The 57,671-nt window shown below is 45.2% G+C and carries 52 protein-coding genes (2 of these 52 cut by a window edge); 26 read left to right on the forward strand and 26 right to left on the reverse strand.

Going from position 1 to position 57,671, the window contains the following annotated elements; genetic code table 11:
* From R7044_RS05000 to pheT, 5 genes are all read left to right on the forward strand, one after another.
* Positions 1-1,530, forward strand: the 3' portion of a protein-coding gene (locus R7044_RS05000; protein WP_225455389.1) for an efflux RND transporter permease subunit. The gene continues 849 nt to the left of window position 1, outside the view; only the last 1,530 of its 2,379 coding nucleotides appear in the window; the start codon falls outside the window, past its left edge; its stop codon occupies positions 1,528-1,530.
* An 18-nt stretch (positions 1,531-1,548) separates the two neighbouring features.
* Positions 1,549-2,340 carry an outer membrane lipoprotein-sorting protein gene (locus R7044_RS05005; protein ID WP_005377908.1) on the forward strand — a complete coding sequence of 264 codons (792 nt, stop codon included), beginning with the start codon at positions 1,549-1,551 and terminating at the stop codon, positions 2,338-2,340.
* Between the two features lie 10 nt (positions 2,341-2,350).
* A complete protein-coding gene (locus R7044_RS05010) occupies positions 2,351-3,526 on the forward strand; it encodes a hypothetical protein (protein ID WP_005377906.1) in 1,176 nt (391 codons plus the stop codon).
* A 191-nt stretch (positions 3,527-3,717) separates the two neighbouring features.
* Positions 3,718-4,701, forward strand: a complete 984-nt coding sequence (gene pheS, locus R7044_RS05015) for a phenylalanine--tRNA ligase subunit alpha (RefSeq protein WP_005377904.1) — start codon at positions 3,718-3,720, stop codon at positions 4,699-4,701.
* Between the two features lie 18 nt (positions 4,702-4,719).
* Positions 4,720-7,125: a phenylalanine--tRNA ligase subunit beta gene (pheT, locus tag R7044_RS05020; protein WP_225455390.1), complete on the forward strand. Its 2,406-nt coding sequence runs from the start codon at positions 4,720-4,722 to the stop codon at positions 7,123-7,125.
* 213 nt (positions 7,126-7,338) lie between these two features.
* Here pheT and R7044_RS05025 read toward each other — a convergent pair whose 3' ends face one another.
* Positions 7,339-8,220, reverse strand: coding sequence for an AEC family transporter (locus R7044_RS05025; protein WP_005377901.1), 882 nt, complete (start codon positions 8,218-8,220; stop codon positions 7,339-7,341).
* 534 nt (positions 8,221-8,754) lie between these two features.
* Here R7044_RS05025 and ihfA point away from each other — a divergent pair.
* Positions 8,755-9,051, forward strand: coding sequence for an integration host factor subunit alpha (gene ihfA, locus R7044_RS05030; RefSeq protein ID WP_005377899.1), 297 nt, complete (start codon positions 8,755-8,757; stop codon positions 9,049-9,051).
* 121 nt (positions 9,052-9,172) lie between these two features.
* Here the strand turns inward: ihfA and R7044_RS05035 are convergent, their stop codons facing one another.
* Positions 9,173-9,952, reverse strand: coding sequence for a phosphoribosylglycinamide formyltransferase (locus tag R7044_RS05035; RefSeq protein WP_017821825.1), 780 nt, complete (start codon positions 9,950-9,952; stop codon positions 9,173-9,175).
* 315 nt (positions 9,953-10,267) lie between these two features.
* Here R7044_RS05035 and R7044_RS05040 point away from each other — a divergent pair, with 315 nt between their 5' ends.
* Entirely contained in the window at positions 10,268-10,918 is a 651-nt protein-coding gene (locus R7044_RS05040) for a thiopurine S-methyltransferase (RefSeq protein ID WP_021707633.1), read from the forward strand.
* 72 nt (positions 10,919-10,990) lie between these two features.
* Here R7044_RS05040 and purT read toward each other — a convergent pair whose 3' ends face one another.
* The 7 genes from purT to R7044_RS05075 all read right to left on the reverse strand — a co-directional run bounded on the left by purT (position 10,991) and on the right by R7044_RS05075 (position 18,579).
* The gene (purT, locus tag R7044_RS05045) at positions 10,991-12,166 is read right to left on the reverse strand and encodes a formate-dependent phosphoribosylglycinamide formyltransferase (protein WP_025766819.1); all 1,176 of its coding nucleotides are present in this window, start codon (positions 12,164-12,166) and stop codon (positions 10,991-10,993) included.
* Between the two features lie 143 nt (positions 12,167-12,309).
* Positions 12,310-13,197 carry a cytidine deaminase gene (gene cdd / locus R7044_RS05050; RefSeq protein ID WP_005377892.1) on the reverse strand — a complete coding sequence of 296 codons (888 nt, stop codon included), beginning with the start codon at positions 13,195-13,197 and terminating at the stop codon, positions 12,310-12,312.
* A gap of 430 nt (positions 13,198-13,627) precedes the next feature.
* Complete coding sequence (locus R7044_RS05055) at positions 13,628-14,305, reverse strand: LrgB family protein (RefSeq protein ID WP_005377888.1); 678 nt, start codon at positions 14,303-14,305, stop codon at positions 13,628-13,630.
* Between the two features lies 1 nt (position 14,306).
* A complete protein-coding gene (locus R7044_RS05060; RefSeq protein WP_005377887.1) occupies positions 14,307-14,681 on the reverse strand; it encodes a CidA/LrgA family protein in 375 nt (124 codons plus the stop codon).
* 55 nt (positions 14,682-14,736) lie between these two features.
* The gene (gene sbcB / locus R7044_RS05065) at positions 14,737-16,158 is read right to left on the reverse strand and encodes an exodeoxyribonuclease I (protein ID WP_005377886.1); all 1,422 of its coding nucleotides are present in this window, start codon (positions 16,156-16,158) and stop codon (positions 14,737-14,739) included.
* A gap of 157 nt (positions 16,159-16,315) precedes the next feature.
* Positions 16,316-17,689: an L-cystine transporter gene (locus tag R7044_RS05070; RefSeq protein ID WP_005377885.1), complete on the reverse strand. Its 1,374-nt coding sequence runs from the start codon at positions 17,687-17,689 to the stop codon at positions 16,316-16,318.
* 200 nt (positions 17,690-17,889) lie between these two features.
* Positions 17,890-18,579: an NAD(P)H-binding protein gene (locus R7044_RS05075; RefSeq protein WP_017820877.1), complete on the reverse strand. Its 690-nt coding sequence runs from the start codon at positions 18,577-18,579 to the stop codon at positions 17,890-17,892.
* A gap of 248 nt (positions 18,580-18,827) precedes the next feature.
* Here R7044_RS05075 and cobT point away from each other — a divergent pair, with 248 nt between their 5' ends.
* The 8 genes from cobT to btuD all read left to right on the forward strand — a co-directional run bounded on the left by cobT (position 18,828) and on the right by btuD (position 26,893).
* On the forward strand, positions 18,828-19,871 hold the full coding sequence (cobT, locus tag R7044_RS05080; protein WP_021707632.1) for a nicotinate-nucleotide--dimethylbenzimidazole phosphoribosyltransferase: 1,044 nt from the start codon (positions 18,828-18,830) through the stop codon (positions 19,869-19,871).
* Between the two features lie 29 nt (positions 19,872-19,900).
* Positions 19,901-20,677, forward strand: a complete 777-nt coding sequence (locus R7044_RS05085) for an adenosylcobinamide-GDP ribazoletransferase (protein ID WP_031777196.1) — start codon at positions 19,901-19,903, stop codon at positions 20,675-20,677.
* The gene (gene cobU / locus R7044_RS05090) at positions 20,674-21,207 is read left to right on the forward strand and encodes a bifunctional adenosylcobinamide kinase/adenosylcobinamide-phosphate guanylyltransferase (protein ID WP_017820879.1); all 534 of its coding nucleotides are present in this window, start codon (positions 20,674-20,676) and stop codon (positions 21,205-21,207) included. Before R7044_RS05085 ends, cobU begins: the two co-directional genes overlap by 4 nt.
* Positions 21,208-21,218: 11 nt before the next feature.
* Entirely contained in the window at positions 21,219-21,833 is a 615-nt protein-coding gene (cobC, locus tag R7044_RS05095; RefSeq protein ID WP_017820880.1) for an alpha-ribazole phosphatase, read from the forward strand.
* 128 nt (positions 21,834-21,961) lie between these two features.
* Entirely contained in the window at positions 21,962-23,758 is a 1,797-nt protein-coding gene (locus R7044_RS05100) for a M3 family oligoendopeptidase (protein WP_225455391.1), read from the forward strand.
* Between the two features lie 274 nt (positions 23,759-24,032).
* Positions 24,033-25,061, forward strand: a complete 1,029-nt coding sequence (locus R7044_RS05105) for a succinylglutamate desuccinylase (RefSeq protein ID WP_005377878.1) — start codon at positions 24,033-24,035, stop codon at positions 25,059-25,061.
* Between the two features lie 82 nt (positions 25,062-25,143).
* Entirely contained in the window at positions 25,144-26,139 is a 996-nt protein-coding gene (btuC, locus tag R7044_RS05110; protein ID WP_005377877.1) for a vitamin B12 ABC transporter permease BtuC, read from the forward strand.
* On the forward strand, positions 26,126-26,893 hold the full coding sequence (gene btuD / locus R7044_RS05115) for a vitamin B12 ABC transporter ATP-binding protein BtuD (protein ID WP_082245220.1): 768 nt from the start codon (positions 26,126-26,128) through the stop codon (positions 26,891-26,893). The genes btuC and btuD overlap by 14 nt, the downstream gene beginning before the upstream one ends.
* 69 nt (positions 26,894-26,962) lie before the next feature.
* On the opposite strand, the gene R7044_RS05120 is transcribed toward btuD, so the two are convergent.
* The 3 genes from R7044_RS05120 to R7044_RS05130 all read right to left on the reverse strand — a co-directional run bounded on the left by R7044_RS05120 (position 26,963) and on the right by R7044_RS05130 (position 29,533).
* On the reverse strand, positions 26,963-27,538 hold the full coding sequence (locus R7044_RS05120; RefSeq protein WP_005377875.1) for a nucleoside triphosphate pyrophosphohydrolase family protein: 576 nt from the start codon (positions 27,536-27,538) through the stop codon (positions 26,963-26,965).
* 109 nt (positions 27,539-27,647) lie between these two features.
* Complete coding sequence (locus R7044_RS05125; RefSeq protein WP_025766766.1) at positions 27,648-28,220, reverse strand: DUF1415 domain-containing protein; 573 nt, start codon at positions 28,218-28,220, stop codon at positions 27,648-27,650.
* Between the two features lie 89 nt (positions 28,221-28,309).
* Positions 28,310-29,533 carry an MFS transporter gene (locus tag R7044_RS05130; RefSeq protein WP_085569556.1) on the reverse strand — a complete coding sequence of 408 codons (1,224 nt, stop codon included), beginning with the start codon at positions 29,531-29,533 and terminating at the stop codon, positions 28,310-28,312.
* 106 nt (positions 29,534-29,639) lie between these two features.
* On the opposite strand from R7044_RS05130, the gene R7044_RS05135 reads away from it, so the two are divergent.
* The gene (locus tag R7044_RS05135) at positions 29,640-30,509 is read left to right on the forward strand and encodes a LysR family transcriptional regulator (protein ID WP_213886319.1); all 870 of its coding nucleotides are present in this window, start codon (positions 29,640-29,642) and stop codon (positions 30,507-30,509) included.
* A gap of 27 nt (positions 30,510-30,536) precedes the next feature.
* On the opposite strand, the gene R7044_RS05140 is transcribed toward R7044_RS05135, so the two are convergent.
* A complete protein-coding gene (locus tag R7044_RS05140; RefSeq protein ID WP_005377871.1) occupies positions 30,537-30,767 on the reverse strand; it encodes a glutaredoxin family protein in 231 nt (76 codons plus the stop codon).
* 138 nt (positions 30,768-30,905) lie between these two features.
* Between R7044_RS05140 and R7044_RS05145 the strand changes: the two genes are divergently transcribed.
* Positions 30,906-31,421: a M48 family metallopeptidase gene (locus R7044_RS05145; RefSeq protein WP_005377870.1), complete on the forward strand. Its 516-nt coding sequence runs from the start codon at positions 30,906-30,908 to the stop codon at positions 31,419-31,421.
* A complete protein-coding gene (gene rlmF, locus R7044_RS05150; RefSeq protein WP_115385898.1) occupies positions 31,408-32,535 on the forward strand; it encodes a 23S rRNA (adenine(1618)-N(6))-methyltransferase RlmF in 1,128 nt (375 codons plus the stop codon). Before R7044_RS05145 ends, rlmF begins: the two co-directional genes overlap by 14 nt.
* Before the next feature lie 71 nt (positions 32,536-32,606).
* Here the strand turns inward: rlmF and R7044_RS05155 are convergent, their stop codons facing one another.
* The 6 genes from R7044_RS05155 to R7044_RS05180 all read right to left on the reverse strand — a co-directional run bounded on the left by R7044_RS05155 (position 32,607) and on the right by R7044_RS05180 (position 39,135).
* Positions 32,607-32,927, reverse strand: coding sequence for a hypothetical protein (locus tag R7044_RS05155; RefSeq protein WP_137281910.1), 321 nt, complete (start codon positions 32,925-32,927; stop codon positions 32,607-32,609).
* Positions 32,928-32,997: 70 nt separating this feature from the next.
* Positions 32,998-34,593: a S41 family peptidase gene (locus tag R7044_RS05160; protein ID WP_225455392.1), complete on the reverse strand. Its 1,596-nt coding sequence runs from the start codon at positions 34,591-34,593 to the stop codon at positions 32,998-33,000.
* Between the two features lie 364 nt (positions 34,594-34,957).
* Entirely contained in the window at positions 34,958-35,722 is a 765-nt protein-coding gene (locus tag R7044_RS05165; protein ID WP_017633951.1) for a hypothetical protein, read from the reverse strand.
* A gap of 30 nt (positions 35,723-35,752) precedes the next feature.
* Positions 35,753-36,427, reverse strand: a complete 675-nt coding sequence (locus tag R7044_RS05170) for a GntR family transcriptional regulator (protein WP_005377862.1) — start codon at positions 36,425-36,427, stop codon at positions 35,753-35,755.
* A 152-nt stretch (positions 36,428-36,579) separates the two neighbouring features.
* Positions 36,580-38,112 (reverse strand): aldehyde dehydrogenase (NADP(+)), encoded by a 1,533-nt coding sequence (locus tag R7044_RS05175; RefSeq protein WP_225455422.1) that lies wholly within the window; start codon positions 38,110-38,112, stop codon positions 36,580-36,582.
* 21 nt (positions 38,113-38,133) lie between these two features.
* A complete protein-coding gene (locus tag R7044_RS05180; RefSeq protein ID WP_005389764.1) occupies positions 38,134-39,135 on the reverse strand; it encodes a 4-hydroxyproline epimerase in 1,002 nt (333 codons plus the stop codon).
* A 109-nt stretch (positions 39,136-39,244) separates the two neighbouring features.
* Between R7044_RS05180 and R7044_RS05185 the strand changes: the two genes are divergently transcribed.
* The 7 genes from R7044_RS05185 (at position 39,245) to R7044_RS05215 (ending at position 47,055) form a co-directional block, all read left to right on the forward strand.
* Positions 39,245-40,501: an NAD(P)/FAD-dependent oxidoreductase gene (locus R7044_RS05185; RefSeq protein ID WP_225455393.1), complete on the forward strand. Its 1,257-nt coding sequence runs from the start codon at positions 39,245-39,247 to the stop codon at positions 40,499-40,501.
* A 124-nt stretch (positions 40,502-40,625) separates the two neighbouring features.
* Positions 40,626-41,699 (forward strand): polyamine ABC transporter substrate-binding protein, encoded by a 1,074-nt coding sequence (locus tag R7044_RS05190; protein WP_005393504.1) that lies wholly within the window; start codon positions 40,626-40,628, stop codon positions 41,697-41,699.
* Positions 41,700-41,786: 87 nt separating this feature from the next.
* Positions 41,787-42,761: an ornithine cyclodeaminase family protein gene (locus R7044_RS05195; protein WP_054730112.1), complete on the forward strand. Its 975-nt coding sequence runs from the start codon at positions 41,787-41,789 to the stop codon at positions 42,759-42,761.
* Between the two features lie 56 nt (positions 42,762-42,817).
* Entirely contained in the window at positions 42,818-43,732 is a 915-nt protein-coding gene (locus tag R7044_RS05200) for a dihydrodipicolinate synthase family protein (RefSeq protein WP_225455394.1), read from the forward strand.
* A gap of 73 nt (positions 43,733-43,805) precedes the next feature.
* Complete coding sequence (locus tag R7044_RS05205) at positions 43,806-44,927, forward strand: ABC transporter ATP-binding protein (protein ID WP_054730116.1); 1,122 nt, start codon at positions 43,806-43,808, stop codon at positions 44,925-44,927.
* Complete coding sequence (locus R7044_RS05210; RefSeq protein WP_054730117.1) at positions 44,924-46,204, forward strand: ABC transporter permease; 1,281 nt, start codon at positions 44,924-44,926, stop codon at positions 46,202-46,204. Before R7044_RS05205 ends, R7044_RS05210 begins: the two co-directional genes overlap by 4 nt.
* 2 nt (positions 46,205-46,206) lie before the next feature.
* Complete coding sequence (locus R7044_RS05215; RefSeq protein ID WP_006741629.1) at positions 46,207-47,055, forward strand: ABC transporter permease; 849 nt, start codon at positions 46,207-46,209, stop codon at positions 47,053-47,055.
* 120 nt (positions 47,056-47,175) lie between these two features.
* Here R7044_RS05215 and R7044_RS05220 read toward each other — a convergent pair whose 3' ends face one another.
* Positions 47,176-47,610 (reverse strand): hypothetical protein, encoded by a 435-nt coding sequence (locus tag R7044_RS05220; RefSeq protein WP_042521922.1) that lies wholly within the window; start codon positions 47,608-47,610, stop codon positions 47,176-47,178.
* 302 nt (positions 47,611-47,912) lie between these two features.
* Here R7044_RS05220 and R7044_RS05225 point away from each other — a divergent pair, with 302 nt between their 5' ends.
* On the forward strand, positions 47,913-50,357 hold the full coding sequence (locus R7044_RS05225) for a collagenase (protein WP_086046693.1): 2,445 nt from the start codon (positions 47,913-47,915) through the stop codon (positions 50,355-50,357).
* A gap of 161 nt (positions 50,358-50,518) precedes the next feature.
* On the opposite strand, the gene R7044_RS05230 is transcribed toward R7044_RS05225, so the two are convergent.
* The 6 genes from R7044_RS05230 to R7044_RS05255 form a co-directional block, all read right to left on the reverse strand.
* Entirely contained in the window at positions 50,519-52,315 is a 1,797-nt protein-coding gene (locus R7044_RS05230) for an aminopeptidase P family protein (RefSeq protein WP_086046694.1), read from the reverse strand.
* Entirely contained in the window at positions 52,315-53,307 is a 993-nt protein-coding gene (locus R7044_RS05235; RefSeq protein ID WP_054730121.1) for an ABC transporter ATP-binding protein, read from the reverse strand. The genes R7044_RS05230 and R7044_RS05235 overlap by 1 nt, the downstream gene beginning before the upstream one ends.
* A gap of 9 nt (positions 53,308-53,316) precedes the next feature.
* Positions 53,317-54,300: an ABC transporter ATP-binding protein gene (locus tag R7044_RS05240; RefSeq protein WP_031781271.1), complete on the reverse strand. Its 984-nt coding sequence runs from the start codon at positions 54,298-54,300 to the stop codon at positions 53,317-53,319.
* 10 nt (positions 54,301-54,310) lie between these two features.
* Positions 54,311-55,243 (reverse strand): ABC transporter permease subunit, encoded by a 933-nt coding sequence (locus tag R7044_RS05245; protein WP_005377839.1) that lies wholly within the window; start codon positions 55,241-55,243, stop codon positions 54,311-54,313.
* Positions 55,244-55,252: 9 nt separating this feature from the next.
* On the reverse strand, positions 55,253-56,173 hold the full coding sequence (gene oppB, locus R7044_RS05250; protein WP_005377838.1) for an oligopeptide ABC transporter permease OppB: 921 nt from the start codon (positions 56,171-56,173) through the stop codon (positions 55,253-55,255).
* 145 nt (positions 56,174-56,318) lie between these two features.
* Positions 56,319-57,671: the 3' portion of a peptide ABC transporter substrate-binding protein gene (locus tag R7044_RS05255; RefSeq protein ID WP_225455395.1), read on the reverse strand. It continues 258 nt past the right edge of the window; only the last 1,353 of its 1,611 coding nucleotides appear in the window; its start codon lies off the right edge, out of view; the stop codon is at positions 56,319-56,321.

Consider the following 57,671-nt stretch of genomic DNA (forward strand, 5'->3'; position numbering starts at 1 on the left):
ACCGTTAATGTGCCTACCTTGGTGATGACGCTTGCCGTCGCAGACTGTGTACACATCATCGCGACAATGCGTCAGTCTATGCAAAACGGCTTTAGTAAAGCCCACTCTATTGAGCGAAGTATTGGGCTCAATTTCATGCCTATCTTGATTACCTCCATTACCACCGCGATCGGCTTTTTAATGATGAATATGTCGGATTCTCCAATCCTGAGAGATTTCGGCAACCTATCAGCCCTTGGCGTCATGGTTGCTTGTTTCCTTTCCATCACGTTACTTCCCGCCTTGCTTAATATCCTTCCGGTTACGGTGAAGTCGGATACTTCTGATGAAAGAAAGCACTTTATGGATCATTTAGGAGATTTCGTGGTGTCAAAGCGACATGCGTTATTGCCGTTGTCGGTGCTTGTTATTGTCGCGAGTGCGAGCTTGATTCCGCTGAACAAAGTCAATGATGAATCCGTCGAGTACTTTGGCCATAGCAATGAATTTCGCCGAGCGGCTGATTTTATGGAAGAGCGAATCAGTGGCATGGCGAACATCAGTATCGCGATAAAAACTAACGAATCGCAGGGCATTGCCGATCCTAATTTTCTCAATTCCGTGGGTAAATTTACTGACTGGCTAAGGTTGCAGCCAGAAACGGACCATGTTGCGACCTTGAGCGATGTTTATAAGCGCCTAAACAAGAACATGCATGGAGATGATCAGGCTTATTACTCGCTCCCTCAAGACAGAGAATTAGCGGCTCAATATCTGCTGCTTTATGAAATGTCACTACCGTATGGTTTAGATTTGAACAACCAAATCAATGTAGATAAGTCGTCGATCAAGATGGTTCTCACCGTGGAGAACTTGGGCAGCGTCGAGCTTGTTGATTTGGAAAATCGCATTTACCAATGGTTTAACGAAAACGCGCCTCAATATGATGTTGTTGCGTCTAGTCCTTCATTGATGTTTGCGCATATTGGTGAAACGAATATGGCCAGCATGCTGTCAACCTTGCCCATTACTCTTGTCTTAATCTCTGCATTACTGATCTTTGCCTTGCGTTCGTTCAAGCTTGGCTTAATTAGTCTTGTCCCGAATATTGCTCCTGCGCTTATTGGTTTTGGTATTTGGGCGCTGGTTTCTGGCGAGATTAACTTGGGATTGTCTGTCGTTGTGACATTAACGCTTGGTGTTGTTGTCGATGACGCCGTTCACTTTCTTTCTAAATATCAACACGCTCGTAAAGATGGCCACAGTGCGGAGCAAGCGGTTCGCTACGCCTTTCGCACCGTGGGGCGCGCGCTTTGGATTACGACGGTCGTGCTTGTTGCTGGTTTCTCTGTTCTGGCGATGTCGAGCTTCCGCTTAAATGCCGATATGGGACAGTTGAGTGCCATTGTTATCTTCATTGCTCTTGTTGTGGATTTCATCTTTCTACCGACTCTACTGATGTTGTTTGACAAAGGCGTTTACGACGAGGTAGAGCGCCGAAATAAGCTTAAATCAACTGACTCTCAAACCAAGACTGTTACTCAGTCATAACGAATTAAAGGATTGAACATGAATTTAGTAAAAAATGCCTTAAAAGTATCAGTACTTTCTGTCTCGCTTATTATGAGTCATGCGGTGTTGGCGGATGAAGCCAAAGGACTAGAAATTGCCCAAGAGCGCAAAGCCCGTGATGAAGGGTGGGGGGATTCTGTTGCTACGATGCAAATGATTCTGCGAAACGCGCAAGGAGAAAGCAGCACACGTTTAATGCGCTTACAATCACTTGAAGTTGATGGCGATGGTGACAAAGGGCTCACGATATTTGATGAACCGAGAGATGTAAAAGGCACGGCGTTTCTCAACCATTCTCATACGGTGGGTGCCGATGACCAATGGCTTTACCTTCCTGCACTGAAACGTGTGAAACGTATTTCCTCGCGTAACAAATCAGGTCCTTTTATGGGCAGTGAATTCGCGTATGAGGATCTCAGTTCCTTTGAGATTGAAAAATACCGTTTCAACTACCTAAAAGATGACAGCATAAACGGGCAAGATGTTTTCGTCGTAGAGCAAATTCCGACCGATAAGAACTCAGGTTATACCAAGCAAACGGTGTGGTTAGATAAAGCGCATTATCGTCCACTTAAAGTTGAGTTTTACGACCGCAAAGGCTCTTTGTTAAAAACGCTTTCTTTTTCCGATTACAAGCAATATCTCAACCAATATTGGCGAGCGCACACTATGGCGATGACAAACCATCAAACAGGAAAAAGTACTGAGCTAACGACTAGCGAAATGCGTTTTAACACTGGATTACAAGAAAATGACTTTCATAAGAATGTGTTGAAGCGAGTGAGGTAGTGGAGGAAAAATGAAGCGATTAAATGTTGGGTTGTTGCTTAGTGCAGCAGCCTTTTTTTACTCGATGCCTCTGACTGCCGTCGAGCTCGCAGGACAAGTCAATATTGAGCATCGTCAGTTTTTTAAAACGGGCTCTCAGGGTCAGAGCAAAGCGCAAACGTCATTGGTTTTGCAGCCAGAATTTTACTGGGAGATGCAAAATGGTGATGCAAACTTTACTTTCACACCTTTCTATCGTCTGGATGGTCTAGACGATGAGCGAAGTCATGGTGACATACGAGAGGCACTTTATCTGACTTATTGGGATGATTATGAGCTTCGAGTTGGGATTAGTAAGGTCTTTTGGGGAGTGACTGAATCAGCCCATTTAGTTGATGTAGTAAACCAAACAGATGCCATTGAAGCCGTCGATGGTGAAGATAAACTCGGTCAGCCGATGTTACATTTTACCTCTTTCAAAGACTGGGGCACCGTCCACGCAATGTTGTTACCTTACTTTAGGGAACGAACGTTTGCGGGTACAGATGGCCGCTTGCGAACCGACCCCGTTGTCTCTGATGATGCTATCTATGAATCAAGCAGAGAAGAGAAGCACGTAGATGTGGCTTTTCGATATTCGAAAATGCTTGGCGATTGGGACGTAGGCCTGAGCTATTTATATGGAACAAACCGGGATCCTTACTTTCGTTTTGAGTACGGAGAATTAAAGCCTTACTACGCTCTGATGAGTCATGTCGGTCTGGATGTGCAAGGAATCGTTGGCGATTGGTTATGGAAACTGGAAAGTATTTATCGAGATAGTGCTGATAATCATGTCGGTCTTGTGACGGGCTTTGAGTATACCTTCGTCGGTGCATTTGACACGGTTTGGGATGTGGGGGTTATTGGTGAGTACCTCTATGACAGTCGTGGGAACAACGCACAAACTATCGGTCAAAATGATGTGTTTGCAGGTATTCGTTGGGCGCTCAATGATGAGGACGGAACGGAAGTATTGACGGGAATTACGAAGGATTTAGATAACGATGATGTTTACAATGCTAAGTTAGAAGCATCGAGCCGAATATCGAATCACGTTAAGTGGCAAATTGATGCTTGGTTGTTTAAAAATGAAACACCAAATGATTTGCTCTACTTCGCTAGAGATGACGATTTTATCGAGCTATCTATTCAATACTATTTCTAAAACAAAAGGGCACAACTAAACGGCAGATTAACTAAAGATGACATTTTTGACGTTTTTGTGCTCTTTTTATTCAATAACCTCTTCTTTTCGTAATTCAATTTGGCATTGGTGCCCGGTTTGGCTACTATGTACAGCTATCAAAAAACCAATCACTCCCTTATGGACACTACCTACAGGTAGATGAGGAAACGATGCAACATCTAGAAGAGATCATTGCTAGCGCGAGCACTGCAATTGAAGCTGCCGAATCGCTAGTCGCACTTGATGAAGTGCGTGTTCAGTATCTGGGTAAAAAAGGTGAGCTAACTGCTCAACTTCAAAGCCTAGGCAAACTACCACCAGAAGAACGCCGTGAAGCTGGTCAAGAGATAAATAAAGCGAAAGGCGTAGTTCAGCAAGCTATCGCAGCTCGTAAAGATGCACTACAACGTGCTGAGCTTGAAGCGAAACTAGCAGCAGAAACAATCGACGTAACACTACCAGGTCGTCGTATTGAAAACGGTGGTTTACACCCAGTAACTCGTACTGTAGAGCGTATTGAGAAGTTCTTTGGCGAACTTGGTTTTAACACCGAGGCTGGCCCAGAGATCGAAGATGCATTCCACAACTTCGATGCGCTAAACATCGCAGCTGATCACCCAGCGCGTACTGACCACGATACTTTCTTCTTCAACCCAGACTTGATGCTTCGTACTCATACGTCAGGCGTACAGATCCGTACGATGGAAAATGGTAAACCACCATTCCGTTTCATCGCACCAGGCCGTGTATACCGTAACGACTACGACCAAACGCACACGCCAATGTTCCACCAAGTGGAAGGCATGCTGGTTGATGAGGACGTAAACTTTGCTCAGCTGAAAGGCATCCTGCACGATTTCCTATGTAACTTCTTCGAAGAAGAAGTAGAAGTACGTTTCCGTCCATCTTACTTCCCATTCACTGAGCCTTCAGCTGAAGTAGACGTGAAAGGCAAAAACGGTAAATGGTTAGAAGTACTAGGCTGCGGTATGGTTCACCCGAACGTGCTACGTAGCGTAGGTATCGATCCTGAAAAATACTCTGGTTTCGCATTCGGTATGGGTGTTGAGCGTCTAACAATGCTTCGTTACGGCGTGAACGACCTACGTGCGTTCTTCGAGAACGATCTTCGTTTCCTAAAACAGTTCAAGTAATCCAGAGGGTTCATCAACATGAAATTCAGCGAATCATGGCTTCGTGAGTGGGTAAACCCTGCGGTTACTACTGACGAGCTAACTCACCAAATTACAATGGCCGGCCTAGAGGTAGACGAGGTTCTTCCTGTTGCTGGTTCTTTTACTGGCGTTAAAGTCGGTCACGTTGTTGAATGTGGCCAACACCCAGATGCAGACAAACTGCGCGTAACTAAAGTTGACGTGGGTGAAGAAGAGCTTCTAGACATTGTTTGTGGCGCACCTAACTGTCGCCAAGGTCTGAAAGTAGCAGTCGCAACAGTTGGTGCTGTTCTTCCAGGTGATTTCAAAATCAAAAAAGCGAAACTACGTGGCCAGCCATCTCACGGCATGCTTTGTTCGTTCACTGAACTAGGTATCGACGTTGAGTCAGACGGCATCATGGAACTAGCAGAAGACGCAGTAATCGGTACTGATTTCCGTGAATTCCTAGGTCTAGACGACGTAACAGTAGACGTAGATCTAACAGCAAACCGCGCTGACTGTTTCAGCATTCGTGGTCTAGCTCGTGAAGTTGGCGTACTAAACCGTGCTGACGTGACTGAGCCATCAGTAGAAGCAGTTGCCCCTTCAATCGACGATAAAGTGTCTATCGAAGTGAAAGCGCCAGCTGCGTGTCCTCGTTACCTAGGTCGTGTTATTAAGAACGTAAACGTTCAAGCTGAAACGCCACTATGGATGCAAGAGAAACTGCGTCGTTGTGGTATTCGCTCTATCGACCCTGTAGTAGACATCACTAACTACGTTCTTCTAGAGCAAGGCCAACCAATGCACGCATTCGATCTAGCGAAGATCGAAGGTGGCATCGTAGTTCGTATGGCAGAGCAAGGTGAGAAGCTAACGCTTCTTGACGGCAACGAAGCAGAACTAAACGCAGATACACTAGTAGTTGCTGACCACAACAAAGCACTTGCAATCGCAGGTATCTTTGGTGGTGAAGAGTCTGGTGTAACAACTGAGACTAACGACGTTCTACTAGAGTGTGCATTCTTTGCACCTGACCACATCCGTGGCCGCGCACGTAGCTACGGTCTTCACACTGATTCTTCAATGCGTTTCGAGCGTGGTGTGGATTACGCACTACAAGTGAGCGCAATGGAGCGTGCAACTCAGCTTCTTGTTGAGATCTGTGGCGGTGAAGTAGCACCTGTTGTTGCAGTAGAGTCTGAAGCAGACCTACCTAAGCCAAACAAAGTTGCTCTACGTCGTACTAAGCTAGACAACCTGCTAGGTCACCACATTGCAGATAGCGACGTAGTAGAAATCCTAGAGCGTCTAGGTTTGACTGTTGAAGCTTCAGAAGAAGGTTGGATGGCAGTAGCGCCAACATGGCGTTTCGATATCGCTATCGAGCAAGACCTGATTGAAGAAGTTGGCCGTATCTACGGTTATGACAACATTCCTAACCAACACCCAGCAGCAGCACTTAAGATGCACAACCACGTTGAAGCGGATCTTCCACTGAAACGCGTTCGTGATCTTCTTGTTGACCGTGGTTACCACGAAGCAATTACATACAGCTTCGTTGAGCCTGAGCAACAAAAGCTAGTTGTACCTGGTGTTGAGCCTCTAGTGCTTCCAAACCCAATTTCTGCAGACATGTCAGCAATGCGTCTTGGTCTTATCCAAGGTCTGCTGAACACGGTTGTTCACAACCAGAAGCGTCAACAGCCACGCGTTCGTCTATTCGAATACGGCCTACGTTTCATCCCATGTGAAACTGCAGAAAACGGCATGCGCCAAGAGCCTATGCTTGCAGGTGTTATTGCTGGTACTCGCGGTGAAGAACATTGGGATATCGAAACTAACACGGTTGATTTCTTCGACCTTAAGGGCGATCTAGAAGCGATTCTAGAGCTATCTGCGAACGAAAAAGCGTACTCTTTCGCTGCACTGTCACCTGAAAGCAAAAAAGCTAACCCAGCACTTCACCCAGGTCAATCTGCGGCAATCATCGTAGATGGCAAAGAAGTGGGCGTGATCGGTACCGTTCACCCTGAGCTTGAGCGTAAGTTCGGTCTAAATGGTCGTACTATCGTATTCGAAATCGAATGGTCTGCAATTAACAGCAAAGTGATCCCAGAAGCGGTAGCACTTTCTAAATTCCCTTCAAACCGTCGTGATATCGCGGTAGTAGTGGATGAAGCTGTTGCATCTGGTGACATTGTTAACGCTTGTCTAGAGCAAGGTGGCGAGTTCCTTAAAGATGCGAAACTGTTCGACGTTTACGTAGGTAAAGGCGTTGAAGATGGTAAGAAGAGCCTAGCAATCGCTCTGACTCTACAGTCACTTGAGCGTACGCTTGAAGATGCAGATATCGCTGGTGCGGTTGACGCTATCGTTGCTCACGTTTCTGAGAAGTTTGGTGCGTCTCTGCGTGACTAATCTCGCGTAACGTATCTTCTTAAGAAATGAAAACCCTGCCAGTTTGGCAGGGTTTTTTATTTTTAGGATTACCTTATCGTTGTTCAAGTTCCTTACTGCTCGCACCACCCCTCATTATTTTAAAATACTAGACCAAACTAGGGATGGCCCTTACCCGAGATTAGGAACGTATTGTTTTTCAGCTAATACACGCTAACGATAGCTTATTGGCGGTTAGGCAGCGAGTGAGAGGGTATAGCTAAGCAGAAGAGGCAGCGTAAGAATGCTGAAAAAGTTGCCAAATAGTACCATTGACGCCACCTTCATGGGTTCTATATTCAGTCTTTCCGCAAATAGGTAATTCATGACGGCTGGCGGCAGCATTGTGAAGAGCACCATCATTTGCAATTGCATCGTTGGAAGGGGAATTAACCAATAAATAAGTGCAAAAGCGACAGCACCAGTTGCCAGTGACTGCACGGTACACAACACACCAATCTTTAAACCGTCCAACCGTAAATGACACATTTGTGCCCCCAGAGATAAAAGCATCACGGGTACGGCCGCTTGCCCAAGTAGAGCAGTGGCTTCGTATAAAGGCGCCCATGCACCCACATTTGACACGTTGAGAAACAGAGCCAGAGACGCTGCTAAAAAGATTGGCATCTTGACTATTTGCTTAAAAGGGTTGCCATGACTAAGCAACATTACGCCTAAGCTGATATGCAAGCATGCTGACACGACAAATAAAAGCACTGCTGACGACAGCGCAATTTCTCCAAACGTATAGGTAAACAAAGGAATAGCTAGATTTCCGCTATTGCGAAACATATGTGGTGGCGCCCAGGTTTTAAACGAGAGTGACGTCCATCGACATACCGGGATCATGAGTAGTGCGGGAATTAAAACCGCGACAATTGCCGCCAAAAGAAGCGGCCCCTGATTTGAATCGAGCGGCATGCTAACGAGTGACGAAAATACCAGTGCTGGCGTAAATACCTCAATATTAATGCGGTTTATTGGGCGAAAGTCAGGCTTGATGTAACGACCGACCAAATAGCCAACTCCGACAAGAGCAAAAACAGGGAAAAGAATATTTATGATTTGATTAATCATGGTCGCCTAGAAGCAGTGTAAGAAGCTAATGAGGAAATACACGAACTTCCACATTATCAATCTTTATATATGGCGTCATCGTTAAACAGCGAGAAGCGTGGGTTTAATCAAGCTTTCTAAGCACAGTTGCAAAGTACAGGTGGTCATACCTTTTAATCTAATTGTTACGTATCGAGTTACATACAAATCACTGAATTTACGACAAGTTCTATGTCAAGTGTCTGTTAAATAACCAATATCTGATATTTTTATTAAATAGTGTTTAATGTTGATATTTAAACTACTTTTAGTTTTATAATCTGGATGTTTTTCCTGATAAAGATGAAACAAAAACAAAAATATCAAATTTCTGGCGTTTAACAATAATTTACGTAGTGCTATTCCTTTTGTTCGCCAAGAAAAAAGTTGGCGAAAATCATAAGCTTGTCATACACTTCCTGATGTAACCCCGATATGTTGTTGAATTGGTAGGGTAAAACTGCTCTGGCGCTACACTAACGTAGCATTGTTTAACATAGCTTTGAGGAAAGTTTTATGGCGCTCACAAAAGCCGAACTGGCAGAAAACCTGTTTGATAAATTAGGATTTAGTAAGCGGGACGCCAAGGAAACGGTGGAAGTGTTCTTTGAAGAGATTCGTAAGGCACTGGAAAGTGGCGAACAGGTAAAACTGTCAGGTTTTGGTAACTTTGATCTTCGTGACAAGAATGAACGACCTGGTCGTAACCCGAAAACTGGTGAAGATATTCCAATTACTGCTCGACGTGTAGTGACTTTTCGCCCGGGTCAGAAGTTAAAAGCTCGTGTAGAAAACCTGAAGAAAGTACAGTAAGCCGAATAAATGGATCACGCTAAGGCGTGGTCTTTTTTTGCGTAAAATTCGTGTGCATACAAATGAAAACCACCGCAATGCGGTGGTTTTTCTGTTTATGAGAGACGCTTAATGATATCGGTTACGCCGCTTCTAGATGCGTTGTTAAGTATGGTTGCCATGCTTGTTGGTACAAGTTCTTAGACTGTGTACGCATGTTGCGAATAGAGGCAAGCTCTATTTCGCTTAGCTCACGTTTTTCCAACATCGCTTGACGTTCTAGTTTCTGGATTTTTTCGTATAGGTCGTGTTCGGGACCGCTTTTTACATCTGCGATTGCTTTCAAGTGCAGTTGAACTTCGGCTACTAGGTTTGTTTTTGGTAAACGAACGAGCAAGTTCAAGTCTCTATATCCTGAAGGGCCAGGTTTTTTGAATCGATTTTTTACTTTCACAATCGTTGTTTCACGCTCTAACGTTTCATAAATGGAGACTAAGCTGGCGACGTCTTCAGCTACAATCGTTGCACGTGCTAGGTCAGTAATACGTTCAACTTTCCCACCTAATTCTAAAGCTATCTTTTCTTCTGCTCGTTGTTTGGATTTTACACCTGCGAAGTATGGCTGAGCGTCATTAAGAAGTGCGGTACTTTTACAGATAGTTTCAAGTTCAAATTGTGCTTGGTGTGCTTTGCTGTAAAGAATGTCGAAGTCAGAATATGGCTGAGTTGGCGTGGTGTCGATTGACTGAATGCCGTATAAACCGCTAAGGCTGTGTTTAAAAAGTTTCGAACAAACTTCGTTTTGGCTGGTTGAACGATTTTGTTCGCCACTAGGTGCAGGGGTAATTGGAAGTGCGGCAAATGCCGGTGCACGGCTAAGTACCAAAAGCATCAATGCTGTAGTACGAAGAAATAAGCTCATTCACTCTCCTTAACTTGCTTGTACTTAGAAAATAGGGAACATAAAGGTCGCTAAGTTCGGCAAATCAGGTACTAACTTATAAATGGGGCCATTACGAAAGATTCCAAGGTTTCAGTTTTATCTTGAAGTAGAATCGTGCGTTAGATCACCATTTCTCTTTTCTTTATTCTGATTATCAGATAAAGGCGCGTCTCCTATGAGACCGATTACATCCTATCACCGCAGTATTAACCAAAGATGAACGGCATAGACAAATTGAAAAAAAACGTTAGTCTTACCTCTCAAAATGAAAACAGCCGACAAGTAGAAAGTAAAATGAGAGACCAAGAATTTTGGCATAACAAATGGGCCAGCAATCAAATCGGATTTCACTTGGAAGATGTAAACCCGCTATTACCAGTATATTGGAAACACACTAATCCAAAGCGTGAAGATAAAGTGTTAGTTCCTTTATGTGGAAAGTCAGAAGACTTGATTTGGCTAGCGATGAAGCATGATTCGGTTGAAGGCGTTGAGCTAAGCCATATTGCTGTGCGTGCCTTTTTTGCTGAACATTTTTACACGCCAACGGTAACGCCTCTTAATGGCATGCACGAGCTTTATCAATTTGATGAGCTCTCTATTTATACTGGGGACTTTTTCACTGCACCAGTATCTCAAGCCGATATCATTTATGATCGCGCCGCGTTGGTTGCTTTACCGCAAGATATGCGAGAGGAGTATGTAGAGCGTCTCAAGCAACTTTTGAACCCAGGCGGTCGTATTTTGCTTGTTACACTCAACTATCCTCAAGAAGAGATGGCGGGGCCTCCATTTAGCGTGCCGGTCGAAGAGATTGAGCAGTTATTTTCAGGTTACAAAGTTACTTGTTTGAACGTAGATGAAGCTGACGAGAATCATCCTAAAATTGCGAAAAAAGGCTTAAGTCGCTTCTCTGAAGAAGTGTACTTAATCGAGAGTGAATAGGCTCTCTTCGGTTTGGAACACGAAATAGCGCAGCAATTTGAGCTGCGCTATTTTTGTATGAGTGGTTCGTATTTAATAAATGATATTCACTTTTGAAGCACTTTCAACAGCATCTTGAACGGCTTCTTCGGTGGTTTTTCGTCGCGTAAGGACAACACCTAAACGGCGGCGACCATCGATTTCTGGCTTACCGAATAGACGAACTTGTGTTTGAGGTTGAGCTAAAGCTTTGCTTAGGTTTTCAAAGCGAATGTTTGTGGAAGTCCCTTGTCCAAGAATAACAGCAGACGCAGATGGGCCATATTGCACAATATTATTAATTGGCATTCCGGTAAACGCGCGCACGTGGAGAGCAAACTCAGACATTTCCTGCGAAATCATTGTAACCATACCCGTATCGTGAGGGCGAGGAGAGACCTCATTGAAAATGACTTTATCGCCTTTGACAAACAGCTCTACACCAAAGATGCCGTAGCCACCGAGCGCGTTTACCACTTTCTCAGCCGTGTATTCAGCTGCTTTTACTGCGTTTTCTGACATAGCTTGCGGTTGCCATGATTCGCGGTAGTCGCCATCTTCCTGACGATGACCAATTGGAGCACAGAAATGCACACCGTCAACGGCTCTGATGGTCAATAAAGTGATTTCGTAATCGAAGTCGATAAAACCTTCCACGATAACGCGACCTGCACCCGTACGTCCGCCTTCCTGAGCGTAATCCCATGCTTTTGTAACGTCGTCTTCGGTCTTGATAACACTTTGCCCTTTACCGGAAGAGCTCATCACTGGCTTCACCACGCACGGAATACCCACATGTTCAACCGCGGCTTTGAAGTCTTCAAAGTTATCTGCAAAACGATAAGGTGAAGTCGTCAATTCCAGTTCTTCTGCTGCCAAACGTCGGATACCTTCACGATTCATTGTTAGCCTGGTTGCCTTAGCGGTTGGAACAACATTCAGTCCTTTCTCTTCAAGCTCTACCAGTTTGCCGGTTGCGATGGCTTCAATTTCTGGTACGACGTAAGTAGGTTGTTCCTTCGTAATAACTTCTTCTAAGGCGTTCCCATCTAACATGTCGATAACATAACTACGGTGAGCGACTTGCATCGCTGGAGCATTGGCATAGCGATCACAAGCAATCACTTCTAAACCAAGTCTCTGGCATTCAATGGCGACTTCTTTACCGAGTTCGCCAGAGCCTAAAAGTAATACACGGGTAGTATTTGCGCTAGTTGCAGTGCCAAACATAGTGTTCCCTTACAAAATAGAGTGATGAGACAGAAATTGCAGGAGATCATACTGAAGTTTTATGACAAAGCAAACGTTTGCTTTTGGTTTTTAGGTAATAAAAAAGCTCTACATGTTGTAGAGCTTTTTGTTGAATTTGTCGTTTATACGTTGACAAAACTAAGCGGAATATCTGGATTCAACGCTTCCAACGTTGATTGCGTATCGGCTAAGTGACTGATCTTACCTTCAGAGTTTTCTACCAATGCAGCGGCTTTGATGCTGTCAAAGGTTTCACCCGCAAGTAAAACTTGGATTAGCGCAACTTGTAGCGGTGGCAAGCTAGGATTAAACGCTGCATTTTCTGCATAAGCACCTTGGAATACACGGCCGCTAGTCATCTCTAATGCTAAACCACTCAAGTTGTTGGTGTATGGAGAGTGGCTCATGTTCATCGCTTCAACTGCACTTTGGATGAGTGCGTCTTCATCATCACATGAGAACTGGTGTTTAACTTCTGCCATTAAGCCGGACTCGATACCGAGATCGTTTGGTCCAAAGGCTTCAGGCAGGTATTCATGAAGTGACTTTTCTTCGCGTTCTGGGAGCTGGATTTTAAGCTCGTTTGCGGTAGATAACTCATTCATGAACTGGCGGCAGTGACCACATGGGCTGAAGTTGATAGTGATATCCTTAACACCACGTTCGCCTTTCATCCAAGCATGGCTAATCGCAGACTGCTCTGCGTGAACCGTTTGACCCAACTGTACACCAAAGAATTCCATGTTGGCACCGAAGTAAAGGCGACCTGAAAGACCACGAACGATAGCGCCGACATAAAAGTCAGAAAGGGGAGCATAGGAGTACGCTGCGGCAAAAGGAAGTAGCGCAACACGAAGCTCTTTGTCTGATAGACCGGTAGCTGAAAGCAACTGCTCAAATTGTTGAACTGAAAGCGTAGCATCAAAATCATCAGCTTGGATGATAGGAGCAAGTTGTTTGGAAAGTGCTTCTGGAGCGCCTGCTAGCGCCTGTTCAATGCGACTTTTCATGTTGAATCCTTGTTATTGCATGGACAGTTATTCTATGTGAAAGATAGAAATGTTCCGTGCGTTAGATCACGATAAATAATGCAATTGATAATTCCGTTACATAATTAGAGTGAGCTCACACATGTATTCGATTGCACAGGTGTGAAGCGTTATCTCCGTCTCACAATTAACCATATCAGTATATGTTCATATGACCAAGGAGCAGGAGTATGTTACCCACGCGACTTTACCGCTATGCTACTTTATACCTACGTAATCTAGAGCGAGTGGTAGCAGCTAGAATGCTAATGCTATGAATGTATATCTCAGTCAAGTCCCTTCACGATATTACTGGGTGAGTTTGATAGATAAGATAGGGTTTTGAAAAGGGATAAGTAAGAAACGGAAAGGCTACGGCCTGCCGGAAGGAGGGCAGACCGAGAGCGCTTAACTATTGATATAGCCAGACCGCCAAAGCAAAAAAACTTGGAGCCAAAATAGAAGTTATGATCCCACATAAAACCAATGCGAGTGATGAGAACGCGGCATCTATGGGCTGTTTCTCTGCACAAGTAGCGGTGCCTAAGGCATGAGAGACTGTACCCATTGTCAGACCACGTGCAATCGGGTGTTTAATTCCAATTAAGTTGTAAATTGGGTATGCCAAAATCGCGCCCAATAAACCAACAATCAGAACCAAGATCGCCGCAACGGCAGCTTCACCACCGAGGTGACTCGAAATTTCCATTGCTATTGGCGTAGTGACGGATTTACCCACTAGACTTGCGATTAAACTGATATCTGCTTTGAAAGCGACTGCGATCAAGGTGGTTGTCATCATCGACATCACACTGCCTACTGTGCAAGCAAAAGTGATGATTCGCCAGTTTGCTTTAATCTGTGGTAGTTGTTCATATAGCGGGTAAGCCAGAGCAACTACGGCTGGTTGAAGTAAAAAACTGATCCCTTCGTTATCCGCATAATACGTTTCAAACGGTACATTTAAGTAAGTAAGCAAAGGAATGAGCACTGCAATACTGATCAGCAAAGGATTTGCTAGAGGATTATTCACTTTGATTGCGATTTGGCGCGCGACAAGAAAAACCGCAATGGTAACAACTAACCACATATCAGTGTTTCTCCTGTAGCAAGTAATCCAGCAGCCAAGCGAGGCTGACCAGTACAATGAGTGAGCCGCCAACCGCGCTAGCGATGATAGGGAGAGCATTGGCGAGTAGTAGGTCGAAATGCTGCATTAATCCCACGCTGATAGGAACGAACAATAAGATCATATAGCGGATAAATAGCGTGGCGCCCGGTTTGACCCAGTCGACTTTTACAAGCCCAAGAGTCATGGAGAAAAACAGTACGAGCATACCGATGACACTTCCTGGAACGGAAACGCCAGTGAACTTTTGAATGGTAATTCCGATGCCAAGTGCTCCCATGATGAGGAAGATTGAAATGAGCAGTTGGATCAGTTGTAAGAATCGTTCTTTAATCATTTTGACAGTATATAAACAACAAGCACACCATAAGGTGCGCTTGTATTAGGAGGAGTTAGGAAGCTAAGCTCTCTACATAACGGTACACGGATTTTAATATCGCAATCTTCTTTTCGTCACTTTCATGTTCGTGAACTAAGTTTTCTAAATTCAGCATGTACTCTTCAATTTGGCTTTCAAACACTTCTCGACAGTGTAGTGCCCAGCGTCTTTGTTCTTGCTCGTCTAGTGTGCCTGGGAAGTTACGCGCACGATAGCGGAACAATAGAGGTTTAATACGCTTGTCATCAAATTCAATGTCTAATGCAGCAAGATTATTCGGATCGGTTTCGCGAATGATATCCATAGCTGCGCGATCGGCTGGAGAAAAGAACCCGTCGTAAAGTTGTGTATCGACGTCATCACTTTTATCGAATTTGCGCTCGACTGAAAAGAGGCTAATCAGCTTTTCTCTAATTTCAGGATGTTGGCGCAACAAAGCGAGATTGGCGAGACATTGCTGGCGATCAATGCCAATAGACTCCGCATTTTCAGCCGTTAACGTTTTTGCAGGGGCGAGAATAGGGCATTTGTTCAAATGAACTAGTTTAACTGGCACTGGTAGCAATTCACCAAGATCTTCGCGCTTCGTGTAGAGTCTTTCGTGCAGCTCTTCTGCGGATAGCTCAAGAATAGGTTGAGGGTCTTTCGCTAAATCGATGGTGATAACGGCGTTATTATTGGTTGGATGCCAAGCAACAGGCACAATCCAGCTAGTGTACTGACATTCGCGCCCTAGCATGCCTGAAACGTGCATCAACGGTGTCATGTTGACGATGTCGACTAAATCATTGAGCTTGCGCTTTTGGCGCATAGAAAAAAAGTAATCAAACAATTTTGGTTGCGCTGCTTTTACTTTCTTTGCCATTTCGATAGTCGCAACCACATCTGCCATCGCATCGTGCGCGTTACTATGTTCTATGCCGTTAGCCACGGACAAATGTTCTAATTTAAAGCTAGTGAAGCCATCTTCGTTTTCTGGCCATTCTACGCCTTCTGGGCGAAGGGCATGGCACGCGCGTAGTACATCGAGTAAATCCCAACGCGAGTTACCGTTTTGCCAACTCCATGCGTATGGATCGATGAAGTTGCGATAACAAGTATAACGGGTCACTTCGTCATCAAAGCGAATGCTGTTGTAGCCTAAACTGGTGGTATTTGGTCTCGCGAGTTCAGCGTGAATCTTAGCGATAAACTCTGGCTCAGAAAGGCCTTCTTGAACCGTTTTTTGCGGAGTAATACCAGTAATAAGCGCAGCTTCAGGAGACGGAAGATAATCAGCCGGTGGTTGACAGTACATGACTAAAGGCTCGCCGATGATATTAAAGTTTTCATCTGTACGAGCACCAGCAAACTGGCTTGGGCGATCTTTCGCGGGGTTGGTTCCCCATGTCTCATAATCAAAGAAGAAAAAAGTGGGCTGATTATCTTGGTGCATTCTGCTTACCGTTTACAAAACCGATGACAGTATTAGACCATTCAACGCCTTGACTAGCAACGAAAGATGCAAGTTGAATTTTTGAAAATGAAAAAAGCCGATGGCGAACCATCGGCTTGATATTTTACGTTTTATCGCTTTGGAAGGAATTTGAGTTCTATGCTCGTGTTTCTTCCAATGTTGCTTCACTTTCTGGTGACTTCAGCACTCGGCTAGCAATTGTACCCGCAGTCATTGAGCCTGAAACGTTTAGTGCGGTACGTGCCATGTCAATCAGTGGTTCAATAGAGATAAGCAGTGCCGCGATGGTCACAGGTAAGCCCATTGCAGGAAGAACAATCAAGGCTGCAAACGTCGCACCGCCGCCGACACCTGCAATACCAAATGAGCTGATGGTGATAATCGCAATCAATGACAGGATAAAGTGTAGATCAAGTGGGTTGATACCCATTGTTGGAGCTACCATCACTGCAAGCATTGCAGGATAGATACCCGCACAGCCGTTTTGGCCGATAGTGGCACCAAACGATGCTGATAGGTTTGCAATCGCTGGTGGTACGTTAAGCTTGGTGATTTGCGCTTCTACGTTTAGTGGAATTGTTGCTGCTGAGCTACGAGATGTAAACGCGAAGGTCAGTACAGGCCAGATTTTCTTAAAGTATTCCGCAGGGCTAACGCCAACAAAAGAGACCAATACGCCATGAACAACAAACATCAGTGCGATAGCAACATAAGACGCCACAATAAAGCCAAGTAGGTTTAGGATGTCGCCTGCGCTTGATGTCGCTACCACTTTTGCCATCAGTGCTGCGATGCCGTATGGCGTTAGGGCCATGATCATCTTCACTAATCGCATAACGATAGATTGAGCAGCTTCTACGAAAGTACGAATCGGTGATTCCAACTCTGCTTTTTCCATCATCACTTTACGAGCGGCGATACCAGTTAACACGCCGAAAATCACAACAGCGATAATTGATGTCGAGCGAGCACCTGTTAGATCAGCAAATGGGTTGGTTGGAATGAAGCTAACTAGCATTTGAGGAATAGTTAAGTCACTTACTGTACCGGCACGGCTTTCTAAAACGGCGATACGAGCGGTTTCACGCGCGCCTTCAGTTAAACCTTCTGCTGAAAGGCCAAATGTTGTTGTCACCAAGATACCGATGAGTGCAGCAATTGCAGTCGTTACTAGAAGAACAGAGATGGTCAGGCCAGAAATTTTACCTAATGATCCACCTTTCTCCAATTTAACAACTGCAGAGATCATCGATACCAACACCAGTGGCATGATGACCATTTTCAGTAGACCAACGTAGCCACTGCCTACAATGCCTACCCATTCAAGTGTTTGAGCAATTGCGCTGTTGCCTTCACCGTGAATGAGTTGCAAAGCAAGACCAAAAAGAGAACCGGTAACAAGACCGATTAAAACGAGACGAGAGAGTGTGTGTTTCTTTTGTTGTTGGTTAAATAGAAAGAACAATATGCCAACAAAGACGGCTAGAGAGGCTATCACTGCAAAATTCATAATCTGACCTTATCAACCTGCCGAAATGGCGGTTGTTTTTTATACGGGGTTTTATACGGATTTGTTTATGGGGCGTAAGATAACGCTCGTGATATAACTTTAAAAATGACAAACGGGTATTAGCTAGATCTAAAATGAATATAAAAACGAGATCTAAGTCGCGTGAGAGCGTGAATTAGCACGTTAATTGTACAAAATGGTTATTCGTAGTGATGCAGTAAGTCACGCATTTCTTTCCTTTGTAAGTAAACCACCGAGTCTTCTTGATAACTGAAAAGTTGATAAACCATCGCTTTGGCGACATCTTCTGCTCGAATCGGTAAAAAGTTGGACAGTTTGCCAAGCATGAATGGGCGAATTACCTTAAACAGAGTTTGTACTAACTTCTCGTCCATTCTTGGGCTTTGACGTTGACCAACAAGCGGGCCTGGGCGAACAAATACGATTTCCTCAAAATCCATAGCTTCGATTCGTTGTTCCATTTGTCCTTTACAAGCTAAGTAATGGGATGGCGATTTACTATTTGCACCGAGGCTAGAAACAACCGCAAGGCGTTTGACTCCGATTGTTTTCATTTGTTGGGCGACTTTACACACCAGATCAACATCTACTCTACGCAAATTATCCTTACTGCCTGCTTGCTTAAGGGTCGTGCCTAAACAGATAAAGCCGATGGTTGGTGTTGGTTGGTTCTCATCCCATTGGTGGATAGAAAGGTCTGCATCAATGAGAGGAATAAGCTTGTTGTCCACATCTAGGACGCCATCGAGTGGGCGGCGAGAAAGATAATATAATGTTCCAACACCTGATTGATTTATGAGGTTTGCAATGACTTTTGAGCCTACTAAGCCAGTTGCACCGGCGATGATTGCGCAGGTGTTGTTATCCATATCTTTTCTCCTATATGGGAACATAGTCTAAGCTATTGTAGCGGATTTCAACGAGTTACTTATAATCTCGTGCAAGAAAGGTGAGACGCTCTGCGAACTCGGCAGACTATCCTGAGATAAACTTGATTAGCGCTGCCCCAATTGGATGCAAGTGTATACAATAGTGGGCGCGCAAAAACTGTCGCTGAACAAGACCTCTTGAACAACAGAACACCTCTCACCCAGACAACATCAAAGGAACGTAAAAAATGGATGACTCTTTTGCTGCGGAGATACAAGCACGCATAGATAACAAAACCAAACCCGTCGGTTCTTTAGGCTTATTGGAAAAGGTGGCACTGCAGTTAGCTCTTATTCAAAGTCAGGATAAACCTCAGCCAGTTGATTCCATCGCTATCTGCAAACCGAGCATGCTGGTATTTGCTGGAGATCACGGCGTTGCAGAGGAGGGTGTGAGCATTGCGCCAAGCGAAGTCACTCAACAAATGGTGGCTAACTTTCTCGCTGGCGGCGCAGCCATCAACTGTTTTTGCGACATTAATGGCATTCAACTCAAAGTAATAGATTGCGGCATGTTGGCTCCTATTGATGTGCTGGTTCCAGAATTTAAATCCCATCCCAACTTGGTTGAACAACGGTTGGGTAACGGTACGGCTAATTTTTCTAAACAATCAGCGATGTCCCCAGAACAAGTGGCGTTAGGTTTAGAATATGGTGCGAAGATTGCTGAGCAAACCATTTTGCATGGTTCAAACCTCTTGATGTTCGGTGAGATGGGCATCGGTAATACCAGTTCGGCCTCAGCACTGTTATCGGCACTGAGCTCATTAGATATTGATTATTGTGTTGGCGTTGGCACCGGAATCAATCAACAGCAGTTGAGCCGCAAATATAAACTGGTAGCACAGGGGGTAAACCGATGTCGAGGTCTTGATACCAAAGCGATTCTCGCACAGGTTGGGGGCTTTGAAATCGTACAGATAGTGGGCGCTTTTTTAGAAGCCAAGCGGCTTAAAACTCCAGTTTTAGTGGATGGGTTTATCGTATCGGTAGCGGCTTATATTGCGACGTTGTTAGACGAAGAAACGCGTGAATACATGTTGTTTGCCCATCGCTCTGAAGAAAATGGACATAAATTTGTATTGGAACATCTAAAAGCAGAACCTCTGCTCGACCTTGGTTTACGGCTAGGGGAGGGAACAGGAGCCGCTCTTGCCTTGCCTCTGTTAAAAGCTGCTGCCCAGTTTTACAACAAAATGGCGAGCTTCGAGAGTGCAGGAGTTACAGTTTAGTGTCAGTCCCTGATAATTCTGAGAAAGTCATGCCGTCATCGTTAAGATACCAGTGGGAGTTATTTCTATTAGCTACCAGTTTTTTTAGCCGCTTACCCGTGCCCCAAGCGTTGCATTACAGTGAAGAACGCATGAATCAGGCAGGCCGTTACTTTGCGTTAGTTGGTCTCGTGCTTGGAGCACTTTGCGCTTTGGTATTCTCGCTCACCTCAATTTTTTTCCCAGAGTCGGTTGCCATAGTATTAACGATGGTGTTTAGCTTATTGTTAACTGGGGCTTTTCACGAAGACGGCTTGACCGATATGGCGGATGGCATTGGCGGTGGCATGACCGTAGAGCGACGCCTCTCTATTATGAAAGACAGTCGTATTGGCACTTATGGTGCCGCCACTCTCATTATGGCGTTATTGGCTAAGTATGTTTTTTGGAGTGAACTGGCTAACTTGCCGCACTTTTGGTTGGTCATTGTCGTCGCTTACACCGCAAGCCGAGCACTAGCAGCGACGCTTATTTATGACATGCCTTATGTCAGTGACAGTGATACGTCGAAAAGTAAACCGCTAGCAAGTCGCCAGTCTTCTCTAGAAGTCTCCATTTTGTTGTTTACTGGTGGCATAACATTGCTTGTGCTTGGTATCGCGGATGCGATCTTGATATCGCTTGTTCTCGTGGTATTTCGTTTGATGTTCAAACGTTGGTTAACCAAGAGAATTGGCGGCTTTACGGGGGATTGCCTTGGCGCAGCGCAACAGTTGTCGGAACTGCTTATTTATCTCACTATGATTGGGTTGTATCACTCCTCATGAAGCAATTGATACTCGGTGGCGCGCGCTCTGGGAAGTCGCATTTGGCAGAAAAAACAGCTAAGCAATTATCGGTCGCTTCTCATCGATCATTACACTATGTTGCAACCGCGCTGCCATTTGACCAAGAAATGCGAGAGCGAATAGCGCATCATCAAAAGCAACGCGGGGGCGAGTGGCAAGAGCATGAATGCCCCCTTAATTTATCTGAGTTACTGACAAATTTCGCTACCACCGATGTTGTATTGGTCGATTGTTTAACCTTGTGGCTCAACAATTGGATATTTGAGTTAGGTGATGAATGTTCCAATGAGAAGCTAGAAGCAGAAATTGAAAAGCTTATACAGGTGGTGCGTGGCTCAGATGCGACGTTAATATTCGTCTCTAACGAGGTTGGAATGGGCATTGTACCTTTGGGGGCGGTTAGTCGTTATTTTGTGGATAATGCAGGACGGATGAATCAAAAACTAGCCAGTGTTTGCCATCGCGTTACCTTTGTTGCTGTTGGTTTGCCGTTGGTTCTTAAAGAGTAGGATGGAACAAAATGAAAACACTCAATATCTATCTTGTGCGTCATGGAAAAGTAGACGCTCCACCAGGACTCCATGGCCAAACAGATGTAAAAGTTACGCCTGCTGATCAAGAGAGTATTGCTCGGGCTTGGGCCGAGAGTGGACGAGGTGTGGGTGGAATAATTTCTTCTCCGCTTTCACGCTGTCAAGAACTGGCAAACATCATTGCTGAACAGCAATTATTACCAGTAATGACGGATGAGTCTTTACAAGAGATGGCATTTGGTGATTTTGATGGTATGCCTTTTGATATGCTCACTGAGCAGTGGAAAAAGCTAGATGCTTTTTGGCAATCGCCAGCACAACATACGTTGCCGAATGCTGAGAGCTTAAGCACATTTTCTGAGCGCATATGTCGCGTTTGGTCTCAAATCATCAACGATATCAATGACAATCTACTTATCGTCACGCATGGTGGCGTCATTCGTATGATTCTTGCTCATGTATTGGAGTTAGATTGGCGTAACCCAAAGTGGTATTCGACGTTGTCGATAGGAAACGCTTCTGTCACGCATGTAACAATTACCATAGATGAGCAAATTTACGCCTCGGTGCGTTCGATTGGCGTACCTCTTTTAACTCGTTAATTTATAAATATTAAAATGCCCAGAACGATATTGCTTACGGGCATAGTCACGGAAGATGTCAGTGGAAGCCCATCTGCTAGGTGCAGGAAGCGAAAATTGACTCAGTTACTTAAAAAGGAAATATAGAAATGACAACGCCGAGTTGGGATTTGTCCATCGTTTATAACGACCTTTCTGACCCACGAATTCAAGACGATATTGCTCTTGTGGAACAATGTATTGATCTTTTGAATAAACAATCAGCAGATTGTGGCAACGTAGAGATCATGCAAAATGCGATTTTAACCAATGAAGCCGCGAGTCGTTTAGCGGGTACAGTTGCAAATTTTGCGAGTTGTTATGCTTCTGTTGATGCAACAAACGCCGAAGCGAAATCGTTACTTGGTAAAATGACCCGCATCTTTTCGGAGCTTTCCCAAGCGTTCAGTCCCTTTGATTTGACATTAACTCATGCCGACAAAGAGTTTATCTTGCGCGTGTTAGACCATGAGAATCCTGATATCAGTGGGCAAGCTTTTTCTATCTTGAATTCTAGAAAGTTGGCGGATACTCGTCTTAGCAACGCAGAAGAACAGTTACTGGCTGCGATGAGTGTGGATGGCAAATCGGCTTGGGGTAACCTATACGATAACCTGACTGGCTCATTGAAAGTGAAGCTTGAGTACACAGATGGTAATAGTGAAGAGCTTGGGTTTTCTCAAGCGGCAAGCATTCTTTATGGTTCTGAATTCGAGCGTCAAGAAGCCGCGTGGCGAGGCGTACAAGATGCAATGCAAACGCACCAAGAATCATTCGCTGCGATTTTGAATGCGTTAGCAGGATGGCGCTTAACTGAAAACAAAAAGCGTTCTACGAAGCGTGAAGTTCACTTCCTAGAGCCGAGTTTGCATGGTAGCCGAATCCAAGCTGAAACTTTAAATGCGATGATGACCGTAGCCAAAGACAGTCGAGCTATTGGTCAGAAAGCGGGTTTATTGATGGCGCAAGTACATGGTCTGGATGAGATGAAACCTTGGAATCATCTGGCGGCTATGCCTGCTTTGAGCGGTGAAGCGAAGGTTTACGACTTTGATGAAGCGATTGATGTTATTTGTGAAGCATTTGAAACAGTAAACCCTGAGATGTCGGAGTTTGTCCGTTTGATGGTACAAAATGGTTGGATTGATGCCGCGCCAAATGCTAACAAGCGTCTTGGCGCATACTGCACCAAACTGCCAGCAACGCGAACACCACTTGTATTTATGACTTGGAGTGGCAGCCGGTCAGACCTTATGACTCTGGCACATGAACTTGGCCATGCGTTCCATAACTGGGTTATTCGTGATTTGCCACTTTGCCAAACTTACTACCCAATGACGTTAGCAGAAACCGCCTCTATCTTTGCAGAAAACATCGTTCGTGATCATTTGATTTCGAAAGCTGAGAGCGTTGATGAAAAGCTCGAGATGTTGTGGGAAGAGTTGTCATCTGCGCTAGCTTTAATGATCAACATTCCGGTTCGCTACGAGTTTGAAAAATCGTTTTATGAACGCCGCCAGGATGGAGAGTTAACCGCAGATGAATTCTGTGAGTTGATGTCAGAAACTTGGAAAGAATGGTATGGCGACGTAATGAGCGAACCGGATCCGTACTTCTGGGCAAGCAAGCTGCACTTTTCTATTGATAGCGTGAGCTTTTATAACTACCCATACCTATTTGGTTTCTTGTTTAGCAAGGGTATCTATGCACAGCGAGAAACCAAAGGCGAAGCGTTTTACACCGATTACATCAATTTGCTGCGCGATACAGGCTGCATGATGGCGGAAGATGTCGTCGAAAAGCACCTGTCGATGGATTTAACCCAGCCAACGTTTTGGCAGCAGAGTGTTGAGCTAGTGCGTGAAAAAGTCGATGAGTTTGAGCGTTTGCTCGCACAGCGCGGCTAAGTTTTTCGCAGTGTTGATGCATAATCTGCTTTATAGCTACAAAAATTTGATCAAATCATAATGATCTTAATCAGGGCTGTGGTAAAGTTCACAGCCCTAACACTTTGTAATTGTTTGAAAATTAAACGCCTCAATGCTTGATTTGAGTGCCTGGCGCGAAAAGGCATCGGATTTTCGAGGGAAATAGTGATTTCTACTCATAAGTGAGATCGCAGCAACAAAAATCCTTTGTACAATTTATTAACATATCCGCCGTGCTATTAAGGAGTAACGCATGACGAAGTCTCTCTTTCGCCAATCGTTTTTAACTGACACGTTAGATGTTCATATTGATGTTGCACCAGCGGAGCAGGTGCTTTCTAACGGTGTAAAACTTAAACTCTATCAGCGTGGTGTATTAGAAGTAATCCCTGCGAATTATACTCAGGATACGAAGAACATCATCATCTCTTGTGGGGTTCACGGAGATGAAACCGCACCGATGGAGCTGGTGGATTCCATTATTCAAGACATAGAATCTGGGTTCCAGACGGTCGATACCCGTTGTCTGTTCATTATCGCTCACCCAGAGTCCACTCTGGCGCACACGCGATTCCTTGAAGAAAACCTCAACCGTTTGTTTGACGAAAAAGAACACAAACAGACAAAAGAGCTTGTTATCGCCGATACGCTTAAGCTGCTTGTTCGAGATTTTTATCAGGATACCGACCCGACAACACGCTGGCACCTTGATTTACACTGCGCGATTAGAGGCTCGAAGCACTATACGTTTGCAGTAAGTCCTAAGACTCGTCATCCTGTGCGCAGCAAAGCATTGATCGATTTCTTGGACAGTGCACACATTGAAGCAGTGCTCCTGTCAAACTCACCATCGAGCACGTTTAGCTGGTACAGTGCCGAGAACTTTGGTGCGCAGGCTCTCACAATGGAGCTTGGCCGTGTGGCTCGTATCGGTGAAAATGACCTCGATAAACTGACCGCGTTTGATTTGTCTTTACGTAATTTGATTGCGGAAACGAAGCCAGAACACTTACCAAAACCATGCATTAAGTATCGCGTAAGTCGCACAATCGTTCGTTTGAACGAAGACTTTGACTTTATGTTCGACGACAATGTTGAAAACTTCACCTCATTTGTTCACGGCGAAGTGTTTGGTCATGATGGCGACAAACCATTAATGGCGAAGAATGAAAACGAAGCGATTGTCTTCCCGAACCGCCACGTCGCAATAGGTCAACGTGCAGCTCTGATGGTTTGTGAAGTGAAAACCCGTTTTGAAGAGGGTGAGTTGGTTTACGATTAATCCAACATTGCTTTGAGAAGTTAATTGCAATTTACCGAGGCTTAACTGTAAGGTTAAGCCTCGTTTGTTTTTATCGGCCGCTATGGATTTTCAACAACTTATCCTGAACAAGGAACGACGCTGGCAACGTAACCTGATGGTTATGTCGATCGTGCTCGCTGTACTCTCTGCCATTCACTTGATGGTCGGAGAAATTTTCCTTTCTCCTTTTCAATCCTTATCTGCATTTGAACAGAAGTTATTGGTGGACTTGCGTTTACCGAGGTTAGTGTCTGCGGCAATTATTGGTGCTGCGTTAGCGGTATCTGGCGCGACGTTACAAGTGTTGCTTGGGAACGTGTTGGCTGAACCTGGCGTGCTCGGTATATCTGGTGGTGCAAGCTTAGCAATGGTCTTAATCATGTTCGCGTCACCTGTTCTTCCTACCCCGATTGTTTTTATGTTGGCAGCGATTGCAGGCTCGATGGTCTTCACGTTTGTTTTGGTGGCGATAGCAAGGGCAATGCACCTGACGACGGCTCGATTGCTTTTGGTTGGGGTCGCATTGGGTATTTTATCGAGCGCGATTGTGACGTGGGCTTTTTACTTTAGTGATGATCTTAGCTTACGCCAACTGATGTATTGGTTAATGGGCAGTATTGGCGGTGCGAGTTGGTATCAACATACCGTTACCTTGGTGATGTTACCGGTGCTCATCTGGTTATGTTGTAAAGGCAAATCGCTTGATAGATTGATGCTGGGTGAGATTCATGCGACCCAATTGGGTGTCGATGTGCATCAAATGCGTTGGAAACTGATCCTCGCCATTTCTGTTTTGGTGGGTAGTTCAGTCGCTTTGGGTGGCATCATCAGTTTTGTTGGTTTGGTGGTGCCGCACTTGTTGCGTTTGGCTTTTGGTACGGAAAACCGTTATTTATTGCCACTTTCTGCAATATCTGGTGCTGCGTTGCTTGTATTTGCTGACATCGGCGCAAGACTGTTATTGGACTCCGCAGAGTTACCTTTAGGTGTCATGACAACATCGATTGGCGCACCTATTTTCATCTGGATGCTGGTGAAGAGTCATGATGCACGTTAAACATATGTCGGTTGGTAGTCGATTATTGCCTCTTTCTTTTGAATGCAAAGCTGGCGAAATCGTACATGTAGTTGGGCCTAATGGTTCCGGTAAGAGCACTTTATTGGCTGCGATTTCTGGTACGTTAAGTCACCGAGAGGGTATGAGTGGTGAAGTGTACGTTGGCAACAAAAACTTGCTTACTTTACCGTTGTCAGAGCAAGCTCATGTTCGAGGTTATTTGTGTCAGCAATCGCGCCCAGCGTTTAATGTTGATGTGTTTCAGTATCTCGCTTTATCTCTGCCAAGTGGTGCTGAGATTGCGGATATCAAAGTGCGTGATGCCGTGAATATGGTGGTGGAGCTGGTACAACTGCAAGATAAGCTTCATCGCAGTATTCAAACATTATCCGGTGGTGAGTGGCAGCGTGTCCGATTAGCAGGTGTATGTTTGCAGGTGTGGCGTACCATTAATCCTTTTTCGCAGTTTTTAATTTTGGATGAGCCAGCAGCACCGTTAGATATTGCGCAAGAGGGTCTGCTCTATCAATTGATTAACGCTATGGCGGCGCAGGGGATTGGAGTATTAGTTGCTAATCACGATCTCAATCGCACATTAAAGCACGCAGATAAAGTATTGCTGCTTAACAACGGTGTGCTGCACTCATCAGGAAATGCCGATACTGTGCTAACGGAAGAAGCTCTCGGGGAAGTGTTCAATACTCAAGTCAAAAAGGTCATCGTAGATGAGCAACCTTATTTAATCTTTGATTAGTATTTAGGGACAACAAAAAACGACCTACTTGAGGTCGTTTTTTTTAATCGAGATAGCCAAACTCAACGCTTATTGAGTTAACGGTTTTAGATCTGCTGGGCGGTAGTAAACAGATTTGAGTACTTTGCCTTTACGAATGGTTTTACCTTCCGATACGAAATCTTCGGCGCATTTCGCGATGATGTATTCACCTTTCTGCACCGCCATCAACTTGATGCCTTGTTCTGCGTAGAATGCTTCTGTTTCTGAGTACTCTTGCTCGTTACGGCATACTTTGCTCATGTTGCTTGAATGGACTTCATCCCAGCAAGGAATAAATTCGATACCACGGTTTACCGCAACGTTTAATAGAAGATCAATTAAGTAGCTGATCGCCAGGTTGTCTTCTACTTTGCTGTGGCCAAGATGAACGAGACGGCCCATTAATACATACACGCTGTCTACGATGGCATCTGCTTGCTCAGTTTTACAATCTGCTTCTGCTAGCTCTGTTAGCTCTTCGATCGCCAAAGAGGTGTGTAGTGTGTCTGCTTGCGTATCAAGGCTTGCAGCGTCTGCGACTGGTAAGTCGAACGTACTACGGAACTCGGTGATATCACGGTATAAGTGATCAAAAATCTCTTGGGTTAGCTTTGACAGTTGCATTCTAATTTCCATTGAATCGATTGAAGCGGCAATGATACCAAACCGCACTTTGAACCCCAAGGGCATTGCATCTAACTGGTGATAAATCTGCCTTTGGGAATGGTGGTGCTTAACGAAATAGGTAAGGGAACAGCTTTTTACGTTCTTCCTCTGAAAGGGCGGAAACACGAGCGATGTTCGTATCGGGAATGGATTCAGGATCAGGATAGTGTTTTAGTACCTTTTCCATACTCTCTTCGCGAATCAAATGGAAGATCGGGTAAGGAGAACGATTGGTTAGGTTTTCGTCGTCTTCAGGCCTTGCGCCGCCAAAACAGTAATCAGGATGGAAAGTCGCTACTTGGAAAACACCTTCCCAGTTTTGCTGCTTAATTAATCCTTCAACCCAATCTATGCAAAAGTTGTAGTCCCAGAAATCTTGTAGCATGTTGGGAACCACAACCAACGTGGTCTCAAGTTGTTCGGGTTCTGTGTTACTCAGCTCAATCAGCTGCAATAAAATATCTTCTAGAAGCGCTTCTTCTTGAGTCGCTTCACTAACAAAGATTTTGATTTGTTTATTACGTTGCGGCTTGGCAGCAAATGGACAAAGGTTGAGACCGATTACTACATCGTTGAGCCATTGATCGACCTGTTGAGTGATCGCTTCGATATCTGTGTTTTGTGTTGAACGCGTTGACATACGACTTTCTGGTTTTTATTAAAGTAGCGCAAGCATAGCAGAGTTGGTTATCCAAGTAACCAGAGAGGTATTACGCAAATGAGCGTACCTTAGCTACTCTTTAAACTCGCAGCGTCAGGTGTTTGGTCAGTATGCTTTCTTTTGGCAATGTGTTTCAAATACGCAATTGCAGCAAACATCGCTAGGTAGACTGCGCTTCCTCCCATAAGAACACTCGACCAACCACCATGTTGCCAACAATAAAGAAGTAAGAATCCTCCTAAGCTACCGCCTACGTAGTAGTGTACTAAGTAGAGCGCTGTCGCGGTGGCTTTGGCGCGAGTGGCGTTCTGACCGACCCAACCGTAGGCGAGGGTATGAGTAAAGAAGGCACCAAAACTTATCAGCAACAACCCAAATAGCATTGCAGTCAAGCTTTCAACCGCCGCAATCCACATCCCCGCCATGCTCACTATCGCGCCTAAGAACATACCGAGGATTGATGAATAACGTTTACTCCAGTGGCCTGCGCAACGAGAGGAGAAAGTCCCTCCCAAGTAACAAATAAAGATCAGTGAGGCCAACCCGACGGGCACATTGTGAGGTTCACTCACCAGACGGAAACCCATGACGGAGTAAAGGTTGACGAACAAAGCAAAGTTGAGTCCTCCTATCAGCATTGCGAACCACACGCGTTGGTTTTTAAAATGACCAATAAGCGCACGATTTTGATGGCGCAAGCTGCTTGATGACGGGGTGAAGTTGCGCTGTGTTGGCAATAAATAGTGAACGCCAATGACACCAAGAAGAGTGAACACCATCATAACTTCAATGGCGACATCAACACTGAAATTGTCCGCCAATAAGCCGCCGCTAATACGCCCTGCAATACCGCCTAATGAGTTAGCCGCAATGTACGTTCCAATTGCCATCGAGAAAGCGTGCTTGTCGAGCTCTTCTGCCATGTAAGCCACGGCGACTGCAGCAAAAGCTGCGAGCGCGACACCGATCAGTGCTCGACATACCACCAAAAACAGAAATGAGTCACCAAATAGCATCAAAGCGGAAAGGGTAGGAATCGAAAACAGACCAGCCATCATGACTGGCTTTCTTCCCACTGATTCTGACAACACAGCCATTGGAACGAGGCTAAAAGAGAGAGCGAGTGTTGAGGCCGCAAATAACCAGTTCACTTGCGTTTCTGAGATCGTGAAAATTTGAGCAAAAGTGGGCAGCATTGGCTGTAGTAGGTATAAATTTGAAAAAACCAAGAAGGAACCAAGCGCTAGCGAGAGCGTAATGCGTTTGTATTCCGGTGTGCCAAAACTGACCATGAATCCTGCCTAATGTGAGCAAATGGAGAGACTGTGATCAATCTATCAGTTCGTTATAAATTAAAAAAATATATTAAAAATATGGACACCATATATTTTTGATCTAATGGAATCGAAACAACTTAAACATTTTCTGGCGGTCGCTGAACACGGAAACATTACCCATGCGGCGAAAGCCCTGCATATTGCCCAGCCCGCATTAAGCATTTCTATCAAAAAGTTTGAGCAGTCTTTGGGCGTTACCCTATTTCGCCGTGATGATAAAAAAATCAGCTTAACGAAAGAGGGCGAAACGTTATTTGTACATGCTAAGCGGGTGATTCAACAGTTGCACGACGCGCAGCTCGCGATTGATGAGTTGAAAGGTTTAGCGAAAGGCGAAGTAAGACTAGGGACGCCATCAATGATGGGCAGTTATTTCTTTCCACGAATTGTGATGGCGTTTAAAAGCCAATTCCCTGAGTTAAAATTGACCTTGGTCGAAGCTGGGACTCAATCGATTCGTCGTATGCTGCTCAATGGTCAACTCGATATCGGTGTGATCAGTTGTGATAATGTGCCTGATGACCTAGAAACTGACCATTTATTTACTAGCCAAATGGTCGCCGTTGTTTCACCTGAGCATGAGTTAGCCCAGCGACACGCTCTTACTTTTGATGAGTTCTTTGAACACGATTTGGTTATGTTTCAGCATGGCTATTTTCACCGCGAATTTTTGGATCAGGTGAGTGAGGAGCATGGGTTTACCATGAAGTCATCATTCGAGACCAACTTACTGCCTTTGATTTTGAGTATTGTGAAACAAGAGTTTGCGATTACCGCGTTACTGGAATTGGTGACCCAACATGAGTCAGGCGTTGTTGGCGTGCCGTTTGAACCACCAGTGACGCTGGATCTGGCACTTGCTTGGCGCAAGCAGGGGTATTTATCAATAGCAGATCGAACGTTTATCGACTTTATCAAGCGCTACGTTTAAACGCAGCGCAGATTCATCGTCCGAGCACTAGTCGCCTTTGTACATCTTCTCGAAGTTCTTTGGGTTCCAGCCAATCATTACCCGATCACCAATTTTTAAAACTGGCACTGAACGAGCACCAAGCGCATCAAGTTCTTTGCGACCGCGTTGCATCTTAGCATTGCACAAACGATAGTTAATATTTTTCGAATCCAGATAACGTTGAGCATCTTTGCAGTGAGGGCATTTGTCTTTGACGTAAAGGACGACACGTTTCATTGAGTTTCTCTCCATTATCATTGGGAGGCGAAGTTTAACGGCCTTTCACAATAAATGAAAGGCGAAAGCTAAGGTGAAACTGTCCTTTATCTCAGGTATATTGAGCGCCTTTATTTTGTCATAACAGACGTTAATTCTATGCATCCGTCACTTCGATACATTCAAGGCTACCCACAAAACATCGTAGAGCAGGTGAGCTCGTTGATAGCGAGTGGCAAGTTTGTTCCTTGGTTCGAGAAGCGTTATCCCGACAGGCACCAAATCAAAAGCGAAAGGGCGCTCTATGAGTACGCCATGGCAATCAAAAACCGCTACATGAAGAAAGCCGCGCCAATCAGTAAAGTCGTCTACGATAAGAAAATTCACGCGGTAAACAACGCGCTTGGTTTGCACAGTGTAATCAGTAGAAACCATGGCGGTAAGCTGAAGTCGAAAAACGAGATTCGCATTGCCAATGTATTTAAGGATGCGCCCGAGCCACTATTAAGAATGCTGGTGGTACATGAGTTGGCGCATACTCGTGAGAAAAACCACGACAAGGCGTTCTATCAGCTATGTTGCTATATGGAGCCTGAGTATCACCAACTCGAATTTGATGCTCGTTTGTTTATGATTTACCTCGATTTAAAAGCGAATTTGAATGAAGAACAATAATCACAACGCGAAGCAAGCAAAGCCAAAGACTTCAAAGGCGGCTCAGAATAAAGACGCGAATAAAGCCAAGCCGAAGCGTGTTAAAGACAAAGTTGCGCGCAAATCCTCGCAGCCTGCAGGAAAGAGCGAAGTCGAGTTCATAAAAATAGCGAAGAATGGTTTGCATGAGCGTAATGTTCATCGAGGTCGTTACGATTTTAAAAAACTCGTGGAAAGTGAACCACAGTTAAAGCCATTCGTTATCAAAAATCCGAAAGGGGAAGACTCCATAAACTTCTCTGATCCTAACGCTGTTAAAATTCTCAATAAAGCATTGCTTGCTGCGTATTATGGTATCGAGTTCTGGGGCATTCCCGACACCTACCTTTGCCCACCGATTCCGGGCCGCGCTGATTACATTCACCGAGTGGCAGAACTTCTTGATGGTGAAGTAAAAGGTCAGTACGCGCACCAAAAAGTGAAAGCGTTGGACATTGGCGTGGGAGCAAACTGTATTTATCCGATTGTTGGTGTAACAAAATACGGTTGGCACTATACGGGCAGCGATGTCGATCCAAAATCCATCCAATCGGCTCAAACGATCGTAGAGCACAATCGTGTTTTGAAGGGAAAAATTGCACTGGTACAGCAATACAATGATGCCAATATTTATCGAGGTATCATTCAACCGAATGATCGTTATGATGTGACGACATGTAATCCGCCATTCCACCGTTCGGCGGAAGATGCCGCTATGGGCAGCCAGCGTAAAATCGATAATCTAAAAGCAAACCAGCGCAAGAAAGGGCTAAAACCTCAAACCGCACCAGTAAAGACAAGTAAGCCTGCGTTGAATTTTGGCGGTCAAAACGCTGAATTGTGGTGTGAAGGCGGAGAAGCGGCGTTTATCCGAAAAATGGCGAATGAAAGCCAAGCTTTTGCCGCACAGGTCTTGTGGTTTACAACACTTATATCCAAAAAAGACAACGTTCGCCCGATGCGCAAGCAGCTTGAAAAATTGGGTGTGAAAGCCATTCGTGTGGTTGAAATGAGTCAAGGGCAGAAAGTGAGCCGCTTTGTAGCTTGGTCATACATGGATAAGCAACAGCGCAAAGCATGGATTGAACTAAAGTAACGTTGACCGTTTCACACTGAACAATAAAGTAGGAAGCCCGCTGATATCAGCGGGCTTCTATTTTGGGAGATCTAAAACTTAATGATGGGCTCACAATCTAGTGAACTGAGAGAGACAAAAGTATCTGTTTTGGCATAGTACAAGCCACAGGTTTCACCTCTTATCTGCAACGTATATTGGTCTGGAAGATCCGTATAGCTGCCATCCAACAGTTGATTGTTGTTCCCTTTTACTCGTCCTTTTTCAATCAACAAATGCGGTGAGGATTCAAATACGTTATTTGCGACTCTAGGTGCTGGTGTCCCTTGGATTTCTGCGATCGCGTTTTGAATCTCTATGACTGTTTCCGGAGAGTTCTTTTTACTCAATGCTTCAACGGGTTCTTGTGACATAGCTTGGCATCCTATCAAAGAAATCGAAGTGCCTAAGAAAAGCGCAACCCGAATCAGCATTCGTAAAAAGTTAGTTGATCTCAACATGAATTGCCTCTGTTCGTAGCGGAGAGCGAAGATCGCTTAACTCCGGAGATGAAATGTTACGCGGCATGGCGTTGAAACTTGAAGGGGATACTGGCGGACAGGTTCCAGTTTCCATGTAGTTTAGTGCCGCAGAAAGCATACCTTCAGACGGATCGCCCAATGGTTTTGTTAGGTCGTCATTGACCCAGCAACCTTCCACTCTATTGTTTAAGCCTAGCTCGGTATTGATTTGGCTCTTTGGAGTAGGAATAAAACCATCAGCGAAGTCGCCAAATTTTTTCTCGTTCGCCGACTTGAACTGAATAGTGTAGTACATAGTGCCGCAGTTTTGTTCTGGTGAGAACCCATACGGTTTACCTGTGGTTGTTGAACCTATTTGGATAACCTCCACATCAATGCCGCGCAAAGCGTTGATTAACAGTTCACTTGAGGAAGCCGTGCCTCCTGAAGTCAGCACATATACGCGCTTTTTGTTCAGTGTCGGAAGCACTTGATCCGAATATTTCTGTGCTGCCCAGTCTATTGCTAGATTCGTAAAGCGATAGATGTTATCCCCATCTTTAATGGTACGCATCACTTTGTCATTATGAATCAACTCACTGAAGACTCGGTTCTGACCAGCACCGCTTAGCATGTAGCCTACTTGCGAGGACTGAAGGACTAAGCCACCGCCGTTGTAACGTAAATCAACGACGATCTCGTCAACATTCTCTGCTGAGAGCATACTGAACGCCTCAATAAGCGGGGCTTGAGCGCTTGGTTCAAAGGAGTTGTATTGCAGATAGCCGATCCGCATACCATTGTGTGTAATCACTTTGGCATTTTTAACTGGAGAGGTCATGACATCAGAGGCGGTAAGCGTCACGGTTTTCTCTAGACCGTCAACACTCTCAAATGTGAAGGTGTAATCTTGATTGATGTCAGGGTTAAAGAGCGTTTTGTTAATAAAATCAATGTCGGACTGACTACCGGTGTTAACCACATCAATATTATTGATTTTCAGAAGCTTATCACCACGAGCAATGCCGCTTCTATCAGCTGGAGAGGCTTCTTCATTGTAGGAAATACGAACGTCTCGAGGTTGTACGCCACGTAAGAATGCCCAGTTAAAACCAAATCCAGCAACTAAACCGGATTGCGATGATTTCATATCATCTTCATAAGGGACGGTAAAATGGAAGCGATCTTTGGGTTTACCCGTCGCGGTAGTAGCAGAGGTGACCAGCGTATTGAAGTAATCAGTAACAGTTTTGTAGTTTGCTGGATTATTATCAGGAACCTCGTCATACCATAGATACGTTTCGTTAGTAAAAGCTCTTAAAAAGAGTTTTTCGTGTAATGCAGAGCCCAATTTATCTGGATAGGCGGCATAGTTGTCATATGGGTCTAGTCCGACGCGGGGCGTTTCACATTGGTTGATAAACGTTTTCGACGATTGGCTAAAATCATGAACTTTCCATGTTGGACCGTTTGCACTGCTAGTGGACGGAGTAGGTGATGAGCTATCACCGCCGCCACCGCCACAGCCTTGTAATAATGCGAGAGTGACTGCCGTTGCTAAAGAATACTTAAATTTCACTTTTCTATGTCCTTATAAATAATAGAATTATAATTATGTGTTTTGCTTTTGTTTTTATTAGCTAGGTGAATGTATTAATTTAATTTGTTCGTCTGCAAATTTATAGTTAAATAGTGTGAGGTAAATAACGTAAAAAAGTTGTCTTTTATACTTAAGCTAAATTAGTCATTACTTAAGTTTTCTGTCTATTTCAAAAGAGCTAACAAGACAATTAATAAGTGTGAAATTAAGACAAGTTCTTAGTTGACTAAGCGACGCTTGCTAAATAAAAATCAGAATTAGATTCAGGAAACGCTTTGAATCAATAGTTTGGTAGGGATATATGATGTTATCTGGGGTTTGTTTGATTTATTTGTCTGATGCTTTAACTTAATTTAGTGAGTTGAGCGACGTGCTTTAATAGGCTTCCGTCAATGTTAGGTAAATCATCAGCGAAAAATATCTGAGCACCGGGAGTGCAGCGCATTAATATATTTATTAGTTCACCTTCATTGTTGGAAGTGTTAACTGCGTTAAGTTTCGCTAATTTATTACAAAGCTCGTCCTCTATTTGCACTTTCTGCTCTTCGGTGAGCCTAATGCGACCTATACATACGCCTGGGTTGATATCATGAGAAAGCGAATCTTGTTGAAATCGCTCTTTGAATAAGGTGTCTAATGCCGTACCTTCTTCCATAATAAATCGACGACCAGAACGGTAAAACAAGCCGTCTCCGAAGTTTTCGACATATCCTAGAATTTCCGCGATACGCAAATAGAATCGTAAGCTTGTATCAGAAAGTCCGTAAGTTTGGGCTATCTCTTGCGGTTTAATATCACGAGAAGTCAGCATATAAATAAAATCAAGTAAGTAAGGATGCTCAACGAAAAGGGCGCTCTCTTCATCTGTTAGCATTTGCTCGTTTTGGTGCTGAAGCTCGTTGGCTAAGGTTGCGAGTTCGATGAGATCGGTATTCAGGTAGTTCAGATAAATAAGTACTTTATCCAAACCTAAAGCTGGATTATGTAGGTGGCGTTTAATACTAGATAAAGGGATGCCACTTTTCTCTGACAAGGAATTGTAGCAAAGCCCTTCTTCTTTAATCTTTTGTCGTAGCGCTGCAAGTAAAAACTTTGGTCCAACATTCATCCTTGAATATCACCTTATTCGTTATTCCGTTTACTGGCTGATATTTTGCCTTTCTAGCAGCAGGTTTCGAATCGCTGTGCCTGCTTCTAGAATGTGCTTTTTCAGTAGGTACTTGGCGCCTTCGATATCGCGATTTTGGCACATTTCAAACAAGCTTAAGTGCTCTTCTTCTGCCTTTTTAATGCCTGTAGTAAACAATAGCTGCATGCGTATGTATCGGTCACACTTTGTGTTCAGGTTGTAAATGACGTCCATAGTTTCAGGCATGTTGGCTGGCGCATATAGGGCTTTGTGGAACTCGTAGTTGTAGTTGCTCCATTCTTCTACTTCGTCGCCACTGTTCACTACTGACTCGAAACGTTCGCGAACTTCGCGCGCGCGTTCAAGGTCAGCGTCTGTCATATTTTGAATCGCGCGCTCTAAAATGTGGCATTCCACGACAGCGCGCAGTTCAAATAGCTCATTGATTTTCTCTGGAGATAGCTCAGTGACCGTCGCACCTTTGTGAGGTTCAAAGCTAACGAGTCCTTGTGCTTCCAATTGAACTAACGCTTCACGCACAGGAATTCGGCTAACATTAAACTCTTTTGCTAACGCATCTTGACGTAAAGGTTGACCAGTTTTTAACTCGCCCTTCAAGATCTGAGTTCGAATTGCTTCCTCAACGAGCTGAGTGCGCGTTTTAAAAACAGGTTTCTGTGACATTGAAGTCTCCCGTGAAATTAATATTGTATCCAATCCATTTTACTTTAGTAGTTTATTGTTTTTCTGGCACAAACCAACTAGGAAAGAAGGTTTTGAGAAGTAGAGTGAAATAAAAGGCATCAGTTGATGCCTTTTTGAGCCATTTGGTGGGCTTATTGGGACACACTGCCATCTATGGCGCGTTGGATACCCAGTGGGTTCGACGCTTTTAATGAATCCGGCAATAAAGATTCTGGCAAAGCTTGATAAGAGACCGGACGCAACCAACGATGAATAGCCTCCGCACCGACAGATGTTGAGGCAGAATTGGTTGAAGCCGGATATGGTCCACCATGAACCATAGCGTAACCAACCTCGACGCCAGTTGGCCAACCGTTGAATACAAGGCGTCCGGCGATTTCTTCCAAACTTGGAAGCAGTTGCTTGGCTTGTTCTTCGTCTTCAGCGGTAGCGTGAAGGGTTGCGGTGAGCGATCCAGTCAGTGAATCACTCAGTTTCAACATGTCATCGAAATCTTCACAGATTACGATTAACGATTGAGGACCAAATATTTCTTCCTCCCATTGCGGGTTTTCACGCCAGTTTTTACTGTCCGTCACGAACAGTGCTGGTGAGACATTGGTCGCTTCTGCTTGTTCAGAACGAGTGACGTTAATGCCTGTTTCGGAAGCTCGCTTATCCACTTCGGATTCATACGTTTCTCGGATTCCTTGCGTTAGCAAAGTGGCCGTTGATTGTTGTCGAATTAACCCTTGAGCGATTTCGATAAAGGCTTGCGTTTCTGGGCTATTCAAGACAAATACAACGCCTGGTTTTGTACAAAATTGTCCACAGCCCAAAGTCATAGAAGCCACAAATTCTTCAGCCAATGAGGCGTTTGCCCGTATGGCTGAAGGGAGAATAAATGTTGGATTAATCGCCCCTAGTTCGCCATAGAAGGGGATTGGCTCTGGTCTTTGCTGGGCTAGATTGAACAGCGCACGGCCACCACCGACTGAACCTGTAAACCCAACCCCTTTAATTTTTGGATGGGTAACGAGTGCTTGGCCAAGTGCACGTTTGTTACCTTGCAATAGCGTGAAGATGGCTTGCGGTAAGCACTCTTTCTCAAGTGCAGCCTCAATACACTCAGCAACAAGTTGACTGGTGCCAGGGTGGGCGGTATGGCTTTTTACAATCACAGGGCAGCCAGCAGCCAGTGCCGAAGCCGTATCGCCACCTGCAGTAGAAAATGCGAGCGGAAAATTAGACGCACCAAACACGGCGACAGGGCCAATTGCGATTTGTTGACGGCGAATATCTGGTTTTGGCAGTGGTTGACGGTTTGGGTTTGGCGTATCGAAAATTGCTTGATGGTGATTACCCGATCTCACAACCTCGGCAAATAGTCTTAATTGGTTCGCGGTACGTCCTATTTCGCCGCTTAAACGTGCTTCGGGAAGGGCAGTTTCTAAATGAGCACGAGCAACGATTTCTTCACTCTTCACTTCCAATTCAGAGGCGATAGAGCAAAGTAAGCTCGATCGCTTTGCATTACTTAGTTGGCGAAACTCACGCGCAACGTTTTGGGCGGCTGAGGCGGCTTGATTAACTTCTTGCTCTCCATGTACCGGAAACGCAATAGGTAGAGGCTCACCAGTAAAGGCGTTGACTGCGTAAAAAGTGGTTGGTTCTTGTGGGTTCATCATTCTTCCTTACTATCCTTATTACTTCACTTCAAATCCGTACGCATATGGATCTTCATCGTCTACCCATATTGTGTTGTGACCGTATACTTGTGCCCATCCTTCAATACTTGGCAAAATAGCGGCTTTGCCATTCACTTCGGTAATGCCTTCTATACGTCCTTGAAATAGGCTGCCGATGATACTTTCGTGAACAAAGTCTTCTCCTTGATTGAGTTTGCCTCTTGCATGCCATTGCGCCATGCGTGCACTAGTGCCCGTACCACATGGCGAGCGATCCAACGCTTTGTCGCCGTAAAACACAGCATTTCGAGCGGTGGCGTTTTCTTGAGTGGGCTCTCCGGTCCATAGCACGTGAGAAACACCGCACACTGTCGGATCTTCTGGATGTACGCACTCAACCGCTCGAGATACCGCTTCGCGAACTTTTGGAGAAAGCATCAAAATTTCATCTGGAGAGTAGTGTTCAAGTCCGGCGTAGTTTTCTTGAGGGTCGACGATTACGTAATAGTTTCCGCCATAAGCAACATCGACAGTGAGCTCACCTAAGCCCTCTATGTCCACGGTTACGTCTTGGTGGGCAAGGTAAGCCGGTACGTTAAATATCTTTACCGACGTGACCTTGTCACCTTTTGTTTGGTAGTGCACTTCGATTTGTCCTGCTGGGACATCAAGTATCAAACGACCTTCTTTTTTGGGAGTGATAAGGCGATTTTCGATAGCGGTGGTGACGGTTCCAATGGTGCCGTGGCCACACATTGGTAAGCAGCCACTGGTTTCAATAAACAGAATAGAAGCGTCTGCGTTATCACTGCAAGGAGGCAAGACAACGGACCCCGACATCATTGAGTGTCCGCGAGGCTCAAACATGAGTGCCTGACGAATCCAATCATAATGCTCAAGAAAGTATTGGCGCTTTTCGCTCATGGTATTGCCTTCGAGTGGAGGCACACCGCCTGCGACCAGCCTAACTGGGTTGCCGCAGGTGTGGGCATCAATACAGAAAAAAGTTCCTTGTCTCATTTTTCGCTCCTTGCTGAAAAAATGGTTGAATTAAACAATAGTGATGTTAACGTAATGTAAAATATATTGTATACAATCTACGTTTTCAAGTGTGACTCGGAGCATATTTATGTTAGTCAAGGATGAAACCAAAAAGGAAAGGATCGCCGTGATAGGTGCGGGCATTATCGGCTTATCAATTGGATTGAAGTTGCAGCAGCAAGGTTATCAAGTCACGATTTTTGATCCCAATGGCGTGGGGAATGGATGCTCTAAGGGAAATGCAGGCCATATCGCGACTGAGCAAATCTTCCCTCTTGCAACGCCAGCGCTGCTTCCACAATTACCTAAAATGCTGCTAGATCCCAAAAGTCCGGTTTCGATCCGTTGGCAAGATATTCCAAACACAATCGGGTGGATGATTCGTTTTCTATTACAAACCAAGCCATCAGCCGCGGAGCGGGCAAAAAACGCGATTAAGAGTCTTAACGAGCGGTCAGTGGCAAGTTGGCGTGGCGTGCTTGATTCAATCGGAAAAGCGCATCTAATAAAAATGAATGGTTCATTGCTCACTTTTGAAAACGAGAAACTGTTTCAGAATTATCAAAGTACGCTTAACTCACTGGCTAAAAACGGTGTGACGCATCAAGTTTGGACACAAGAGGCGATTCGAGAGCGGATACCTGATCTCAGCCATAAGGTTCGTATCGGAGTCTTTTTTCCCGAAACCGGTCATACGCTAGACCCTTATCAGCTCTGTGTTGAGCTAAGTGAAGCCTTTGAAGAGCTTGGCGGTAAGGTTTTACAAAAAGGTGTATCTGCGTTGGCGAAAAATGGCGATGTGCTGGTTGAGTCTCAAACACATTCATGTGACCGAATCATTGTTGCCGCTGGTGTACATTCTAAGCCTTTGATTCGGCAACTAACCGGAGTCAAAGTGCCTATTCAAGCCGAGCGTGGTTATCACCTAATGGTGGATGACAAGCGTGATGTACTGCCATTTCCTATTAGCTCTGCCGATAGAAAATTCATCATGACTCCGATGTCTGGTGGGCTACGCTTGGCAGGCACTGTTGAGTATGCCGATGTAGAATCAACACCCAATATGAAACGTTCAGAAATGCTTTTTCAGTTAGGTGATGAGATGTTTGAATCGGGGTTAAATCCACTCAAGCAAGGAGAAAAGTGGATGGGGAATCGGCCTTCAACAGTCGACTCGTTACCGGTTATTGATAGCATTTGGGATGGAAATGTATTACTGGCATTTGGCCACCAACACCTTGGATTAACTCAAGCGGCGATTACGGCAGATCTCCTTTTAGAGCTTATCGAAGGAAAGCCGACATCGATTGATCTTTCACCTTTTTCATTACAACGATTTGCCTGAAAAATTTAATATTAAATATTGTATAAAATATATTAAATGCTAATGTTAACGTAATTTTAACAAAAACTGGTATCCAACAGCCGTACTCGGATGCCTCCAGAAAAACAACCAAAAGGAGTAATACATGTCACGAATGACCAAAGCACCATTGGCGCTGTTGATTTCAGGAATGCTGTTGGGGACCTCTGCTTATGCTGAAGACAAATTGACGGTCGTATCTTGGGGTGGTGCATTCACCAAGAGCCAAGTGGAGGCATATCATAAGCCTTTCATTAAAAAAACAGGTGTTGAGATCGTATCCGAGGATTTCAGTGGCGGATTAGCCGAAATTAAAGCGCAGGTGGAAGCGAACAACGTGCGCTGGGATTTGGTTTCTCTCGACAAGCCGGACATTGTTCGTGGTTGTGCAGAAGGGCTATTAGAACCAGTGAGCCCAAGTATTTTGCCTCCGGGCGCAGATGGAACACCAGCACAAGAGGATTTCATTGATGGTGCGATTCACGAGTGCGCAATCAATACCATCGTGGTGTCCACAGTATTAGCGGTGAACGAAGACGCGTTTAAAGGTAAGGTTTTGCCTAGCAAGTTGACCGATCTTTTTGACCTAAAAACTTTTCCAGGTCGACGTGCATTGCAAAAACAACCTCAGGGTAATCTTGAGTGGGCACTATTGGCTGATGGTGTAAAACCAGAAGAGGTCTACAGCCTGCTCGAAACCGAAGCCGGGCGTGAGCGTGCTTTTGCTAAGTTGGATACGATCAAATCAGAAGTGCTGTGGTGGACAACAGGTGCCCAGCCACCTCAAATGCTTGCAGACAAAGAAGTGGTGATCGCCTCGGCGTTTAACGGCCGAATCCACAATGCCCGTAAGGATGAAGGTCAACCATTTCGGATTATATGGGACCGTCAAATGGGTTACATGAATGGATGGGCGATACCTAAAGGGAGTGAGAACACAAAGCTTGCATTGGACTTCATTGCTTTTTCTTCAGGAACAAAACCATTAGCTGATCAAGCTAAGTACGTTGCCTATGGGCCTACGCGTAAGTCGTCTTCGGCGGAGGTGAACCCAGACATTTTAGCGAACCTTCCTACCGCACCTCAAAACTTCCAAACCGCCTTCCTGATTAACGATGAATGGTGGTCAGACTACGCAGATGAACTCAATGAAGAGTTCAACACCTGGCTGCTTAACTAGGCGTTAATTTTTGTATGGGGCCGAGTTTTCATCCATAAGCGAGGTTCCGTACTTTTCCTCAACTGTATTTATGTTTTCGGAGAAATAATGAAAGTCATCGAAGCACAGCAAGTCGCGCAATGTTTAACAATGAAGTCTCTTATTGAAACGATGCGTGAAATGTACTCGCGGCCAGCAACAATACCTCAACGCCGAGTCATGCCCTTAGAAGAGGGAGAATACGAGGCGTTTGCGCTACTTCCAGCTTGGAACCAGGAGTTGATTGCGGTGAAAGCCTTTACGTATTTCCCGCATAATCCCGAGCAAGGCAAAGATACGCTTGCATCTAAGCTGCTTGTTTTCAGACGAAACGATGGTGAGCCGCTCGCACTCGTGGACGGTAAAGTTTTAACGTTTTGGCGCACCGCCGCAGCTTCTGCGTTGGCAGCGGACTATTTGGCGCGTCCCGATGCTGATCGTCTGTTGATCTTCGGAACGGGCAATCTTGCGCCTTATTTTGCGTGGGCATACGCTGCGGTTCGCCCACTTAAGCAGGTTTATATTTGGGGGCGTAACTCAGACAAAGCCGAGGCGACGGTAGATGCCATTGTGTCATCTTCAGAGTATCAGTCGCTTCCTGATGAGCGTCGGTTCCGTGTTTCAGTCGTAGAAAATGTGGACCACGTTATCAAACACGTTGACATCATCAGCTGTATTACCGCATCAGCAGAGCCTTTGTTTAATGGCGCAGACGTGCAGCCGGGCACCCATATTGATTTGGTCGGTAATCATGACTTGGATAAGCGTGAATGCGACTCCGAAGCAGTGCAACGAGCACAGGTGTATGTTGATAGCCGTATTAATGTATTAGCCGAAGCGGGCGATCTTCTCATTCCAATTCAAGAGGGCGTGTTCACGTCAGACGATATCAAAGGGGAATTACCGCAGCTTTGCGCCCAACAAATCTCAGGACGTCAAAACGATGAGGTCATTACTTTATACAAATCAGTTGGCAGTGCTTTGGCTGATTTGGCCGCTGTAAAGGCGGTGTTGTTAGAGAATGGCATAGATAGCCATGCCTGAGCATTTTTGCTCGTTCATTTAAATTGCATACAATATACATATAAGGAAAGTAGTTCATGAAAATTGATTGGAAAGGTGTTTATCCGGCGGTCAGTACGCAATTTCGTCAAGATCAGTCAATCGACTTAGACGCAACGCAAACTGTTATAGATAACCAAATTAAAGATGGTGTGAATGGCATTATCTGCTTGGGCACTGTCGGTGAGAACTGTGCGTTGTACCCGGAGGAGAAACGCCAGGTCTTGCAAGCGGCAAAAGAAGTCGTAAATGGCCGTGTGCCTTTGATTGCTGGTACAGCAGAGTCTATTACCACAGCAGCTGTTGATTACATGCAGGATGCGTACAAAATTGGTATCGATGGTTGTATGGTGATGCCTGCCATGGTTTACCGCACGTCTGAGAGCGAAACGTTCGAATATTACCGCACGCTAGCAAAAGCAACGCCAGAAATGCCAATCATGATTTATAACAACCCGGTTGCTTATGGTGTCGATGTAAACCTCGATATCATGGTGAAACTGGCTGAGTTTGAAAGCATTGTAGCTATTAAAGAGTCGACCACTGATACTCGTCGTATCACCGAGCTTTACAATAAATTTGATGACCGCTTTACCGTGTTCAGTGGTGTTGATGACATCGCTCTTGAATCATTGATGCTAGGTGCGACCGGCTGGATTTCTGGTTTAACCAACGCATTCCCAGAAGAGTCCGTTGCGATTTATAAACTGGCAAGCCAAGGTCGTTATGCTGAAGCGTTAGAGATCTACCGTTGGTTCTTACCCCTACTGCGTTTAGACACCATTCCTACGCTGGTTCAGTGCATAAAATTGACCGAGCAAGTCTGCGGACGTGGCTCTGAACAAGTTCGTGCGCCACGCCAACTCTTACAAGGTGAAGAGCGTCAACAAGTCATTCAAATGGTTGAACATGCGTTAGAAACCCGCTTAGACCTATCCAAATACAATCTGTAATTGTGCTGTTTAGTAGAGCGTTAACTGACGCTCTACTCATTCGTAATATTCAAAAAATGAGAAGAGGGAAGTCATGAGCACGGAAAACAAGGACTATGTCAGCTTTCAACACGTTAAGAAAACCTACGATGGCACGAATTTGGTGGTGAAAGACTTCAACTTAGATATTGCTCCTGGAGAGTTTGTTACTATGTTGGGGCCGTCAGGATCGGGCAAGACCACTTGCTTGATGATGCTAGCAGGTTTTGAAACTGCGACCGGTGGAGACATTTATATTGATGGCGTTCCTGTCAATCATCTCGCGCCGCACAAGCGCGATATTGGTATGGTGTTTCAAAACTATGCGTTGTTTCCACATATGACCATTGCTGAGAATCTTGCGTTTCCTTTAAAGGTGCGAAAACTCGACAGTGACACGATTCAAAGCAAAGTTCAGAGTGTATTAGAAATGGTCGAGCTTGAGCATGTTGCGACTCGATACCCAAAGCAGTTATCAGGTGGTCAACAACAGCGTGTCGCGTTAGCGCGAGCATTAGTGTTTGAGCCTAAACTAGTTTTGATGGATGAACCACTAGGCGCGTTAGATAAGCAGCTGCGTGAGCAAATGCAGATGGAAATTAAACATTTGCATGAAAAGCTTGGTATCACCATTTTGTATGTGACGCACGATCAAGACGAAGCTCTCACTATGTCCGACCGTATTGCGGTTTTTAATCACGGCGAAGTGCAACAACTCGCGACACCAACCGAGCTTTATGAATCTCCGAGTAATACGTTTGTTGCACAATTTATCGGAGAAAACAACCAACTCTCAGGTTTAGTCAAAGAGTGGAACGGAAAGTATTGCCAAGTGCTCGTTGGGAAAGAGTCATTTACTGCGAAACCTGTCAGAGTCTCTGAGCAAGGGCAGAGAACAACACTTTCCATTCGACCAGAAAAGATTGTTATTCAACCAGAGAAAGCGTCTTGCGAGAACCAAGTCTCAGGCGTCCTACGAGAATTGATTTATCACGGTGATCATTATCGTCTGGTCGTCGAAGTAGAGAGCGTTGGTCACTTCATCGTTAAAGTACCTAACGATAATCGTAAACACTTGCAGTTAACGCCTGGCGCAATTTGTCGTATTGGTTGGCAAAGTGACGATTGCCATGCTCTTGATGGGACACAAACTCAAAGTAGCGAGGTAGCAGCATGAGTCGAGAGCTAACCGCATTAGATTCTGTATTGGAGATCGAACGCCAAGTTCATGAGCAAGAAACCAATCTGAAAGCGCAGTTGCAAAAGGCGGAGCGCCGAAAAAAGCTTCGCTCCATTATGCTCACAACGCCATTGGTGTGTTTTATTCTGCTTACGTTTGCTTTTCCTATCCTCGACATGCTTTATCGAAGCGTGGATAACCGAGAAATATCCCTTTCACTACCACAAACTATTCAAGCCTTAGAAAGTTGGGATTATCAAGGTCAGCCTCATCAAGAAGTCATTGAGGCATTCTCTGTTGAAGTACTTGCGCTTTATCAAAGCAAAGAGCTACCGAAAATAGCCAACCGGATGAATATTGAAGAGTCTGGTATGCGCAGTTTACTCATGAAAACCGGCAGAAAGTTGTCTCGTTTGACGTCGCTGCCGATCTCGGTGACACAGCTAGCTAAGCTGGATAAGCGTTGGGCTAATCCTAAATATTGGGCGGCGTTTAAGAATCTTAGTGGCGCATTAACATTCAGTCACTATCTTGCAGCGCTAGACTTGCAAGTGAATGAGTTTGGAGACATTGAGCCCCAACCAGAAAAACGCCAAATATACGTCGACCTTTTCTTTAAAACTTTTTGGATGTCTATTTCAATCACCTTAATTTGTTTGGTGATGGCGTACCCCGTTGCTTACCTGCTTGCCAATTTACCTGATAAGCGCGCGAACTTACTTTTAATTATTGTGCTGCTGCCATTTTGGACATCATTGTTAGTCAGAACCACGTCTTGGATTGTTCTGCTGCAAAACCAAGGGGTCATTAATGATCTCCTTATTTGGTCGGGTTTTACTTCTGAGCGAATTCAGATGATTCACAATACCTTCGGAACGGTGGTGTCTATGGTGCACATTCTGTTGCCTTTTATGATCCTGCCTCTGTATAGCGTAATGAAAGGAATTAGCCCAACTTATTTCCGTGCCGCTCGTTCTCTAGGCGCGACGCCTTTCATTGCGTTCATCAAAGTTTATATGCCGCTTACGTTACCGGGGATAGGTGCGGGGGCCTTGCTTACTTTCATTCTTTCTATTGGCTTCTACATTACGCCCGCTTTGGTTGGTGGAAGAAACGGACAGATGATCTCCAATATGATTGCCTATCATATGCAGACATCACTGAACTGGGGGATGGCTGGCGCATTGGGTGGACTGCTTTTGTTCGTTGTACTGGTTCTGTTTTATATGTTCAACCGTGTGGTTGGCATTAGCAACCTTAAGGTAGGGGGATAACCATGGCATTACCAAACTATGCATCAAAAGTAGAGCGAGTTGCTTACGCAGGTTACTTAGCTTTTTGTGGGGTGGTGCTGTTCTTTTTAATCGCTCCAATTCTGACCATCATCCCGTTATCGTTTAATGCAACGCCTTACTTTACTTTTACCGAGGGGATGTTAAACCTTGACTCGGCAGCGTATTCTACTCGCTGGTATCAAGAAATGTTTACTAGTGATCAGTGGCTGTTGGCGCTGAAAAACAGCACGTTTATTGCTTTTATGGCGACACTCGTTGCAACAGGGCTAGGAACTCTGGCGGCGTTGGGTTTAGCCAGTAGTAACTTGCCTTTTCGCAATACGATTATGGCGCTGTTGATCTCACCCATGATCGTACCAGTCATTATCTCTGCTGCTGCGATGTACTTTTTCTACACACGTCTTGGCTTATCACAAACTTATCTAGGCGTCATTTTGGCACACGCCGCGTTAGGTACGCCTTTTGTTGTCATTACCGTTACTGCGACCTTAAGCGGCTTTGATCATAGCCTGGTAAAAGCGGCGGCTAGCTTAGGCGCAAACCCTGTTTATACTTTCAGACACATTACCTTTCCGCTGATTCGTCCGGGGATGATTTCTGGCGGCTTGTTTGCCTTTGGCACATCGTTCGACGAGGTTGTGGTGGCGTTATTCCTGACTGGGGCAGAACAAAAAACCGTTCCGAGGCAGATGTGGTCAGGAATTCGAGAGCAAATTAGTCCGACCATATTGGCGGTCGCTACGTTGTTGATTTTTATGTCGGTGTGTTTGCTCGTGACATTAGAAGTTTTACGTAGACGTAATGTACGCATTCGAGGCATTCAAGAATAACCAAACTTTTGCTTTGTTGGTCACTTTGCACTTTTGTTTAGGGGCACCTCAATTTTTGATCAAATGCGCCTCATTGTAGGCGCTTGTCTTTTGTGTTTATCATCAGCGATGACTGACATGTCACTCCTGTAGATTAATGCCAGCCTGCTCGAAACGTGCCAAAGGCGACTTGTTTGATCGCTGATACCAACTAGCTGGCATGTTTGGTTTAAGTCGGGCTTTCTCTTCCTTGCTAATCACAACATAGTGCAAAAACGCATTAAGTGTGGTTACCATCACGTTAAACGTCATTTCCCCATCTTTGCTGATGGATTTCAATAACCCAACGACGGTTTCCTCAGAGACTAACGGTTCAACCACCGCCTTTTTTCGCTCTTTTATTGATGTTGAAGCGGGCAGTCTTGCACGTGCCGTCTCCCAGCAAACTTTGTTGGTTTTACTGACAAGGTTGTGCTTGTAGCAGTAGTAACTGAATAAAAAGCGTGGCAGGTTTTGCCAGCGTTCGGCTTGCACTTCTAACCAAAGGTGTTGTAGCTCAATATCAGCGTCGGTCATAGGAGTTGTTTAGCAAAAAGAAAAGAAACCATTTTATAGCTTTTGTGAGGAGCAATAAAAGATATTTGAATGGAAAGATAAACAACTAGTTGATCAATATTATTAAAGCAAATCGATTTCTGGCAAGCCCGTGCAACGGCAACTCGAGTACCAAAAACTGATACCGCCACATCTAGTTGTTAACAAAATGTTTCTTCTTGTCTTGCGAGTAGATTATATGGAGATGCTCTTGCAGTAATAAGGGCAGTGGCGATGCAAAAGACGTAATGCATCTAAGGAAAACTCAATATAGAAGAAATTAGATGGAACTGAAGACTTTGAGTGTCGCGATTGCGACAACATTAACCAGCACTGGCGTATTTGCGTTAAGCGAGCCAGTTTCTCTAGTTACAGAGCAACATGCACATTCGGCTCATACACACGGTGTTGAATCCAATCGAGTTGAATACCAACCAACCGCAACTCTCCCTATTCAGCCCTCCAAGGCAACTCGAGTACAGTCACTTGAAAGCCTTGATGAGTCGAGCACTGCTTGTGATTTGGAAGCATTGGTTACCGAAAGCAGTAACCAATTGATCGGCGAAATTTTAAGTCAGGGCGCGACGTGTGTGAACCAGCTATTCTCTGCTGAAAGTCGGATTCAAGAGTCGGTATTTAGCTCCGATCATATGTACAACATTGCGAAGCGTACTACGACATTGGCGAAGGGGTATACAGGTGGCGGGAGCGATGAACTAGAAACGTTGTTCTTATACTTACGCGCAGGTTATTACGCCGAGTTTTACAATGACAACATCTCATTTATTGAATGGGTCACCCCAGCGGTGAAAGAATCCGTGGATGCGTTTGTTAACAACGCAAATTTCTACGAGAACAGCGACCGTCACGGCAAAGTGCTTAGTGAAGTCATCATCACTATGGATAGTGCGGGCTTGCAGCACGCGTACTTACCGCAAGTGACCCAGTGGCTTACACGTTGGAATGATCAATACGCCCAGCACTGGTATATGCGCAATGCGGTTAATGGTGTTTTCACTATTTTGTTTGGTGGGCAGTGGAACGAGCAATTTGTGCAAGTAATTGGTAACCAAACAGACCTTGCCAAAGCTTTAGGCGATTTTGCTCTGAGGGCGTCATCAATCGGTGCTGAAGATGAGTTTATGGCCGCGAATGCGGGGCGAGAGCTCGGGCGTCTGACCAAGTATACGGGTAACGCGAGTTCTGTTGTGAAGAGTCAGCTGAGTCGAATCTTTGAACAGTATGAAATGTATGGTCGGGGTGACGCGGTTTGGCTTGCGGCGGCGGACACCGCCTCATATTACGCAGATTGTAGTGAGTTCGGAATTTGTAATTTCGAAACTGAGCTAAAAGGCTTGGTGCTATCGCAAACTTATACCTGTAGTCCGACAATTCGAATATTGTCCCAGAATATGACGCAAGAGCAACACGCGGCCGCATGTTCTAAAATGGGTTACGAAGAGGGTTACTTTCATCAGTCTTTAGAAACGGGTGAACAGCCAGTAAAAGATGACCACAACACTCAGCTCCAAGTCAATATCTTCGATTCAAGCACTGATTATGGTAAGTACGCAGGGCCAATTTTCGATATTAGTACTGACAATGGCGGTATGTACTTGGAGGGCGACCCTTCCCAGCCGGGGAATATTCCCAACTTTATTGCTTATGAAGCCTCTTATGCGAACGCGGATCACTTTGTCTGGAACCTAGAGCACGAATACGTGCATTACTTAGATGGTCGATTTGATCTCTATGGAGGGTTTAGTCATCCAACTGAAAAAATAGTGTGGTGGAGTGAAGGCATTGCAGAGTATGTCGCTCAAGAAAATGACAACCAAGCAGCACTTGAGACGATTTTAGACGGCTCGACATATACCTTAAGTGAGATTTTCGAGACTACTTATGATGGGTTTGATGTCGATCGAATTTATCGTTGGGGGTACTTAGCTGTACGTTTTATGTTTGAAAATCATAAAGATGACGTAAACCAAATGCTGGTGGAAACACGCCAAGGGAATTGGAGCAATTACAAGGCAACGATCACCCAATGGGCGAATTTATATCAAAGTGAGTTTGAGCAGTGGCAGCAAGCCCTTGTCTCAAATGGTGCACCTAATGCAGTCATAACCGCAAACAACAAGGGGAAAGTCGGTGAAAGCATTACATTTAGCAGTGAAAACAGTACAGACCCAAACGGGAAGATCGTCAGCGTCTTATGGGACTTCGGTGATGGCTCGACAAGTACACAAACCAAGCCGACGCACCAATATGGGAGTGAAGGGGAGTATTCGGTCAGTCTAAGTGTGACAGACAGTGAAGGCTTGACGGCAACCGCCACTCATAGTGTTGTTATCTCAACGTTGGGCGGTAATGACACATTGCCACAAGACTGCGCGGTGCAAAGTAAAGTAAGCGGTGGGCGCCTAACAGCAGGAGAGCCCGTTTGCTTGGCAAATCAACAAACCATTTGGCTAAGCGTGCTAGCGGTGAATGAGAGCTCAAATCTGGCGATAACGACGGGGAATGGTACGGGCAACCTAAAGCTTGAATACAGTAACTCTGGTTGGCCGGATGATACTAATCGTCACGGGTGGTCAGATAATATTGGTAATGGAGAGTGTATTACGTTGTCAAATCAGAGTAACTACTGGGGCTACGTTAAAGTCTCTGGTGACTTTGAGAATGCCGCCATCGTCGTTGATTTTGATGCTCAGAAGTGTCGTCAGTAGGGCATTTTAACTGCATCATTTTAATTTAATTGATCGCCTCGCTAACATTGCGGGGCGTTTTTGTTTTTCACGCCGTTATCTCTATAAAAAAAACCAGCCCGAAGGCTGGCAAACAAGGAGTTTGAGATGAAAATGAAAACGTTATAAAGCTTGCTGATATCCTATTTCTCAATAAGTTGGGTTGTGCGTTGAAGCCAGTTTTTATCTTGCGTATCAAGAAAAGGGCTAAGTGCTTGATAGACTCGTGAATGGTAATGATTGAGCCAGTCTAGCTCTGCTTGATCTAGCATTGATAAATCAAGGGCGTTGGTCGCAATTGGAGCAAGAGTGATGGTCTCAAAACCGTAGAACGTGCCGAACTCATTTTGTTCTACTTCTACAACTTTAAGAATGTTCTCTATTCTTACCCCGTACTCACCTTCGCGATAAACGCCTGGTTCATTGGTAATGACCATACCCGGTTTTAGTTCAACCTCGTGGTGGCTTTGCGAGAAATTTTGTGGCCCTTCGTGAACATTCAAGCAAATGCCCACGCCGTGTCCAGTGCCGCACTTGTAATCAATACCATGTTGCCATAAGACGCCACGCGCCATGATATCAAGATTGGCACCCGTAGAGCCTTTCATGAATCGAGTCTGAGTCAGTCGGATGACCGCTTTGAGCACCAAGGTATAATCTTTGCGCTGCTTAATGGTCGGTGACCCGAAGTGGAAAGTACGGGTGATGTCTGTTGTCCCGCCAAGGTATTGGCCACCAGAATCGACGAGAAAGAAGTTGCTTTCATTGACTGCCGCATTGCTTTCTTCATCGGCGGCATAATGCATTTTTGCCCCGTGAGCCGCGAAGCCTGCGATAGTGCGGAAACTGTCACTTACATAATGTCGGGTTTGACGGCGATAGTGATTCAGTTGTGCCTCAGCAGATAATTCTGTAACGAGTCCGCTTGGAACTTGCTCTTCTAGCCAGTTCATAAACCTTACGATTGCCACACCATCGTCTGTTAATGCCTGTTCTAGGCTAGTTAGCTCGGTCGCATTTTTTATGGCCTTCATTGCCGTTACAGGGCAAGCCATTGGCTTTAGATTCACATTCCGTTCAATCGAACTCACCAATAAGCTGGCTGTGTGGGTCGGGCTAAAAGCGAGCGATAATCCCTCACATTGCTGATTCAAATACTGACTTACGTAGTTGTAATGGCGAATGTGTACACTCTGCTCGGTCAGTGCTCTTTCAACGTCTTGAGGCAGTTTGGCCTTATCAATAAACAGTGTCGCAAGTGATTGCTCTACGATTAGATAGGCTTCAGAAACTGGGCAGTAATTCGTATCACCACCTCGAATATTCATTGTCCACATGACATCATCTAGCGTTGACACTAATAAGCTATCTACTTGGTTCTCGGTTAACCAAGAACGGATTCTCGCTAACTTATTTTCTGTGTCAACGCCAGCAAAAGCGGTGGGGTGCTCGAATACGGGTGCACTTGGGCGAGGTGGTCTTTCAAGCCAAATCGGTGTGAGTAAATCCAGGTCGACAATGATCTTAATGTTTTTCGTTTCAAAGGCTTGTTTGAGGCCTTGATAAAAAGCGTAACTGATGGCGCGCCCGTCAACCGCGACAATACTGTTTTCTGGGAGCGTGGTAGCCAGCCATTTGGCAATTGTCGGTGTTTCTAGTTGTTTGGCTTTAAACAGTTCAAGTCCTGTGCCGTGTAACTGTTCTTCAGCTTGAATATAGTAACGACCATCAGTCCACAGGCCACCACCTTGTTGGGTAATGACGACATCGCCTGCTGAGCCGGTAAAACCTGAAATCCAGCTTCGCGCTAACCAATGAACCGCTGAGTATTCACTGTTATGTGGGTCATTGTTGGTCACGATATATGCAGACACGTTGTGAAAGGACATTGCCTCACGCAATAACGTAAGGCGTTGGTTTACTGAGTTAGTATTGTTCATTAAATGGTTCCTAAAGTCATATTTGAGCAATAGATATGATGCTGCTCCGAGCCTGTTTTTATTGGGTTCTGTTGCCCGCATACTTCGGTGGCTTCTGGGCATCGAGTACGAAAAACGCAACCGCTCGGTGGATTAAGTGGAGAAGGAAGGTCGCCGGGCAATAGTTGTATTTCACGGTCACGTGCTAATTGCGGATTAGCTATCGGGACAGCAGATAACAGTGCTTTGGTGTAGGGGTGTTGTGCATCATCAAATACTTTATCGTAACGTCCTACTTCCATAGGTTTACCAAGATACATCACCATAACGCGGTCGCTGATATGGCGCACCACGCTTAAGTCATGCGCAATCATCACCAGTGTTAACCCCATTTCTTGTTTAAGATCATCTAGAAGATTGATGACCTGAGCTTGTATGGAGACGTCTAGCGCACTAACGGGTTCATCACACACGACCAAATCTGGATTGAGAATTAATGCTCTGGCAATGCCCACACGCTGGCATTGACCTCCGGAAAATTCATGTGGATAGCGGTTTCGCTGGCTCGCCAAGAGACCCACTTTATCCATCATAGCGATGACACGCTTTTCTACCTCTGCCCGTTTAAGCTTTGGCTCGTGGGTGAGCAGTGGTTCGGCGATGCATTCTGAGATGGTTAACCTCGGATTCAAACAAGCGGATGGGTCTTGAAACACCATCTGAAATTCTCTGCGTCGAGAGGAAAGCTCTTTTTTACTAAACCCGAGCATGTCTTGACCTTTCCAAGTCAACTCGCCATGTGTAGGTTCAATTAAGCGAAGTAAGGCGCGTGCAAGTGTTGATTTTCCGCAGCCTGATTCCCCCACAATGCCAAGTGTCTCACCTCGGTAAACATCTAAGTCGATACCATTGACCGCTTTCACGATTTTACGTCGACTTGTAATAAGATGACGTGAAACAGGAAAGTGGACGTTTAAATCACGAGCAGACATGAGGACTTCTTTTTTATTCATAACGCCTCCTTAAGCTTTTATTTGAATGGGAGTGATAACACTGGGTGCTTTAACGTGACAGGCAATGGACTGGCTCGTGTTTAATGGAGAAAACCGTGGGGTTTCGTATTGGCAACGCGTCTCTCGATGCTCGCACCGCTCTCTAAACGGACACCCTTGATGGTTAATCAACGCACTTGGTGGGTTACCTGGGATGGTTGGTAAACGCGGCATATCTTCAGTGATGGAAGGAATCGCCTTTAGCAGGCCTTGAGTGTAGGGGTGCGCAGGTTGAGCGAACAATGTCTCGGTATCTGATTGCTCCATTTTTTGACCACCATACATGACCAATACGCGATCACACATCTCGGCGACGACGCCCATATCGTGAGTGATCAGTAAAATAGCCGTATTGAACTCTTGTTGTAAGTCTCGTAATAGCGTCAAAATTTGAGCTTGAACGGTTACATCTAACGCGGTGGTTGGTTCGTCTGCAATTAACAACTCGGGCTTACACAACAAGGCCATCGCTATCATGATTCGCTGACGCATTCCGCCAGATAATTCGTGAGGGTATTGATTCATCCTAGTTTCGGGAGAGGGAATACGCACCGCATCCAACATGTGAATCGATTCAATTTTTGCTTGTTTTCGGGTCATTCCTTTATGAATCATGAGAACTTCACAAAGCTGTTTGCCAATTTTCATAAATGGGTTGAGTGACGTCATCGGATCTTGAAAGATCATTCCGATTTTCTCTGCACGGATGCGGTTGAGCTGCTTTTTAGACATCGCGAGTAAATCATCACCGTGGAACATTGCGCTTCCAGACACGGCGCCGTTATCCGCGGTTAACCCCATTAATGCGAAAACAGACTGGCTTTTTCCCGAACCTGATTCCCCAACAATCCCAAGAGTTTCGCCCGCTTTAATCGAGTAGGAGAGATTACTGACCGCTTGCACTTGCCCATCTGGCGTATCGAAGCGCACGTTCATGTTTTCAATAGATAGCATGGGTTTGTCCTTATCGGTCTTTCGGGTCAAGAGCATCACGCAAGCCATCGCCGATGAAGTTAAAACAAAAGAGGGTGGCAACTAAAAACAGAGAGGGAAAAAGCAGCATCCACAATGCAACGTCAATTGTTTTTGCGCCTTCGGAAATCAGGATCCCCCAGCTCGTGTCTGGTGGTTGAACACCAAGCCCTAAGAAGCTTAAAAACGATTCGAACATAATGAATCCTGGTACCATTAAGGAGGAATAAACCATCACGATCCCAAGAACATTAGGCAGAACATGGCGTCGGACAATTGTCAATTTAGAAACCCCAATAGAGTGTGCGGCTTCGATGAACTCTCGCTTTTTTAGACCGAAGGTGACACCACGTACAACACGGGCAATGCCCAGCCAAGATACCATTCCGATCACGATAAAAATCAGGTAGATGTTGTTGCCAAAAAGGGTAACAAACAGGATAACCATAAACATAAATGGCACCGAATCGAGCACCTCAATAATGCGCATCATTACGCTATCGACAACGCCGCCAAGATAGCCGGAAATACTTCCCCAAATCGTACCAATAACAACGGCGACTAAGGCGCCGACAAAACCCACCAAAATAGAGAGCCTGCCGCCTTGCATCGTGCGAGCAAAGACATCTTGCCCGAGATCATCGGTACCAAAGTAATGGCCACTGCTCAGTGAAGGTTTCCCTAGCTCGTATGGATCGATGAGCACTTCCCAGTCAATTTCATCATGGCCAAAAGCGGCAAGAGAGGGGCCGAAGGTGATGCATAAGGTAATGAACGCCAAAACATACACTGATGTCATCGCGGCTCTGTTTTTACGAAATCGAGTCCATGCATCCTGCCAAAGACTGCGACCTTCGACGGCTTCAATATTGTCGACGACTTGATCTTGAAGAGCTTGTGTATCCAGTTTTTTTATCGTTAACATGCCGGACTCCTAAACGCGTATACGAGGGTCGATAATCGTATATAGCAAGTCGACCACAAGGTTAAAGAAGATAGTGAGTGAAGCGACAATCAGAGTAATGCCCATTACTAGGCCGTAGTCGCGGTTGAGAGCCCCAGACACAAAGTGTTGTCCCATGCCACCTGTACCAAAGAAAATGTCGATAATTACCGAGCCTGTCACGACAGACACAAACGCAGGGCCGAGCATCGCAACGACGGGAATCAGGGATGGTCGCAAAGCGTGATGGAATAAAATGTAGGTTGTGGACAAACCTTTGGCTTTTGCCGTTCGAATGTATGGTTGGTTGAGCGTTTCAATCATTGCGCCACGCATGACGCGTGCAATACTCGCAATGGAGCCAATCGCTAGGCTGAGCACGGGAAGAACAAGAAAAGCCAGCTTTCCTCCTTCCCAACCACCAGCAGGGAACCAGCCGAGCTGAATAGCGAAGATCATGACTAAAACTGGAGCAAGCACGAAAGCCGGAACCACAACTCCAGTCATCGAAAGTGTCATCAGGCCGTAATCTAGGCGGCTATTTCGGTTCAATGCCGCAATGGTGCCAAGCAACATGCCAAGTGGAACGGAAATACAAAAGGAGAGCACGCCTAATACTGCTGAAACTGGCCATGATTGTGCGACGAGCTGTGTAACACTGAAGTCTTGATAAACGAAGCTCGGACCGAGATCTCCTTGTATGAAATTACCAATGTAAATCCAAAACTGAGTAAGGAAGGGCTGGTCCAAATGGAATTTTGCTTCGATATTCGCACGTACCACCTCTGGCATAGGCCGTTCCATATCAAATGGCCCCCCTGGTGCAATGTGCATCAGCCAAAATGATACGAGTGCGATGAATAGAAGCGTGGGGATAGCGATAGCTAATCGCTTAACAATGTACCAAATCATGATCCATCATCCTTTGGTCATCCGAAATCACTTCGAAGGGTTATGAATAAAAAAATGGTCTGAGCTCAGGTTGCCTTCTCCACCGAGAGATATGAGGAACGGCAAGTAAACATTGAACTTGCCGACTCAGACCGAAAACATGCTTTTAGTGGGCTGTTACATAGACATTCTTGCGGTAGTACGACGACTCAGGGTTTGTCAGTTCGTAGCCGCCCACGTAAGGCTTGATGAGGTATTGATCGTTACCCGGACGATAAATAGGAATAATGGCCATGTCTTCAATCAGCATGCTTTCTGCTTGTAAATACAGTTCTGATGGGTTGCTCATGGTCTTTGAGCGAGCCATTAACTCGTCGTATTGCGGGTTGTTATAACGAGAATCGTTGTACTCACCACTAGAAACGAAGATATCCAACCATGTAGAGGCTTCATTGTAGTCGGCCGTCCAGCCGCCGCGAGTAATGTCGGTCGGCTCTTTAAGTGCGTAGAACACTTTCGGTTCTAGCTGTTTTATCGTGACTTGCGCACCCAATCGGCTTTTCCACATGCCTGCCATGGTGGTTGCCATTTTTACGTCCATCGAGAAAGTTGGTACGGTAAACGTTAACTTAAGCGGATTGCTTTTATCGTATCCAGCTTCTGACAGTAATTGCTGCGCTTTTTCGATACGTTTATGGCGGTTCCAAGTTGCGAACTCAGGAGTGTGAGATTTAAAACCATCTGTTTGAGGTGGCACAAGGGTATACATTGGAACCCCACCGTTTCTCAAAATAGCACTCGTTAACAGTTGACGGTCAATGGCATATGAGAGGGCTTTACGAACCCGAACGTCTTTTGTTGGCCCTTGTTGAGTGTTGAGGTAATAGAATGTGGAGCCAAGAGACGCACTGGTGCTTGCCACCTCTTGTGGGCGTTGTTGAATTAACTTTTTCTTCTGAGCGGCAGGAATGGAAACCGCTTGGTCTATCTCACCAGCTAGGTAGCGGTTTAGCACTACGTTTGCATCACCAATTGGTAGCCAAGTGACTTTTTCCAGCACTACATTGCTTGCGTCCCAATAATGTGGATTTTTAACCATCACCAGTTTTTCGTTAACTTTCCATTCAGAGACAGTAAACGCACCATTTGTAACGATATGCTCAGGCTGGGTCCAACGGTTGCCATGTTTTTTAACGGTCGCTTTGTGAACGGGGGCAAGCACTGGATGACTTAATAGTTTCGTAAAGAAGGGAATAGGCTCTTCGAGTGTTACCTGGAATGTTTTTTCATCCAGCGCCTTCACGCCCAAAGACTCAGGCTCGGCTTCGCCCTTCATAATCGCTTGCGAGTTTTCGATATTTGGAATGGCCGCAAACCAAGCGTAGGGTGAAGCAGTGCTTGGATTCAGTAAGCGTTGCCAGCTGTAGACAAAATCTTGTGCAGTGACCGTTTCGCCATTTGACCATTTTGCATCACGTAAGTGGAAGGTATAAACCGTATTGTTGTCATTGACTGACCA

The organism is Vibrio sp. 1402, assembly GCF_033340275.1.

Coding starts and splice junctions, on each gene's coding strand:
- R7044_RS05005 (WP_005377908.1), top strand. CDS start 1,549: ATGAATTTAGTAAAAAATGCCTTAAAAGTATCAGTACTTTCTGTCTCG.
- R7044_RS05010 (WP_005377906.1), top strand. CDS start 2,351: ATGAAGCGATTAAATGTTGGGTTGTTGCTTAGTGCAGCAGCCTTTTTT.
- pheS (WP_005377904.1), top strand. CDS start 3,718: ATGCAACATCTAGAAGAGATCATTGCTAGCGCGAGCACTGCAATTGAA.
- pheT (WP_225455390.1), top strand. CDS start 4,720: ATGAAATTCAGCGAATCATGGCTTCGTGAGTGGGTAAACCCTGCGGTT.
- R7044_RS05025 (WP_005377901.1), bottom strand. CDS start 8,220: ATGATTAATCAAATCATAAATATTCTTTTCCCTGTTTTTGCTCTTGTC.
- ihfA (WP_005377899.1), top strand. CDS start 8,755: ATGGCGCTCACAAAAGCCGAACTGGCAGAAAACCTGTTTGATAAATTA.
- R7044_RS05035 (WP_017821825.1), bottom strand. CDS start 9,952: ATGAGCTTATTTCTTCGTACTACAGCATTGATGCTTTTGGTACTTAGC.
- R7044_RS05040 (WP_021707633.1), top strand. CDS start 10,268: ATGAGAGACCAAGAATTTTGGCATAACAAATGGGCCAGCAATCAAATC.
- purT (WP_025766819.1), bottom strand. CDS start 12,166: ATGTTTGGCACTGCAACTAGCGCAAATACTACCCGTGTATTACTTTTA.
- cdd (WP_005377892.1), bottom strand. CDS start 13,197: ATGAAAAGTCGCATTGAACAGGCGCTAGCAGGCGCTCCAGAAGCACTT.
- R7044_RS05055 (WP_005377888.1), bottom strand. CDS start 14,305: ATGTGGTTAGTTGTTACCATTGCGGTTTTTCTTGTCGCGCGCCAAATC.
- R7044_RS05060 (WP_005377887.1), bottom strand. CDS start 14,681: ATGATTAAAGAACGATTCTTACAACTGATCCAACTGCTCATTTCAATC.
- sbcB (WP_005377886.1), bottom strand. CDS start 16,158: ATGCACCAAGATAATCAGCCCACTTTTTTCTTCTTTGATTATGAGACA.
- R7044_RS05070 (WP_005377885.1), bottom strand. CDS start 17,689: ATGAATTTTGCAGTGATAGCCTCTCTAGCCGTCTTTGTTGGCATATTG.
- R7044_RS05075 (WP_017820877.1), bottom strand. CDS start 18,579: ATGGATAACAACACCTGCGCAATCATCGCCGGTGCAACTGGCTTAGTA.
- cobT (WP_021707632.1), top strand. CDS start 18,828: ATGGATGACTCTTTTGCTGCGGAGATACAAGCACGCATAGATAACAAA.
- R7044_RS05085 (WP_031777196.1), top strand. CDS start 19,901: ATGCCGTCATCGTTAAGATACCAGTGGGAGTTATTTCTATTAGCTACC.
- cobU (WP_017820879.1), top strand. CDS start 20,674: ATGAAGCAATTGATACTCGGTGGCGCGCGCTCTGGGAAGTCGCATTTG.
- cobC (WP_017820880.1), top strand. CDS start 21,219: ATGAAAACACTCAATATCTATCTTGTGCGTCATGGAAAAGTAGACGCT.
- R7044_RS05100 (WP_225455391.1), top strand. CDS start 21,962: ATGACAACGCCGAGTTGGGATTTGTCCATCGTTTATAACGACCTTTCT.
- R7044_RS05105 (WP_005377878.1), top strand. CDS start 24,033: ATGACGAAGTCTCTCTTTCGCCAATCGTTTTTAACTGACACGTTAGAT.
- btuC (WP_005377877.1), top strand. CDS start 25,144: ATGGATTTTCAACAACTTATCCTGAACAAGGAACGACGCTGGCAACGT.
- btuD (WP_082245220.1), top strand. CDS start 26,126: ATGATGCACGTTAAACATATGTCGGTTGGTAGTCGATTATTGCCTCTT.
- R7044_RS05120 (WP_005377875.1), bottom strand. CDS start 27,538: ATGCAACTGTCAAAGCTAACCCAAGAGATTTTTGATCACTTATACCGT.
- R7044_RS05125 (WP_025766766.1), bottom strand. CDS start 28,220: ATGTCAACGCGTTCAACACAAAACACAGATATCGAAGCGATCACTCAA.
- R7044_RS05130 (WP_085569556.1), bottom strand. CDS start 29,533: ATGGTCAGTTTTGGCACACCGGAATACAAACGCATTACGCTCTCGCTA.
- R7044_RS05135 (WP_213886319.1), top strand. CDS start 29,640: ATGGAATCGAAACAACTTAAACATTTTCTGGCGGTCGCTGAACACGGA.
- R7044_RS05140 (WP_005377871.1), bottom strand. CDS start 30,767: ATGAAACGTGTCGTCCTTTACGTCAAAGACAAATGCCCTCACTGCAAA.
- R7044_RS05145 (WP_005377870.1), top strand. CDS start 30,906: ATGCATCCGTCACTTCGATACATTCAAGGCTACCCACAAAACATCGTA.
- rlmF (WP_115385898.1), top strand. CDS start 31,408: ATGAAGAACAATAATCACAACGCGAAGCAAGCAAAGCCAAAGACTTCA.
- R7044_RS05155 (WP_137281910.1), bottom strand. CDS start 32,927: ATGTCACAAGAACCCGTTGAAGCATTGAGTAAAAAGAACTCTCCGGAA.
- R7044_RS05165 (WP_017633951.1), bottom strand. CDS start 35,722: ATGAATGTTGGACCAAAGTTTTTACTTGCAGCGCTACGACAAAAGATT.
- R7044_RS05170 (WP_005377862.1), bottom strand. CDS start 36,427: ATGTCACAGAAACCTGTTTTTAAAACGCGCACTCAGCTCGTTGAGGAA.
- R7044_RS05175 (WP_225455422.1), bottom strand. CDS start 38,112: ATGAACCCACAAGAACCAACCACTTTTTACGCAGTCAACGCCTTTACT.
- R7044_RS05180 (WP_005389764.1), bottom strand. CDS start 39,135: ATGAGACAAGGAACTTTTTTCTGTATTGATGCCCACACCTGCGGCAAC.
- R7044_RS05185 (WP_225455393.1), top strand. CDS start 39,245: ATGTTAGTCAAGGATGAAACCAAAAAGGAAAGGATCGCCGTGATAGGT.
- R7044_RS05190 (WP_005393504.1), top strand. CDS start 40,626: ATGTCACGAATGACCAAAGCACCATTGGCGCTGTTGATTTCAGGAATG.
- R7044_RS05195 (WP_054730112.1), top strand. CDS start 41,787: ATGAAAGTCATCGAAGCACAGCAAGTCGCGCAATGTTTAACAATGAAG.
- R7044_RS05200 (WP_225455394.1), top strand. CDS start 42,818: ATGAAAATTGATTGGAAAGGTGTTTATCCGGCGGTCAGTACGCAATTT.
- R7044_RS05205 (WP_054730116.1), top strand. CDS start 43,806: ATGAGCACGGAAAACAAGGACTATGTCAGCTTTCAACACGTTAAGAAA.
- R7044_RS05210 (WP_054730117.1), top strand. CDS start 44,924: ATGAGTCGAGAGCTAACCGCATTAGATTCTGTATTGGAGATCGAACGC.
- R7044_RS05215 (WP_006741629.1), top strand. CDS start 46,207: ATGGCATTACCAAACTATGCATCAAAAGTAGAGCGAGTTGCTTACGCA.
- R7044_RS05220 (WP_042521922.1), bottom strand. CDS start 47,610: ATGACCGACGCTGATATTGAGCTACAACACCTTTGGTTAGAAGTGCAA.
- R7044_RS05225 (WP_086046693.1), top strand. CDS start 47,913: ATGGAACTGAAGACTTTGAGTGTCGCGATTGCGACAACATTAACCAGC.
- R7044_RS05230 (WP_086046694.1), bottom strand. CDS start 52,315: ATGAACAATACTAACTCAGTAAACCAACGCCTTACGTTATTGCGTGAG.
- R7044_RS05235 (WP_054730121.1), bottom strand. CDS start 53,307: ATGAATAAAAAAGAAGTCCTCATGTCTGCTCGTGATTTAAACGTCCAC.
- R7044_RS05240 (WP_031781271.1), bottom strand. CDS start 54,300: ATGCTATCTATTGAAAACATGAACGTGCGCTTCGATACGCCAGATGGG.
- R7044_RS05245 (WP_005377839.1), bottom strand. CDS start 55,243: ATGTTAACGATAAAAAAACTGGATACACAAGCTCTTCAAGATCAAGTC.
- oppB (WP_005377838.1), bottom strand. CDS start 56,173: ATGATTTGGTACATTGTTAAGCGATTAGCTATCGCTATCCCCACGCTT.